The 57671-nt window shown below is 41.4% G+C and carries 60 protein-coding genes (2 of these 60 only partly in view); 17 read left to right on the forward strand and 43 right to left on the reverse strand.

Translation table 11 applies throughout. The features are described 5' to 3' along the window. Positions 1-578, reverse strand: the beginning of a protein-coding gene (locus QZ995_RS05180; RefSeq protein ID WP_301804110.1) for a malate:quinone oxidoreductase. 946 nt of this gene lie to the left of the window's left edge; 578 of the gene's 1524 nt are visible here — the first part of the coding sequence; it begins with the start codon at positions 576-578; its stop codon lies off the left edge, out of view. A gap of 773 nt (positions 579-1351) precedes the next feature. Further along, on the reverse strand, positions 1352-2236 hold the full coding sequence (locus QZ995_RS05185; RefSeq protein ID WP_301803941.1) for a YwqG family protein: 885 nt from the start codon (positions 2234-2236) through the stop codon (positions 1352-1354). Positions 2237-2621: 385 nt separating this feature from the next. Here QZ995_RS05185 and QZ995_RS05190 point away from each other — a divergent pair, with 385 nt between their 5' ends. Next, a complete protein-coding gene (locus QZ995_RS05190) occupies positions 2622-3083 on the forward strand; it encodes a hypothetical protein (RefSeq protein WP_301803944.1) in 462 nt (153 codons plus the stop codon). A gap of 66 nt (positions 3084-3149) precedes the next feature. Further along, complete coding sequence (locus QZ995_RS05195) at positions 3150-3665, forward strand: hypothetical protein (protein WP_301803946.1); 516 nt, start codon at positions 3150-3152, stop codon at positions 3663-3665. Positions 3666-4147: 482 nt separating this feature from the next. Here the strand turns inward: QZ995_RS05195 and QZ995_RS05200 are convergent, their stop codons facing one another. The 7 genes from QZ995_RS05200 to QZ995_RS05230 all read right to left on the reverse strand — a co-directional run bounded on the left by QZ995_RS05200 (position 4148) and on the right by QZ995_RS05230 (position 8895). Further along, positions 4148-4486 carry a cupin domain-containing protein gene (locus tag QZ995_RS05200; RefSeq protein WP_003333727.1) on the reverse strand — a complete coding sequence of 113 codons (339 nt, stop codon included), beginning with the start codon at positions 4484-4486 and terminating at the stop codon, positions 4148-4150. 31 nt (positions 4487-4517) lie between these two features. Continuing rightward, the gene (locus QZ995_RS05205; protein WP_003333728.1) at positions 4518-5501 is read right to left on the reverse strand and encodes an ABC transporter substrate-binding protein; all 984 of its coding nucleotides are present in this window, start codon (positions 5499-5501) and stop codon (positions 4518-4520) included. 87 nt (positions 5502-5588) lie between these two features. After that, positions 5589-6416, reverse strand: a complete 828-nt coding sequence (locus QZ995_RS05210; RefSeq protein ID WP_301803964.1) for a helix-turn-helix transcriptional regulator — start codon at positions 6414-6416, stop codon at positions 5589-5591. A 263-nt stretch (positions 6417-6679) separates the two neighbouring features. Further along, positions 6680-7189 (reverse strand): SRPBCC family protein, encoded by a 510-nt coding sequence (locus QZ995_RS05215; RefSeq protein WP_301803966.1) that lies wholly within the window; start codon positions 7187-7189, stop codon positions 6680-6682. Positions 7190-7398: 209 nt separating this feature from the next. Then, positions 7399-7878, reverse strand: coding sequence for a 23S rRNA (pseudouridine(1915)-N(3))-methyltransferase RlmH (gene rlmH, locus QZ995_RS05220; protein WP_301803967.1), 480 nt, complete (start codon positions 7876-7878; stop codon positions 7399-7401). A gap of 5 nt (positions 7879-7883) precedes the next feature. Further along, positions 7884-8117, reverse strand: a complete 234-nt coding sequence (locus QZ995_RS05225) for a CxxH/CxxC protein (RefSeq protein WP_003334028.1) — start codon at positions 8115-8117, stop codon at positions 7884-7886. 493 nt (positions 8118-8610) lie between these two features. Next, complete coding sequence (locus QZ995_RS05230) at positions 8611-8895, reverse strand: DUF4288 domain-containing protein (RefSeq protein WP_301803971.1); 285 nt, start codon at positions 8893-8895, stop codon at positions 8611-8613. Between the two features lie 394 nt (positions 8896-9289). Here QZ995_RS05230 and QZ995_RS05235 point away from each other — a divergent pair, with 394 nt between their 5' ends. Next, positions 9290-9685, forward strand: coding sequence for a RidA family protein (locus QZ995_RS05235; protein ID WP_301803973.1), 396 nt, complete (start codon positions 9290-9292; stop codon positions 9683-9685). 421 nt (positions 9686-10106) lie between these two features. Here the strand turns inward: QZ995_RS05235 and QZ995_RS05240 are convergent, their stop codons facing one another. Beyond that, complete coding sequence (locus QZ995_RS05240) at positions 10107-11381, reverse strand: S1C family serine protease (protein ID WP_301803975.1); 1275 nt, start codon at positions 11379-11381, stop codon at positions 10107-10109. A gap of 248 nt (positions 11382-11629) precedes the next feature. Here QZ995_RS05240 and QZ995_RS05245 point away from each other — a divergent pair, with 248 nt between their 5' ends. Then, positions 11630-11944 (forward strand): hypothetical protein, encoded by a 315-nt coding sequence (locus QZ995_RS05245; RefSeq protein WP_301803976.1) that lies wholly within the window; start codon positions 11630-11632, stop codon positions 11942-11944. A 22-nt stretch (positions 11945-11966) separates the two neighbouring features. Here the strand turns inward: QZ995_RS05245 and QZ995_RS05250 are convergent, their stop codons facing one another. From QZ995_RS05250 to QZ995_RS05275, 6 genes are all read right to left on the reverse strand, one after another. Then, positions 11967-12755 (reverse strand): MBL fold metallo-hydrolase, encoded by a 789-nt coding sequence (locus tag QZ995_RS05250; protein ID WP_031412643.1) that lies wholly within the window; start codon positions 12753-12755, stop codon positions 11967-11969. A gap of 18 nt (positions 12756-12773) precedes the next feature. Further along, on the reverse strand, positions 12774-13556 hold the full coding sequence (locus QZ995_RS05255; protein WP_301803978.1) for a two-component system regulatory protein YycI: 783 nt from the start codon (positions 13554-13556) through the stop codon (positions 12774-12776). Further along, positions 13543-14928 (reverse strand): YycH family regulatory protein, encoded by a 1386-nt coding sequence (locus QZ995_RS05260; RefSeq protein ID WP_301803979.1) that lies wholly within the window; start codon positions 14926-14928, stop codon positions 13543-13545. The genes QZ995_RS05255 and QZ995_RS05260 overlap by 14 nt, the downstream gene beginning before the upstream one ends. Beyond that, positions 14925-16757 carry a cell wall metabolism sensor histidine kinase WalK gene (gene walK / locus QZ995_RS05265; protein WP_301803981.1) on the reverse strand — a complete coding sequence of 611 codons (1833 nt, stop codon included), beginning with the start codon at positions 16755-16757 and terminating at the stop codon, positions 14925-14927. Before walK ends, QZ995_RS05260 begins: the two co-directional genes overlap by 4 nt. Continuing rightward, positions 16750-17460 (reverse strand): response regulator YycF, encoded by a 711-nt coding sequence (gene yycF / locus QZ995_RS05270; RefSeq protein WP_301803982.1) that lies wholly within the window; start codon positions 17458-17460, stop codon positions 16750-16752. Before yycF ends, walK begins: the two co-directional genes overlap by 8 nt. Positions 17461-17627: 167 nt before the next feature. Next, a complete protein-coding gene (locus QZ995_RS05275) occupies positions 17628-19121 on the reverse strand; it encodes a peptidoglycan DD-metalloendopeptidase family protein (RefSeq protein WP_301803984.1) in 1494 nt (497 codons plus the stop codon). A 368-nt stretch (positions 19122-19489) separates the two neighbouring features. Between QZ995_RS05275 and QZ995_RS05280 the strand changes: the two genes are divergently transcribed. Continuing rightward, a complete protein-coding gene (locus QZ995_RS05280) occupies positions 19490-19861 on the forward strand; it encodes a hypothetical protein (RefSeq protein WP_301803986.1) in 372 nt (123 codons plus the stop codon). Positions 19862-20061: 200 nt separating this feature from the next. Here the strand turns inward: QZ995_RS05280 and QZ995_RS23790 are convergent, their stop codons facing one another. From QZ995_RS23790 to QZ995_RS05350, 14 genes are all read right to left on the reverse strand, one after another. After that, the gene (locus tag QZ995_RS23790) at positions 20062-20388 is read right to left on the reverse strand and encodes a hypothetical protein (protein ID WP_366919678.1); all 327 of its coding nucleotides are present in this window, start codon (positions 20386-20388) and stop codon (positions 20062-20064) included. Positions 20389-20450: 62 nt separating this feature from the next. Further along, positions 20451-21737 (reverse strand): adenylosuccinate synthase, encoded by a 1287-nt coding sequence (locus QZ995_RS05290; RefSeq protein WP_301803988.1) that lies wholly within the window; start codon positions 21735-21737, stop codon positions 20451-20453. 308 nt (positions 21738-22045) lie between these two features. After that, positions 22046-23392 (reverse strand): replicative DNA helicase, encoded by a 1347-nt coding sequence (gene dnaB, locus QZ995_RS05295; RefSeq protein ID WP_003334014.1) that lies wholly within the window; start codon positions 23390-23392, stop codon positions 22046-22048. A gap of 28 nt (positions 23393-23420) precedes the next feature. Beyond that, the gene (gene rplI / locus QZ995_RS05300) at positions 23421-23864 is read right to left on the reverse strand and encodes a 50S ribosomal protein L9 (protein ID WP_003334013.1); all 444 of its coding nucleotides are present in this window, start codon (positions 23862-23864) and stop codon (positions 23421-23423) included. A gap of 15 nt (positions 23865-23879) precedes the next feature. Then, complete coding sequence (locus QZ995_RS05305) at positions 23880-25817, reverse strand: DHH family phosphoesterase (RefSeq protein ID WP_301803992.1); 1938 nt, start codon at positions 25815-25817, stop codon at positions 23880-23882. A gap of 15 nt (positions 25818-25832) precedes the next feature. Beyond that, positions 25833-26813: a DUF2232 domain-containing protein gene (locus QZ995_RS05310; RefSeq protein ID WP_301803994.1), complete on the reverse strand. Its 981-nt coding sequence runs from the start codon at positions 26811-26813 to the stop codon at positions 25833-25835. 75 nt (positions 26814-26888) lie between these two features. Further along, positions 26889-27119, reverse strand: a complete 231-nt coding sequence (gene rpsR / locus QZ995_RS05315; RefSeq protein WP_018671213.1) for a 30S ribosomal protein S18 — start codon at positions 27117-27119, stop codon at positions 26889-26891. 52 nt (positions 27120-27171) lie between these two features. Next, on the reverse strand, positions 27172-27639 hold the full coding sequence (gene ssb, locus QZ995_RS05320) for a single-stranded DNA-binding protein (RefSeq protein WP_301803998.1): 468 nt from the start codon (positions 27637-27639) through the stop codon (positions 27172-27174). Between the two features lie 24 nt (positions 27640-27663). Then, complete coding sequence (gene rpsF, locus QZ995_RS05325) at positions 27664-27951, reverse strand: 30S ribosomal protein S6 (protein WP_064017474.1); 288 nt, start codon at positions 27949-27951, stop codon at positions 27664-27666. Positions 27952-28089: 138 nt separating this feature from the next. Next, positions 28090-29190 carry a redox-regulated ATPase YchF gene (gene ychF / locus QZ995_RS05330; RefSeq protein ID WP_301804000.1) on the reverse strand — a complete coding sequence of 367 codons (1101 nt, stop codon included), beginning with the start codon at positions 29188-29190 and terminating at the stop codon, positions 28090-28092. Between the two features lie 717 nt (positions 29191-29907). Then, the gene (gene pepF / locus QZ995_RS05335) at positions 29908-31839 is read right to left on the reverse strand and encodes an oligoendopeptidase F (protein ID WP_301804002.1); all 1932 of its coding nucleotides are present in this window, start codon (positions 31837-31839) and stop codon (positions 29908-29910) included. A gap of 343 nt (positions 31840-32182) precedes the next feature. Then, a complete protein-coding gene (locus QZ995_RS05340) occupies positions 32183-32398 on the reverse strand; it encodes a DUF951 domain-containing protein (protein ID WP_003334001.1) in 216 nt (71 codons plus the stop codon). 4 nt (positions 32399-32402) lie between these two features. Then, positions 32403-33317 carry a mechanosensitive ion channel family protein gene (locus tag QZ995_RS05345; RefSeq protein ID WP_301804003.1) on the reverse strand — a complete coding sequence of 305 codons (915 nt, stop codon included), beginning with the start codon at positions 33315-33317 and terminating at the stop codon, positions 32403-32405. 22 nt (positions 33318-33339) lie between these two features. Beyond that, positions 33340-33591 (reverse strand): DUF3343 domain-containing protein, encoded by a 252-nt coding sequence (locus QZ995_RS05350; RefSeq protein WP_301804004.1) that lies wholly within the window; start codon positions 33589-33591, stop codon positions 33340-33342. A 206-nt stretch (positions 33592-33797) separates the two neighbouring features. Between QZ995_RS05350 and yyaC the strand changes: the two genes are divergently transcribed. Beyond that, a complete protein-coding gene (gene yyaC / locus QZ995_RS05355; RefSeq protein ID WP_301804005.1) occupies positions 33798-34421 on the forward strand; it encodes a spore protease YyaC in 624 nt (207 codons plus the stop codon). Positions 34422-34479: 58 nt separating this feature from the next. Here the strand turns inward: yyaC and QZ995_RS05360 are convergent, their stop codons facing one another. The 12 genes from QZ995_RS05360 to rpmH all read right to left on the reverse strand — a co-directional run bounded on the left by QZ995_RS05360 (position 34480) and on the right by rpmH (position 45419). Next, positions 34480-35640, reverse strand: coding sequence for an aminotransferase class V-fold PLP-dependent enzyme (locus QZ995_RS05360; protein ID WP_301804007.1), 1161 nt, complete (start codon positions 35638-35640; stop codon positions 34480-34482). A 13-nt stretch (positions 35641-35653) separates the two neighbouring features. Continuing rightward, positions 35654-36499, reverse strand: a complete 846-nt coding sequence (locus QZ995_RS05365) for a ParB/RepB/Spo0J family partition protein (protein ID WP_301804008.1) — start codon at positions 36497-36499, stop codon at positions 35654-35656. Further along, positions 36496-37254, reverse strand: a complete 759-nt coding sequence (locus tag QZ995_RS05370; RefSeq protein WP_003344627.1) for a ParA family protein — start codon at positions 37252-37254, stop codon at positions 36496-36498. The genes QZ995_RS05365 and QZ995_RS05370 overlap by 4 nt, the downstream gene beginning before the upstream one ends. A 178-nt stretch (positions 37255-37432) precedes the next feature. After that, the gene (gene noc, locus QZ995_RS05375; RefSeq protein ID WP_301804009.1) at positions 37433-38287 is read right to left on the reverse strand and encodes a nucleoid occlusion protein; all 855 of its coding nucleotides are present in this window, start codon (positions 38285-38287) and stop codon (positions 37433-37435) included. A gap of 606 nt (positions 38288-38893) precedes the next feature. Further along, entirely contained in the window at positions 38894-39610 is a 717-nt protein-coding gene (rsmG, locus tag QZ995_RS05380) for a 16S rRNA (guanine(527)-N(7))-methyltransferase RsmG (RefSeq protein WP_301804011.1), read from the reverse strand. 12 nt (positions 39611-39622) lie between these two features. Then, positions 39623-41524, reverse strand: coding sequence for a tRNA uridine-5-carboxymethylaminomethyl(34) synthesis enzyme MnmG (gene mnmG, locus QZ995_RS05385; protein ID WP_301804013.1), 1902 nt, complete (start codon positions 41522-41524; stop codon positions 39623-39625). A gap of 11 nt (positions 41525-41535) precedes the next feature. After that, the gene (gene mnmE, locus QZ995_RS05390; RefSeq protein WP_301804014.1) at positions 41536-42912 is read right to left on the reverse strand and encodes a tRNA uridine-5-carboxymethylaminomethyl(34) synthesis GTPase MnmE; all 1377 of its coding nucleotides are present in this window, start codon (positions 42910-42912) and stop codon (positions 41536-41538) included. 151 nt (positions 42913-43063) lie between these two features. After that, positions 43064-43705, reverse strand: coding sequence for an RNA-binding cell elongation regulator Jag/EloR (gene jag, locus QZ995_RS05395; RefSeq protein ID WP_301804016.1), 642 nt, complete (start codon positions 43703-43705; stop codon positions 43064-43066). Then, the gene (yidC, locus tag QZ995_RS05400; RefSeq protein WP_081873098.1) at positions 43702-44469 is read right to left on the reverse strand and encodes a membrane protein insertase YidC; all 768 of its coding nucleotides are present in this window, start codon (positions 44467-44469) and stop codon (positions 43702-43704) included. Before yidC ends, jag begins: the two co-directional genes overlap by 4 nt. A 34-nt stretch (positions 44470-44503) precedes the next feature. Further along, on the reverse strand, positions 44504-44725 hold the full coding sequence (gene yidD / locus QZ995_RS05405; RefSeq protein WP_004432969.1) for a membrane protein insertion efficiency factor YidD: 222 nt from the start codon (positions 44723-44725) through the stop codon (positions 44504-44506). A 6-nt stretch (positions 44726-44731) separates the two neighbouring features. After that, on the reverse strand, positions 44732-45100 hold the full coding sequence (gene rnpA / locus QZ995_RS05410; RefSeq protein ID WP_301804020.1) for a ribonuclease P protein component: 369 nt from the start codon (positions 45098-45100) through the stop codon (positions 44732-44734). Between the two features lie 184 nt (positions 45101-45284). Next, positions 45285-45419, reverse strand: coding sequence for a 50S ribosomal protein L34 (rpmH, locus tag QZ995_RS05415; protein WP_003333985.1), 135 nt, complete (start codon positions 45417-45419; stop codon positions 45285-45287). 587 nt (positions 45420-46006) lie between these two features. Between rpmH and dnaA the strand changes: the two genes are divergently transcribed. The 6 genes from dnaA to gyrB all read left to right on the forward strand — a co-directional run bounded on the left by dnaA (position 46007) and on the right by gyrB (position 52350). After that, positions 46007-47368 (forward strand): chromosomal replication initiator protein DnaA, encoded by a 1362-nt coding sequence (gene dnaA / locus QZ995_RS05420; protein WP_301804025.1) that lies wholly within the window; start codon positions 46007-46009, stop codon positions 47366-47368. A 234-nt stretch (positions 47369-47602) separates the two neighbouring features. After that, on the forward strand, positions 47603-48742 hold the full coding sequence (gene dnaN, locus QZ995_RS05425) for a DNA polymerase III subunit beta (protein WP_301804027.1): 1140 nt from the start codon (positions 47603-47605) through the stop codon (positions 48740-48742). 30 nt (positions 48743-48772) lie between these two features. Beyond that, positions 48773-48991, forward strand: coding sequence for a S4 domain-containing protein YaaA (gene yaaA / locus QZ995_RS05430; RefSeq protein ID WP_003333982.1), 219 nt, complete (start codon positions 48773-48775; stop codon positions 48989-48991). Positions 48992-49005: 14 nt separating this feature from the next. Further along, positions 49006-50124 carry a DNA replication/repair protein RecF gene (gene recF, locus QZ995_RS05435; RefSeq protein WP_301804030.1) on the forward strand — a complete coding sequence of 373 codons (1119 nt, stop codon included), beginning with the start codon at positions 49006-49008 and terminating at the stop codon, positions 50122-50124. 10 nt (positions 50125-50134) lie between these two features. Then, positions 50135-50428 carry an extracellular matrix regulator RemB gene (gene remB, locus QZ995_RS05440; protein WP_301804032.1) on the forward strand — a complete coding sequence of 98 codons (294 nt, stop codon included), beginning with the start codon at positions 50135-50137 and terminating at the stop codon, positions 50426-50428. After that, positions 50428-52350 carry a DNA topoisomerase (ATP-hydrolyzing) subunit B gene (gene gyrB / locus QZ995_RS05445; RefSeq protein ID WP_301804033.1) on the forward strand — a complete coding sequence of 641 codons (1923 nt, stop codon included), beginning with the start codon at positions 50428-50430 and terminating at the stop codon, positions 52348-52350. The genes remB and gyrB overlap by 1 nt, the downstream gene beginning before the upstream one ends. A 209-nt stretch (positions 52351-52559) precedes the next feature. On the opposite strand, the gene QZ995_RS05450 is transcribed toward gyrB, so the two are convergent. Beyond that, complete coding sequence (locus QZ995_RS05450; RefSeq protein ID WP_301804034.1) at positions 52560-53402, reverse strand: helix-turn-helix transcriptional regulator; 843 nt, start codon at positions 53400-53402, stop codon at positions 52560-52562. A gap of 141 nt (positions 53403-53543) precedes the next feature. Between QZ995_RS05450 and fabF the strand changes: the two genes are divergently transcribed. The 5 genes from fabF to QZ995_RS05475 all read left to right on the forward strand — a co-directional run. Further along, a complete protein-coding gene (gene fabF, locus QZ995_RS05455; RefSeq protein WP_301804036.1) occupies positions 53544-54791 on the forward strand; it encodes a beta-ketoacyl-ACP synthase II in 1248 nt (415 codons plus the stop codon). 177 nt (positions 54792-54968) lie between these two features. Then, complete coding sequence (gene trpS, locus QZ995_RS05460) at positions 54969-55958, forward strand: tryptophan--tRNA ligase (RefSeq protein ID WP_301804039.1); 990 nt, start codon at positions 54969-54971, stop codon at positions 55956-55958. 343 nt (positions 55959-56301) lie between these two features. After that, on the forward strand, positions 56302-56829 hold the full coding sequence (locus QZ995_RS05465; protein ID WP_301804041.1) for a transglycosylase SLT domain-containing protein: 528 nt from the start codon (positions 56302-56304) through the stop codon (positions 56827-56829). Between the two features lie 24 nt (positions 56830-56853). Beyond that, a complete protein-coding gene (locus QZ995_RS05470; protein WP_301804042.1) occupies positions 56854-57621 on the forward strand; it encodes an ABC transporter ATP-binding protein in 768 nt (255 codons plus the stop codon). After that, on the forward strand, positions 57608-57671 hold the start of the coding sequence (locus tag QZ995_RS05475) for an FtsX-like permease family protein (protein ID WP_301804045.1). 1853 nt of this gene lie beyond the right edge of the window; 64 of the gene's 1917 nt are visible here — the first part of the coding sequence; its start codon is at positions 57608-57610; the stop codon falls past the right edge of the window. Before QZ995_RS05470 ends, QZ995_RS05475 begins: the two co-directional genes overlap by 14 nt.

A 57671-nucleotide genomic window follows, 5' to 3' on the forward strand; every position in this document is an offset into this window, starting at 1 on the left:
GCACCAAAATTGACATCTGTTCCAGAGTCGATTTTGGTTGCCGCTATCGGTTCATCTGATGTACGGCCTTCCATGATAAGCGGAATCCATTCCTTCAGTTTTTCAGGATCATCGGAAAATTCCATCCCTTGGAACAGCGGATTGTTTGAAAGCGCTTCAAAACGTTTTTTCAAAAATGTTACATTTGTTTCCCCTTGAACCAAGCTCATATGAGGAATAGGCATGATAAAGTCCTGTGGATTACGAATCAGATTGCTTTCTACAAGGTAGGACCAAAACTGTCTGGAAAGCTGAAACTGTTCATTAATTTTTATCGCTTTTTTAATATCTATAGATCCGTCAGATTTTTCGGATGTATAGTTAAGCTCGCACAGTGCGGAATGGCCTGTACCTGCATTATTCCATTCGTTAGAGCTTTCTTCCCCTGCGTTTGCGAGTTTTTCAAACACTTTGATTTCCCATTCGGGTGCTAACTCCTTGAGCAATGATCCCAAAGTCGCGCTCATGATTCCCGCACCAATTAAAATAACGTCTGTTTTTTGCTGCATGTTGCTCATTGTTATCTCTCCATCCCCTATATTGGCAAAAAAGAGTAGGCGCTTCAGCTTAGTTGTCACAAAGCAAGGCGCCGCCTAGGAATACACCTTTTCTGTCTCAATTATAACCATACCATAGTCTATTATAATTATTTATAGCCCAAAATATCTACTATTATGATAATTATAAACCATTTAAGGCTGGTAAAAAAGTGAGAAGTCCGTCACAAAACTCAGGGAACGCATAAAAACCAAGGCCGCACCTCAGCTTTTGCAAGGGTTAAGGCTTTGGTTTGCTGTTATTAGTGATCAGACATTCTTTCATTTTTGTTATGATTTTGTAGTACGGTTCTTCGCTTGTTTTTTACTGGTAAACAATTATTTTCATCGGTTTAAAAGGATACTTGTTCCAGCTTCTTTCTGTATTTCGACATCTGTATTACTTTAATTGCAGGCCGGATCAGTATCTTTTTTTCTAATTGTCCGACCATATTTTAACAGCCTCAGCTTCTGACCCGTTTGCAAGGAATCTGCACGGTTTCTTTAAAGTTCAGTCCGCATTTCGAAAACCATTCGATTTGTTTCATGCGATTTAAGGTCTGTTCGTCGAGCTGCATGGTGTCAATCCTCCCTATATGCTTCTTGGTTCTTTATAGGCGAAGTTGTTTAGTGAAGATCTGACGCTGTTACTAAAAAAGTTCTTGTATCAGCTCTGGATAAGAACTTTTTGATGACGGTTTGATGATGGGTTTTCAAGCTATGTGCGATACTGATTATTGCGATATTCTTTGGGTGTATGAAAGTCCTTTTGGCGTCTAACTAGAATACAGAGAACAATAGGTATGTGCAAAGTTCCCCGCCAGCAGATCTTCCTTCCGAATATAAAATTGCAGTTCTCCGGCATCCCACCAGCAAAAACCGACCTCCTGATCCGAATCTAGCGCCAGCAGCAAAAGCGTATCGCGGACTTCCTGCTCTGCCTTGTCAGAATCGCCGTTCAAATGTACCGTTATCCGTTCCATGGCCGCCTTTACGGAATAGTTATATTCCTTACCGGTCAACAGCCGAAGTGCCGCTTCGTATTCGCAATCTCCATGCTGGGTTGCCGGATAACCGAACAAGACTCCAAGGTCGCTTGAGTTCCCTCCGGTCAACTCATAGCATAACTCTTCGTATTGCTCGTAATCATGCTCATCATCCTCCACCTGCTCGTACTCGACATAGCCGTAATTGGGCGGCTCAATCGTGGCTCTGGGAGTCACCCGGTAACCGACGAATTCCTCCTCGAGCGCCGTCACTTCGGGCGAAGATTGACGCTGGGCTTCCTGCAGCTCCTCCTCTTGTAGATACAGCACCTTGTGTTCAATATGATAAGAAGGTTCATCCACCCCAACGAAAAAATAAAGCATGCCTGCCTCTGGAAGCAGGGAAGACTCATCATGAGACGCCAATTCACGCAGACGTAGCTGGGCTAAGAACGTCATGGGCGTCCCGTTAGAATCAAGCGGCCATTCCGCGTTAGGCGGCAGATCCGGATCGCCCCCAATGCGGGATGAGCATATATCCTTGTAATTCTCCAGCTCTTTCTTGGACAAGCGAATGCCTTGGCGCACAGACTTTTCCAAATAATCCATCGCATGCTCGAAATGATTTTCCTGAACAATTCGCTCAAGCTTTTTCTTATTGTTCTCTCTTAACATTGCCTTCACCATCCTTGTTATTTAAGTTGTACTATTTGAAAGAATATTCTGAATTAATGTATGCATAGGCAATTAAATTGTAACATAAGGAAAGGAAAAGTAACTCTCCTCGTTGTTAGTTTATAGAAATAAGTGAGTTGAGAAAAAGATTTTCAGTATGCTTCCAGTATGATTCATTTCCCCGAGATTGTTCTTTTATTCATGTGCACAGCCATTATTGACGTTACTATTTATAATAGGGGGAAGATACCAAGCGCTATACAAACTGCGGCTTTTGGGTCGAAGCCTGCTCGAATTTGCTAGCGATTTCACCAATTTAGTTATCCGCAGAGAGCTCTAATAGAGAGATATTGAAATCCTATTATTCAAACTACTGGAGGAACGTATGATATTTATGCTTTTGATGGCTGGAGCCGCCGTGAATGTCGCCTTATGTGTCATCGCGGGGGGCGTGGTTTTTGTAGGTGGTGTGTTCTTCCTGATTGGGTTACCTGCATCCAAGTCCTCGAAAAAATGGTTATCGCCCGACCTGATAAAATTTGCACTCACGGTCTTTTTGACTTTGCTAACTTTGATTATATATATGGTGATTACTTTCTGGAGCGCGCGAACTGGGGGAACATTGGCGTTCTCTCGTTCTGTTCCAACCAACGCCTATATGGATCAGGCCAAGAATCTGATACTTTTGGGAGGAGTACAAGGTGCCTTCTCACTCCTTGCTTTTAAATGGCTGCTGCCGGGTTTAATTGGGGAACTTGGATTAAGTAAAAAGCATATATGGGGAATTTCAGCCGGAGGAATAGTAACGATCGCGGGCGGCAGTGTCGCGTGGCTGGCGTCGATGTAACCCTTAGTTATTCCCCTCACTCTCGATATTTTAATAGTCCCAACTTAAAAAGAAAGGTGGATATGTATGATATACCTCTGCGCTTGTCCAGAACCAGGGATGGGGAACTGGTATTTTGAAACCGATCAAAAAGGTATCGCCTACAGGCAAATCATTATTCAAGAAGACGGAAGTTGGATTACTTCTCATCGGAAGCATGAGCAATTTCATTACATGTTGGCCGAACATCCCCTTGATCTCGATGATACTTACTATGAGAAAATTCCTAAAGCAAAATTCGAGGAACTATGGTCTCGCTTCCTACAATCCACAATGGATGATTGGAATCAAATAAAGCGAAGTCTTCCCATCGGAACCAAGGTAGAGGGTGAAATTGAGGCTTTTTTTCCACAAGGGACGTTGGTTAACTTGGTAGAAGAACAGGCGACAGGATTGGCTGATACCGAATCTTTAAGAAAAGGAACCCCTCCGGAATGGATGTATCCCGGACATAGGATGATTGCCATTGTAAATGGTTACGATGAAATGAATCAATGGGTGGTACTGGATCAGGCACGAATTTTTGAGGACAAAAGCCGCTAAGTTTTTATGAAAAATAATAGTTGTGGAGGCTGAAGGGGAGAAAACGCTTAGAGTCGGTTCCTACCCATATCTCTCCTTCAGTCCTGCGGCAAGTTTTTTCCAGCGTATCCCCTCTGCGGTTTTCTGGAGCTTCGGATCGTTTTGCTCCAGCCAGTAATCGCCATCCAGCAGCTCGTACATATCCAGGTGTTCTGAAATATTAATTTAGAGTTTGTTATATTAAAGTGTGTGTTTGATCCCTAAATAGTTCAAACTACAATTCCATTTGAATAAGAACTTTTCAAAATTTCATAATAAAAGACTATCCATCAGTAGATAACTACCTTAGGATAGCCTTCAAATCCGTTGCCTTTACTTGTGGTAAGGTTCACCTTAACGGATCTATCGGCGAAAAGTAAGAAGGAGCTGCCACAGAACATCTCATTCCAGCAAAAGTAGTTTTACTGTGTGTCTATGAATAGCGTTTTCGCATTGGCTGCTGTTCATTCGGACTCAGTACCGCCAGTGTTTATTACGCCTCTAGGCTCCACCAACATGATATGGCATTCCTTTTCGGCGAAAGGCTTATGATCGGCTCCCCCCGGGACAATAAACATCTCACCCTTGGAAATTTTCACTTGGCCATCACGAAAAGCAATGAACATCTCTCCTTCGAGCACAATAAATACCTTATCCGTCCCTTGATGCTCGTGCCACATAAAATCCCCAGCAATCTTAATGAGCTTAAATTGATAGTCATTTATTTCAGCAATGACTTTCGGAGACCAGAGATCGTTGAATGTAGATAGCTTCTCATTCAGATTAATAGCTTGGTAATGCATATATGAATCCCTCCTCATTTTTCTCGCTTTTTTAGAGCTTACGCAAGGCACTTGTTATATTTTGTAAAGCGTATTCGATAGCTAATGGGCCACCAGTAATAGCGGACACATCCATTAAATGAACATTTCTTTTCTTAACGGCATTGAGATTATTCCATACATTGCTTTGTTTTAAGTCATTCATTAATTTTTCCTTTTTGGTAATGTCACCGATAAGGAAAATATGGTCTGCTTCAACAGTTGATATTCCTTCAAACGTAGTAAATTTATTAGTCGTACCTTTAAATATATGGTCTGGTGTAAGTCCCAGTCCCTTCTCTTTATCAAACGCAAGTATATAGACCGGATTTCCTTCACCTAGGACATTAAACGTTTTTCCATCCCACGACAATATAAGGGCTACTGACTCTCCTTCAATCGATTTTAATGCTTCGCGCCCAGTTGTGATTTCTTTCATCATTTTATCAATGACTTTTTCCGCTTCATCTTCTTTTCCAATAATCTCGGCTACTGTACGGAGTCCATATTGCCAATCGTCATAGATGTCCTTGGATTTTAACGTAATGACTGGCGCAATCTTTCCTAGTGAATCATACATTTTTTCATGATTCTCAGTTGCTAAAATAATGTCAGGCTCTATCGATAGGATTTTTTCAATATTAGGTGATAATTTTTCTCCTAATTCATCAGCAGAATCCAGCTTTCCTTTTAAATAGGTTAAAGAAGATAGATACTCTTTTTCAGTAGAAGCAGCAGGCGGCTCACCTAATGCAATTAGTATTTCAGGATAAAAATACCATAATGAAGCAATATTCTCTGGTTGTTTCTCAATAACAATTTCTTTACCTAAGGCATCCTTAAATGTTCTTGGCCATTCAGTTGTATCTACCTTACCTGCTGTTGTAGATGCGCCTTCTGTCGTTGATCCTTTATTTTCAGCAGGTGTTTCATTACAACCTCCCAGTATGCCTGCTACTAATAACATGGAGATTAGCAGGCCTTTCATCTTTTGCATACGAAAATTCCTCCAACATCATGTTATCTTTCGTTTGCCATTAGTATAGAAAAAGAATTTTTAGATGAGAATGGATGCTTGTTGAAATTAGCATGGATTATTGATGAACTTCTCTCGATATTCAGTAGGAGAGATACCAAGTTGTTTCTTGAACACTCTACTAAAATAAAACGGGTCAGCAATTCCAACCGTTTGCGCAATTTGTTGTACAGACGCTCCACTTGTAAATAGCATTTCTTGCGCCATGTTTATACGATGTTTTAATATGTATTCCGCTGGTCCCATACCTGCATGTCTTTTAAATACATAAGACAGTCGATTTCGATTCACGTTATGTTGTTCTGCAAGCGATGCTATTGTAAGGCTTTGATCATAGTATTCATGAATATAATGAGATACCCGTTCGAACAAAGTTTGTGATTCACAGCTATTCTGCCTATTCACAACACATAATAAGGTTTCATTCAGTACATCACGAAACAGCATTTCGGTCTGAAACATCGAAATGCCACCAGGCTGATTATACACATGCCAAAGGCGCATAATTAATTCAATCAGACGAGGAGATTGACCCGTTGATAATTCAAAATGCTGATGGGAAAAGCTTGTCTCTTCTAGTTCTGAGTTATATATCCGGTATAAAACAAGGATATATTCCCAGTTTGTGTTACCGAACATTTTTTGAGCTAGTTTCATTCTTGCACCGCCATGCACAACTTTTCCTGGTGAGAAGATATAAGGCGTTCCATTAAATTGAAATTGTACCTTCCCTGTAAGTGGAAACACAAACCCAGGAAAAGAATCTGTATGTTCAGCGTAAGGTACACCTTGATTTTTCGCATATCGATATACTCCTTCTACTTGAAAAGGAATGTGTGCCAAATGCTCCGCTAACTGATTAACATCGATTTTCAAGTTGCATACCTCATTTCAATAGTCGTTTGCCGGTAATACGTAAGATCGATCGTTGTACATCCTGTGCAGCTTCTTGATCAGAAGCAGATGAGGACTCTTGTTTATTTTACCATTATTGATAACGATTATCATTGTTAAGCTGTGCGGACAATAAAAATGCCGCACCCGCTAATGTTCAAGCAGCGGGTAACGGCAAGTGTAAAGATAACTTTTCTGCTCACGGAACTTTGGACCAAAAAAAGACATCCTATTGGACGCTTTGGCTAGTTTTTTTCCTCCGACAAATATTGTTCAAGCTGATCAAAGGTCCCCCCGAAGCCCTGCTTCATGGAATCGAACATCCCCTCAAAGAAGTTGCGCTCTTCTTCAGTAGCATTGATCGGTCGGCTGCAAAGGGTTATTTGGGTTGTACCATTATTATCGCTCATCGTTACCTTATTTCGGATTTCGAGCGGGATCAAATCACTGAATGGAGACCTGACAATGTTTCCTGCCTCATCCGAAAAGCAGTTGATCCAGACAATCTTCTCGGGAGCCTTGATCTCCTGGTACACAAATTTACCCCACATTCGATTGCCACCAGGAGCTTGCATACTGTAGTGGAAAAATCCGCCCTCACGAAAATCGAGATGCTTTACACTTATTTCAAACCCTTTCGGCCCCCACCAGTGCTTCAGGTGCTCTGCTTCAGTCCATACTTGGAATACAAGTTCGCGTGGCGCATGAATCTCACGCGTTATTACTAACTCTTTGCTTTCCGAGTTGGGCGTCATATCGATTCCTCCATCAATCAGTATTCACTTTTAATTTATTATAAGTGCTTGGACGAGATGCCGTGCCCAACCGCGATTACTGACACCGCCAATATTATTAAACAAAGTTAATGCCTTTAAACATACCCACCCAGTTAAATATATAAATCTAATCATTACGAACTTTATTTCAAGGCAACTACTTTGTTAATGCTTGTAAATACTTGCCGTTACTTATGATAAGGCTCCCCCCGACTAATCCGAAACGCCCGATAAATCTGCTCCACCAGCACCAACCGCATCAATTGATGGGGAAATGTCATCTTAGAAAACGACAGCTTCGCATCCGCTCGCTTCAACACCTCATCTGCCAGCCCCAGCGATCCGCCAATCACAAACGCCACCTGACTTCGTCCGTGCAGCGCTAGCTTGTCCATTTCGCTAGATAGCTTCTCAGACGACCACATCTGCCCCTCGATAGCCAGCGCGATCACGTAATGGTCCTGCTTGATATGCGCTAATATCCGCTCGCCTTCCTTGCGCTTGACCTGCTCCATTTCCGTAGCACTTAACTCTTCCGGGGCTTTCTCATCGTTTACCTCGATGACATTTAGCTTGCAATAGGCCGACAGGCGCTTGACATACTCGGCAATGCCTTCCTTTAGATACTTCTCTTTTAGCTTCCCGACCGTAATAATCGTAATCTGCACTTCTCCTACATTCCCTTCACATGCAATAGCACGATTTTGCCTGGTTGTTTACATTCCATGCAGGTGGCTGGGATTTCTCCTAATTCTACTTCATCTATGGAAAACGTATCTGGTGCCACATCGTGATAATTCACATAATCGTCCAGCTCCGTTTCAATATGCTCCATACAGCTCACACGGATTGGATGCTCCTCATGAAGTGGTGTTTCTTTTCCTTGAATCACGATTGTTTTAGCCATGATGTGATATACCCCCGCTTTATAGTAAGTCGTCTCTCATAATCAGCTATGAGATCGGTTTTAGATTCATGCTCAGATTGCTTGATTTTCTCACTCTCCTAGTCTACCCCAGATAAGCAATGAATCAAAGGTGGATGAGCATAAAAAGACAGCTCTTTCATAAGCCGTCCCAAAAGCAAGATAAAATTGAGTCTTTTTTAATCGATTATTTTCAATTTAAACAACTGCTAGCCAAACACAAATTTACTGCCTTACTGACAGCCAGACACAAAAAGAGCCGGTTTTCACCATGTAAGGATGCAACCAGCTTTCTGTCTAGCTCAAAATCTCCATCGTCTTTCATATCTATGATCATTCTAATTATTGTTCTTCCTCTTCATCTAAAGCCTCAGGGTAGTATCTTTTAATAATGTCATTGGTAGTTTCTTTACTAGTTGCGTGTATAAATCTTGAGTAAACCTCTACCCCGGTTGTTAACTCTGAATCGTTAAGCTCAAATGCGCGGAGTGTTTACAAATTGATCCTTAACTTGTTCACCGTAGTAATTTAGATATTCATGTTCAGCCTTTTTTGCATATTCTTCTGCCAATTTGCAAGCCTGTTCAGTATCTGTAGCTTTCACTATTATGATGCTTTCCTCCAAAAGTTTATTATCCTTGCTTACGTAATAATCGGCATTTATTTTATCGGGAAGTGGAGAGCCTGAATGGATAGATTCAAATAGAACCTTTACTGAATACCATTTCATTCTGCATTCATTCGATATAGCATTTTCCATACAAATCTCTCCTTTCATCAATTACGACTTTTAGGTATGTTAACGAAAAGCTACCCCTGAAGTGGGTTCAAGTAAGCCCATTATTACTTATCGAATTGATCACCTGATGTAACCGTTTTTTGAGTTTGGAATAGATCATCATTTCATTTGTCTTGCGTTAATGTTAGAATATTGATGTAATTATCTCACTTTTATAGGTAAGGAGGAAATACCCGATGAAAAAGAGATCGATTAAATATTTATCTTTTGGTATTGGGTATTCTACCGCTGTTTTTTTCTAGAATTGATTATTGACGGGATAAGTCTGTCTAAAATCAAGAAAGACTAAAAAACAGTGAAAATATATGACATATCCATAAGTTATATTTTTTCTATTTAAAAGGAGACTTTTACAATGAATAATCAAGTAATTAAAAGATATAACCCAGAAAATATAGCGAAACCTGTCGGGAACTATAGTCATGTAACAAAGATAAGCAGAAATGCTGAAATGTATGTATTTTCTGGTCAAATTGGTATAGATCAAAACAATACTATACCCACAGATTTTAATCAACAAGTAACAAATACAATGAATAATATCGTTAAAATCCTTTCTTCTCAAAATTTGACTCCTGATCATGTCATTAAGGTTAATATTTGGGCCACGGAAGAAATTGATTGGGAGCATTTCGATGAGGTTTGGAATAAAGTATTCGGTGCCACGCCTCCTTCAATGACGATTGCTTACGTTAAAGGATTAGGTTTACCTGAATTAAAAATTGAACTAGATGTTTGGGCAGCAGGTTGATTTTAGTAACTCTAAAAAAGGCTGTCTTCATAGCCATCAAGTTAAGACCTTAATATAAAAAGATAAAAAATGACCATCCTTATTCAGTGTAAATCTGAAAATGAAGGATGGTCTTTGCTTTGTTGTCCTAATTCTCTCCTCAAAAAATCGATTGGAGAAAAAGCATAGTATCTTTCTCGTATAAAATTTAATACGCCCGTGTATTAAATGCCAAGCCCGAGTAATTATCCATCATCGATGCTTGTATTGGAATGAGCGAGAAATTACCTGATGGGGCTTTTTTGTACATGCTAAAATTTATGCTGGCAAGTAAAAATGCACTGGTTTTCTCATTCCCAGCTTTTCCTTTTCACCAGCTTGATGACGAGGGAGACCGCCAGCAAACATGACTTGCTGACGGTCTCCCTTGTTACCCTATTATTTACGGAAATATCGGTTGCAGCTGTTCCTGACCCTGCTGCGGTTTTTCCCCGAGTGTTACTTTAACCACTTTTTTAAATCCATCCCGATACAGAGTGATCGATACGGTTTCACCTGCTTTTTTGTTCAGGGTGAAGTATTTCAATAGCTGTGCACTGCTATTAATCGGAGTATCGTCTAATTGGGTGATGACATCGTATTGTTTCAAGCCGCCCTTAGATGCTGGAGAGAAGCTTCCTACGTCCATAGCAACTACACCTGTTTTCACTTCGTTTGGTAAATTTAATACTTCCTTCCACGCATATTTTGGTACGTCTGTTAGGTCGCGCGGTGTTACGCCAAGGTAGGCACGTTTCAGATAGCCGTCCTGCATTAAGCGTGGAATGATGTTTTTCACATCGTTAATAGGGATCGCAAATCCAAGACCTTCTACGCCTTCACGAGAGATTTTCAAGGTATTAATCCCGATTACTTGGCCATAGATGTTGACCAGAGCCCCGCCGCTGTTTCCTGGGTTAATGGCTGCGTCTGTTTGGATAACGTCCAGCTCCCAATCTACAACGCCGTCATCATTTACGTCTGTCGGCATGGAGCGGCTTTTCGAACTGATAATTCCTTGTGTAACAGTACGAGAGAAGTCTAGACCTAACGGGTTACCGATCGCAATGGTTGGTTCCCCTACTTTTAACGTGCTGGAATCACCTAGCTCGGCAACCTTCGTTACCTTTGATCCATCTATTTCTAACACGGCCAAATCGTTGTATGCGTCAGCTCCAAGGACTTTAGCGGTCACTTTGTCTCCGCTTGCCAGACTGACTTCAATGCTTTGCGCGCCTTGTACAACGTGATTGTTCGTGATGATATGCGCTTTTCCATCTTTCTTTTCGAAAATAACACCAGAGCCTACACCGGCTGCGACGTTACCTGTTTGTCTGGTCCAGAGGTTAGCTACACGTTTGATATTGGTGATTCCGACCACAGCATCCTCTGTTTTTTCCACTGCGCTTGTGATCGCTGTTTCCACGTTCACACTTACAGGCTGGTTGGTTTTCGCAGAGATCGTCGATGCTGTCACGGCTGCTTGATTAGCATCTGCTCCATTTTTCAAAGGCAGATTCAGATAACCTGTCTTGGAAATGGCTGGCGTAAGCATAAGTACGACCAAACCTCCAATGACGGCTGATGCGACAGAGGTCACGATATATTTGCCCATGCCGGAACGGCTGGCTTTTTTCTTTGGCTCCATTTCAAAAAAATCATTATCGTAATAACCCATAACAATTACTCCTTTCGTTCTAGCAGGAATAAAAGATATTTTTGTAATAAAGAGCTCACATATTCTTGCTGTAGTAACAGTATACGCAGGCATTGAGGCAAATTAACGTTAGAAATATGGAAAGGTTGTGGAATGAAACTCGTCCATTCGCATAAGATGAACAGGAAGCGTCAAGAATGGTGTTATGAATTCATATACAAGGCTTCCCTACCGGCACTAAACTGATAAAAAGAAAGGACGTGCTTCACATGAAACAGCCCTTTTCTCCCTTAAACCAGCTAGACATTTTGGCCAAGCTTAGCGATCTGCGAAACGTCGATTACCATAATACGTTGGTGCTTCATGCCATTATTGAGTTATTGACCGAAAAAGGACTTCTTAATCATGAAGAGGTAACTGCTAAAGTCCAGCAATTAGACAGTCACATGAATACACAGATCATGGAAAAAACCTGTCCAAAAGGATTGGAAACCATGCAAAAAAGTCATGTCCATGCAGCCGTTAATTTTCAAGCTGCCCCAAAAGCTCCTAACGGAAGCTATGTGCCGACCAAACCACAATAAATCCAGGAGACTAACGATATTTCTACAGCACTTCCATCCTCGTCGGACGATGCGGATAGGTTTCCCGCAAGTGCACATCATTTCCTACATGCAGGCCTTTTTCTTCCAAAATATTTTTTACCGTAAGCTTTGCCAGGTCCATCATATTGTTTTCTTTGCTTAAATGCGCCAGGAATACACGCTCTGCCCGCCCGCCAAGAATATCTGTCAAAGCTTCGCCTGCCATTTCATTGGAAAGATGACCAACATCGCTTAAAATTCTGCGCTTAATGCTCCAAGGATATTGCGACATGCGTAGCATATCCACATCGTGATTTGCTTCAAAAATGTAGGCATCTGCTCCGCGAATAACTTCCTTGATTCGGTCACTTACATAGCCTAGGTCGGTAGCGATACTCAGCTTTTTATTATCTGCATGCATACAAAAGCCCATTGGCTCGACAGCATCGTGGGAGATTCCAAATGATTCAACCGTGATATCACCGAATTCCATCGTTTGGCCCACCTCAAAGAGTTGCTTCTGTCCCTCAGGGATCGTTCCTATAAGCTTGTCCAGCTCACCCCAGGTTTTTTGTGTAGTATAAATCGGGATGCCATAGCGCCTCGCCATGACACCCACACCTTTGATATGGTCGGAATGCTCGTGTGTTACTAGAATTGCCTGTAAATCACTTGGCTTTACGCCAACCTCCTCTAAACACGCCTCCGCTTGTTTCCCCGTAAGACCGACGTCGATCAATAAAGAAGTACGCTCTGTTCCTACATAAATCGAATTCCCTGTACTTCCACTGGCTAAAACACTAAATTGCAACAGATATCCCTCTTTCCTCTATTCGGCCATTCCCTTTTTATCTAGTGGCCGCTCCATCGTCCCAGTAAATCCATTCATATATTCAACCTTATTGCCATGCTGAAAACGCCACACAGGCGCTAATACCTGTATCTCAGCGTCATATTTAAACCCATAATAGCCGAGCGAGATGCTATCAATGCTTTCTCCGCTCTTAATCACTTCCTTTTCGATCAGAGAGCGCAGAGCTGTGTAAGCCGTAATGATTTTCCGACCTGAGCCTTGATTTTTCACCAGTAAGTAAGTCTGCTTATACCCTCTGATAAATCCATCAGCAATGTGCAGCTCTAGCGGTGCGACGAACATCGGCAGCCCATCATGCATCTGCCAATAAATTGGTGCAGATAAAGTCCAGTTGACATCCTCTTTATACTGATCTGCGAATTTAATCGTGTTGTACAGTTGATGCAAGACATCCTTTGGGCTTTTAAAATCTCGCAGGGGGATTGGCTTTTCAAGGCGTGATTCTAGCACAGTATTGTCTACCGCTACCTGCTGGTCTGCCATCTCCTCCTGTTCAAAGGTAGCAGAGGTCACATACTCCACATACAGATAGTTTAATAGAGGTGTTTCCTGTGGAATATCCATCTTAATCGCGATATTTTGCTCTGATAAATAGTTTTCAATCTCCCATTGCGTGCTTTGGGCAGATTCTGACTCTACGCCATGCTGCAATTTTGATAGGTACACTTGATAGCCAAGAAACAAATTAAGCGTCAGGAAGGCAAGAATCAGAATGGTTTTCGTCCTACTCCAGTCCACTCACTTTCCCTCCTTTTGGCACGGCACTGCGAACATCAATGATTTTATTATACACGCCCTCCAACTGCACCACCCAAGCTGGGGTTAATTGCATGTAGCCCTTTTGTTCTATCAATTGATAGGCCAAATATATGTTACTGATTTTTTCCGTATCGATTTTATTCTCTTGTAAATAGGTAATCAGATCAGCACCAGAAGCAACATTCACTTCCTTATAGCCAAAGAACGTATCTAAATCGATCAACGATCTTCTCATGGATTGAACCTGTCCTTTGTCCATATTAAGTTGGATATTATCAATTAATTTAGAGTCCTGGCTGATGATCGGGAAAGCGCCCAGATATTGACGGAAAACGATTTGAGCGCTGCCCTCTGTGCGTTGCTCCATTGACCGCAAGCGAAATTCATCAATCCATCCCATGTGCTGATTTATAAAAGAAACGCTCTCCTGAAGCTGTTCATAGGCAGTCATTTGCGTATCGCCAGCTTGCCAAACAGGTGTGGTGAGTGTCATTAAATGTTGCCCATTACGCACCTGAACAGATCGAGTACCATCCGTATAAATATTCGTACCATCTCTCTCTACAATTTGTCTGACCAAGCCCGGATCCAGAAAATAGCTCTCCAGCAGTTGCTTGCGTGAAATTGGCAGGTAGTTGTAATTATACATGCTCATAACACTCGGCTTTTTTGGTAAATAATAAACGCTCCAGAAGGATTGCTTATTTTGAACAATATACGGCGATCTTTGCGGGTCCTTATATGTTTTTAGAATCTGCTCCGGTAAATTTTTACCAAACAACAGATAAGAATTGCGTAAGTCTTTCGGGCTTACGGCTGTTTTAGCACGAAAGCTCTGGTGATCCTTCGTTGACAAAAATAGAGCATACACCGTATCATCCGCTTCCTCATAATACAGCCAGACTCTGTCTATTTCTGTTAAACGCTGATCAACGTCACGCAATGTCAGCACCTGCTCCATAACGGAAATGGGGATGAGCGAGTTATATTGCAGCTCTAATCCCAGCTTTTTGCGAGTCAAGCTATCCCACTTTTCTTCCGTCATAGGGTAATAGCTAAATTCATTAAAGTACCAATTCTGCACCTGTCCCATCAGGATTCGATACACATCATCACTGGAGTTTGCTTTGGTATGACGATCTTCGCCATAATGAAAAAGAATAGCATCGGGGACCACAAAATCCTTAGCCTGCTTAGATGCCCCCTGTTTGTCGGCAGGGACGAATGTGGCAGGTGATATAAATTCTAGCTGAGGCTGATTGTTGAGAAGAAGAGAAGTCAAAATCAGACTGAGCAGTACCAATACCACAAGCACGACAGACTTTATATTCTCCATCCGCTCTCTGCTCAAGCTTCCTCTCCTCCTTTTGCTAACGGAATCCAGAATGTAACGATGGTCCCTTCATTCCACTCACTCGAAATTTGTATCTCTCCACCATGCGCTTCTACCAAGTCCTTCGCGATGGCTAGTCCTAAGCCTGTGCCTCCCTGACTGCGGGACCTTGCTTTATCTACGCGATAAAAGCGTTCAAAAATAAACCGTAAATCCCGCTTGGGAATCCCGATTCCTGTATCCTTTACAGAAATATATGCACGTTGTTGTTCGTTATCGACACGTGCCTCTACCGTTACTTCCCCGCCCTCTGGTGTATATTTGATCGCGTTAGACAACAGATTATCCAGAACCTGAGTAATTGCATCATCGTCCATATAGACATCATCCAGACCTTCTGTATGGGATAGCGTAAGCTGGATCCCATTTTGTTCACACTGCATCGCAAAACGCTGGGTTGCGTATTGTAAAAGCTCCGTCATGCTTATTTGCTTTCGATTTAATTGAACGCCCTGCGCATCAAATCTGGTAAGCTGCAATAAATCATTGACCAGCCGAATCATCCGATCCGTCTCATTCATCGTGACACGTAAGAATTGGTTTGATAGCTCTGGCACTTCTACTGCTCCATCCATGAGTGCTTCCGTGTAGCTTTTAATGGTAGTCAGCGGAGTACGTAGTTCATGTGATACGTTAGCCACAAAATTACGGCGCTGTTGCTCTGTTCGTTCCTGCTCTGTAACATCCTGCAACACGGCAATAATTCCACCCTTTTTGCCGCTATCCTGTTGGAGCGGGGTAATTAAGACTCGCAGCATGATCACTTCACGATTGGATACCATCATCTCTAGAAGCAGAGGCTCCACCTCCTGAAACAAAGGCATTTCTTCCTCAGGCGGCAAGCGCAGCACATCATAGATGCTGCGTTTTTGCTCTAAAACATCTGCTTCCTTGACCTCAAGCATTTCTTCTGCTGATCGATTCATTAAAATGATCGTGCCATCCCGGTCAGTCGCAATAACACCGTCACTCATGTTTGCTAAGATTTGCGATAGTTTTTCCCGCTCTTCCTCCTCTAGTAAAACCGCTTCTTTTAAGCGGGCTGTCATATAATTAAAGGTACTGCCAAGCTGACCAATCTCATCATCGCTGTAAATGTGCACCGATCGGTTAAAATCCCCGTTAGCTACCGCCTTGGCCTGACGAGTCATTTCCTTGACTGGCTTGGTGATGGTTTGCGCTAATAAATATCCCAACACTGCCGTTACTACTAAAGCGATAAAGGTTCCTGTAGCAAAAATATTAGTGGTTTGACGAATGGTCGTATACAGGCTCTCAATCGAGGCAACCATGTAAACAGCTCCGTAAACCACATTCCCCTTTTTGATAGGGACGGCCAGCACTTTTACTCTACCTTCCGTAACAGGATCAATACGCATTGATTCATTGCGCGTCCCAAGAAGCGCGATCGTAATTTCTTTCTGGGCAGTACGTTGCCCGATGATCGCCGGATTATCCTCAGAGGTGCTAATCACCGTTCCGTTCGCATCGACTACCTGTACATGCGCCTCCTTAAAGGACATATTACGAATCAGATTATCTATATCGGTTTTGACATCCTGTCCGTTATGGTCATCAGGACTGCGCGGCTGGCTAAAATATTTCTCTAATAGAGTAGACAATAGGGTAGCCTGGCCGTTTAAGCCTTCTGAAAAGTTGTTGGTATAGTACTTTTCTACTTCACGGGTAAAATAGGCCCCAATGACCTGCATAGCCATTAATAGCAACAGCATATAGATGACGACTACCTTCCACTGAACTGTTTTGAACAGCTTCAGCTTACCCATGAAGTGATCCTCCCGAGGAAGTCTGTTTCATGATGTAGCCTAGTCCACGTCTCGTAATGATATAAGTGGGTTGACTCGGATCATCCTCAATCTTTTCTCTAAGGCGTCTAATGGTGACATCGACTGTTCGCACATCACCGAAATAATCATAGCCCCATACCGCCTGTAGCAAATGCTCTCGTACCATAACCTGCCCTTGATGCTTTGCCAAATAGACAAGCAATTCAAACTCCCGATGGGTTAATTCGAGAGCTTCGCCTTGTTTCTTTACGGTATAAGAATGCAAGTCTATCTCTAAATCTCCAATACGGAAAAAATGCTTGTTCTGCTCCCCATGCTTTGGTTTTTGCCTGCGTAAATGGGCTTTGACACGGGCTAATAGCTCACGTGTACCAAATGGTTTCGTTACATAATCATCGGCTCCTAATTCTAAGCCTAATACCTTATCCAATTCCGAATCCTTAGCCGTCAGCATGATGATCGGCATTTCGTATTCCTGACGAACAATCCGACACACATCCATACCATCTCGGCCAGGCAACATAATATCTAATAAAATCAAATCAGGCTTTTCTTGATGTACCAACCGAAGAGCTTCTTCACCATCGTATGCGCACACCACTTGATAGCCCTCTTTTTCTAAAGCAAATTTTAGTATATCAGCGATTGGTTTTTCATCATCCACTACGAGGAGTTTCGCCAATGGATTCACTCCTTTCGACCACTCGATCTATTCGTGTACTCTATCCATTCCACTTTAACGAATAATTCGCTTTCAAGCAATCTACAGAGCCTCACATAACTGGCAGAAAAAAGAAAACAGACCACCCTGACATCTCTGTCAGAATTGGTCTGTTGAATTGTCTATAGTTAGCGTAACACAGAAAGCGGGTTTACCAAACGCCCGTTTTTGTGCACTTCAAAATGAAGATGGACGCCTGTAGAGTCACCTGTAGATCCCATAATACCAATGGCTCCACCCTTGCTGACAACTTGTCCAACTTTTACCTTTGCACTGCGCAAATGTCCATAAAGGGTTTGCGTGCCATTTCCATGATTAATCGTTACGGAAATACCATAGTCTCCATTCCAGCCAGCTTGGACAACGCGACCGTTATCTGCTGCTTTCACTGTACCTGATCCCGCAATATCAATTCCTTTATGCATGCGTCCCCAGCGAGTTCCAAACCCGCTGCTAATATAGCCCCTAGCTGGCCATGCAATACGGCCGGTACCACGGTCTGCTATAACCTTCGTACCTTTTTCAATAATTTTTGAAACGGGTTGTTGAATCATATCTTCATTGATCATCTTTGTTGCTACAAGCTGACCATTTTCTTTTACATATTCGTACTGAACACGTTTTAAACCATTCTTACCTTCGCGAACTACTTTCGTTTCACCTTTAGGCATTTTGGCATTCGATTTTGTTTCAATTTGATAAAAAATATTTTCGTCCTTAGTCGCGTTTTCCACCACTTTAACCGTCACATAAGGGCGAATCTCTGTAACATTTAATTTTTGATCCAATTGAAGCAACGTATTCTCAGTAACACCAGGATTGTTTTTAAATATCTCTTTTTGGGTAATTCCATATTGTTTAGCAATTCCGCTAACTGTATCACCAGGCTTAACAGAATGTATTGCTTCTTGTGCCGTACCTTTAACTAATACTTCTTCTAGCTTGTTAGCCGGCATAATCTTATCGGCCGGTACAGTTTCTGTATCCAGAGAGACCTTTTCCTTGAATGAAACTGACTTAATCTGTTTGTCAGTTGATAGGGAAGCCGCCATAACTTCTGGTTTCTTCGTTTTATTCGTCGGAACGCCACTGAATCGTTCCTTGATATCAGCTAAAACTTTATCTGCTTGTTCTTGATTAGCCGCATACCCCACAAGCTTGCCGTCAACCATTACCTTGATGGCTTCAACCTGAAGATTTGCCTCTTTTTCAAGTGTTTGAAGTGTTTCTTGATTGTTTACCCGCCCTTTAAACACCTTTTCTTCTGTAAAGGTGATATTATCACTTAGCGTAAGCGGGGCATGATGTTTCTGTTCCTGTTCCTTTAAGCGTTCTTCCGTCCATTGCCTCACTATCTCAGGGTTGTCCACCACACCCATCTCTTTACCATTCAGCATGACATGATAAAGGGGAGTCATATTAGAAGTGTAGTAATAATTCGCATAGGTTACGCTGGTAGCACCCATTACAAGTGTCACAGCTACAGTAACAGATTGTTTCTTATGGCTAAGGATATATGCCCAAGCACGGTCTGCAATTCGTCTGGAACTTTGATTACATGTATCAAGCAATGGCTTGACACGCTGAACCAACCAGTCTTTCCATTCGGCCGGTCGCATCATTAATACCTCCTATAAGCCTTTCCAACATCAACATTACTCGCGCAAAAGTTGAAAAAACAAAATGTTCCAGCACATTGTGTCTGGAGTTAAATTATACCTGTCAAATTTCCTAATTAAGCCAACTTATTAAACTGTATCACATCACAGCAATCGACATCAAGTGTAAAATCCGGTCGAATAAATAGTTATGTGTCGAGTAATAATAAAGTCACAAGATTGTAAAAGAATAACAAGGTACTATTTACCTGTATATGAGCGATGATTTTCATAGGAAATAATACCCACCGATGTAAAAGAAAGAACAGTCGTCACGGATCAAAAAATAAGTCAGCTCGTTACATACTTCTCAACGACTGGAGGCAATTTCTATGAAAGAAATTAGTATTTTAGCAGGATTTTCATCCCTTCAGAGCGCTCAACAGGCGGCAAATGAATTACGGCAGCTAGGGTGCTCTACAGTTCAGATTGATGAGGTAAGCAGCTATCCGGGAAAAGGTGTAGACCGGATAATGAATCCCATTACTGGGAAAATACCCAATTTAGGAAGTATGACGTTAAGCGGAGATTTCCCTTCTGGCCGTGATGCTAGTGTGCTGGCAGCTTCTGACCCTTCTGCTAGCGGCATGGCTGATCGAGGTGCTGAGGCTAATATGCCAAACCTGCTGCTAACCTGCCTAGTTGATGATGCCATCAGTAGTAAAGCCAATCAAATTATTCAATCCAATGGCGGGCTGATTTAACCTATCTGGACCTCTTAGGAAAAGGAAAAGAGACTGTTTTGAAACGTCTACATGTAGTCATATAGACGTAGAAAACAGTCCTTTTCCTGTCACCCCTGTTTTTTTTTATGGTGCAGTTGAATCAAACGTATTCATGACTCCTAGCGCTTTTTTTAATCCATAGCCCCTGCTATTCAAAATGTACATGAATTCTGCATAACCTAGTTAATAGCTACCATTGAGGTAATGTCACGTATGGATAATCTGCGAATTTCTTTCTTTTTGTTTGTATCATTCTCTCTTTTGCCAAGTACGAAGCAAACATATCCCTTGCTTACATGAGTCATAGTCCCGCTGATGATTACACCATTGAACATTTTAACTTCCACATCTTTGCCAACCAATGTCATTGCTTTTTGATCGAATCCCATTATCAAGCACCCCGTTTTCATTTGGTATACGATACGATATGCCCAGATGGTGGGTACTGGTGACTGTCCCAAAACAACTTTTTTACGAAGAGGTAGAAAATCATTATTTCCGTTCATAAAAAAGCGGCTCCTATGCTAGTTATAAGCATAAGAACCGCTTTTGTTCATTTGGTAAAAGCCTATACGTAAATGCCTCTTACTACGTTTGTTTGTTCACGGTCAGGCCCAACGGAGAAGATAGACATAGGTACTCCTGTTAGCTGTGTGATACGCTCGATATAGTGACGAGCAGTAGCAGGAAGATCATTTAAATCACGCACGCCCGTAATATCTTCACTCCAACCCTCAAGCTCTTCATATACTGGCTCACATTCAGCCAATACCTTTAAGCTTGCCGGGAATTCGTTTAGAATTTCACCTTTGTACTTATAAGCCGTGCAAATTCGAAGTTTGTCGATGCCAGATAGTGTATCTAGCTTCGTAATTGCTAAACCAGTGATACCACTCACGCGACGGGCATGACGAACCACCACAGTATCAAACCAGCCGATACGGCGAGGTCTGCCTGTTGTAGTACCAAATTCAAAGCCCACCTCACGGATGTGATCTCCTGTTGCATCGTGTAATTCTGTAGGGAATGGACCGTCTCCTACACGTGTTGTGTATGCTTTCGCCACACCAATTACTTGATGAATTTTGGATGGTCCCACACCAGAACCGATGGTTACCCCACCAGCGATCGGGTTAGACGATGTTACATATGGATAAGTACCTTGGTCAATATCTAATAGTACCCCTTGAGCACCTTCAAATAGCACACGGTTTCCATTATCAATAACGTCATTTAACACAACGGATGTATCAGCTACGTATGGACGAATGATTTCAGCATACTTTAGATACTCTTCATAGATATCTTCCAGTTTAAAGCCTTCTTCGTTATAAAGCTTCTCAAGAACGCGGTTTTTCTCAACCAGGTTACGAGCTAATTTTTCTTTAAACTCTTCTTTGTCCATCAAATCAGCGATACGAATACCAATACGCGCTGCTTTATCCATGTAAGCAGGACCGATACCTTTACGAGTAGTACCGATTTTGTTTTGGCCTCTGCTCTCTTCTTCTACTCCATCCAGCTTAATATGGTATGGCAGAATAACATGAGCACGATCGCTAATTTTTAAATTATTCGTAGTGAATCCATGACCATGCAGATATTCTAGCTCTGCTACCAACGCCTTAGGATCAATAACCATTCCGTTTCCAATTACGCAGATTTTATCCTTATAAAAGATCCCGGATGGAATCAAATGGAGCTTATATTTATTCCCATCAAAAATAATTGTATGACCAGCATTGTTACCACCTTGGTAACGTGCTACTACCTCTGCTGTTTCTGCTAAGTAATCTGTAATTTTTCCTTTTCCTTCATCGCCCCATTGGGTTCCTACAACCACGACTGTTGACAATGAACACACCTCCTGATTAATAATCAGAAAAACAAACTCATTTTACTAAAGCAACGGCCAGATGTCAACCAAATCACGAACATTTTATAACCCTTATTACTATATGTTCGTAAATACATATTCATTCTATGCCAATAAGATGCAGGATTCCCTGTCCTTTTACCTATTTTTCTTAGTATATGTCAAAAAAAGAAAAACAGGCGAAAATAAGCTCTTGTTGCACCTAGTAAAAATAAGAAAATACATATTTTCTGCTTCTCATAACATAAAAAAGCCATCTTCTTGAAGTGGAAGATGGCTCGCGTCCGTTAGCCTACGTCCCGATAACGATGATCTAAGCTGACGAATTTATTAAATTCCTTTAAGAAAACAAGCTCAACGGTTCCCGTAGGACCATTACGTTGTTTGGCAATGATAATCTCAATAATATTTTTGGCCTCAGTTTCCTTATCGTAGTAGTCATCACGATACAGGAAGGCAACAATATCAGCATCCTGCTCAATGGAACCTGACTCACGGATATCTGACATCATTGGACGTTTATCTTGCCGCTGCTCAACTGAACGGCTTAACTGTGACAAAGCAATAATAGGTACATTTAACTCACGGGCAATCCCTTTTAGTGTACGTGAGATCTCAGATACTTCCTGCTGTCGGTTGTCACCTTTTCCTCGTCCCTGAATTAACTGTAAGTAGTCAATCAGAATGAGACCTAATCCTTTTTCCGTTTGAAGACGTCGGCATTTTGCACGAATATCCTGTACGGTTATACCTGGTGTATCATCAATATAAACGGGGGCCTTCGCTAAAGTGCCAATGGCCATCGTTAGCTTTTGCCAATCGTCTTCTTCCAATCCACCAGAACGCATACGGGAAGCATCCAAGTTCCCTTCCGCACAAATCATACGTTGTACGAGCTGAGACGCTGACATCTCAAGAGAAAAGATAGCTACTGTTTCATTCGCCCTCGCGGCAACGTTCTGCGCTACGTTCAAAGCAAACGCTGTTTTACCTACGGAAGGACGGGCCGCTAAAATAATCAGGTCAGATCGCTGAAAGCCTGCCGTCATTTTATCTAAATCAGGATAACCAGACGGAATACCTGTTATATCGCCTTTTCTTTGGCTTAAAAACTCAATACGCTCATAGGTTTCCATCAAAGCATCACGAATAGGAATAAATCCTCCGCTATTGCGGTTTTGTGCGATTTCTAGGATATATTTTTCCGCATCCGCAATGATTTCGCCTACTTCATCCTCACGTGAGTAGCCATCATTAGCAATTTTAGTTGCTGTACGAATTAATCGACGAAGTAATGATTTCTCTTCTACGATCTTGGCATAATACTCAATATTAGCCGCTGTAGGAACAGAGCTGGCGAGGGATGTTAAATAGACAACACCACCCGTTTCTTCCAAGACCTTTTGATCCTGTAAATCTGCTGTAACGGTTACAAGGTCAACCGGCTCTCCTCTTTCATACAGAGCAAGCATGGTATTGAAGATACGCTGGTGAGAAGTTTTATAGAAGTCTTCTGGGCGAAGGAGTTCCATCGCAGTAATAAGCGCTTCTTTGGATAAGAAAATCGCACCCAACACCGATTCTTCCGCCTCTATATTTTGCGGCGGCACCCGGTCCAAATATAAATCGCTCACTTCACACCCCTCAACTTCTGTTCAAATTTTACTCTTCTACTACATGTACTTTTAAAATCGCTACAACATCATGATGGAGCTTTGTTTTTACTTGTGTAACACCTAAAGAACGAATAGGCTCCATATCTAATTTGCGTTTATCCACTTTTACGTTAAATTGCTCTTCCAACGCTTCTACTACCTGCTTGCTGGAAATCGCACCAAAAAGACGTCCGCCCTCACCGGCTTTCCCTTTTATTTTAACGGTCATTTCATTCATTTTCTCAGCCAATTGTTGGGCTTCTAATTTTTCTTGCTCTTTTCTTTTATCTTCACTCTTTTTTTGTGCCTCTAAATTCTTAACATTTCCCTCTGTTGCTTCTTTTACTAAGCCTCTAGGAAGTAAGAAATTGCGTACGTAGCCCTCAGACAATTCCTTGATTTCACCTTTTTTTCCTTGTCCTTTAACATCCTTCAAAAAGATTACTTTCATTTGAAACGTCCTCCTTTACAATTCTGTGTCTATAACATCTTTTAACAATCGTACAGCGTCAGGAATGGCAATATCTTTCATCTGAGTAGCGGCTCCATTTAAATGACCGCCTCCACCCATTTTTTCCATGATGGACTGTACATTTATATCGCCTAAGGAACGGGCACTAATTAAAACTACTTCATCGGCTCGCATAGCAATGACAAACGAAGCCTGGACTCCTTCAAGTGTTAATAGAGCCTCTGCCGCTTGTGCTACCTGCACCTGAGTATAGGTTTCCTTAGGATCACCCACAGCGATTGCCATCTTGTCACGATACACCTCTGTATTCATAACTACGCGTGCCCGTTTGACAAACTGTTGGATATCCTCTTTTAAGAAACGCTGCACCATTGCAGTATCGGCGCCGTTCCTCCGCAAGAAGGAGGCTGCCTCAAAGGTACGTGAACCTGTACGGAATGCAAAGCTTTTGGTATCTACTACAATCCCTGCTAATAGCCCCGTAGCAGTCACGCTATCTAGGCTAACACGATCAGTTTGGTACTGCAGAAGCTCCGTAACTAGCTCTGCTGTAGAGGAAGCGTATGGCTCCAAATACAACAGAACTGGATCATTAATAAATTCCTCTGAACGGCGATGGTGATCAATAACCACAATGCGGCTGGTTTCTTGCAACAGACGGGATTCAACCACAAGTGACGGACGATGTGTATCTACAATTACTAATAAAGTTCTTGAAGATACAATCTGTAGGGCTTGATCTGGTGAAATGAATGCTTCCGCTAGCGGGGATTGATTCACTTCCTTCATAAGTCGTTCAATCGCTGGATTAACCTCGTCCAACACAATAAAGCCTGGTTTGTTGTGTATTTGTACGGTTTTTATCACACCAAGACAAGCACCGATAGAATCCATATCGGCATTTTTATGTCCCATGACAATAACTTGCTCAGCTTCGTGGATTAAATCACGTAGCGCATGAGCAATAACCCGCGCACGAACCCGCGTCCGTTTTTCAACGGCATTCGACTTGCCACCATAGAAGGTTAATTTATTTCCAACCTTCACTGCTGCTTGGTCACCGCCGCGTCCAAGAGCAATATCCAGACTGGACTGAGCATTTTTGCCCACTTCCACTAGGCTTGGCATTGCTGCACCTACCCCAATGGATAACGTAATAGGAATCTTGTTGTCAGCCGTCATTTCGCGCACGACATCCAAGATATCAAAACGTGTTTCCTCTAACCGATCCAAGGTAGCGCGATCCATAACCGCTAAAAACTTATCAGAACTCATGCGGCGAAGTAAAATCCCATGCTTCTGTGCCCATTCGAGTATCACACCAGATACACTGGTTGTAAGCAATGTCCGGCTTTGGTCATCCATTACCTGACTCAGTTCATCAAGGTTATCGAGGTGAATGATACCCACAATGGTTTTTTCTTGCTGATACCGAATAGCTAGCTCTTTATATTCGGTTACATCGGTAAAATACAACAAACGTTCCTCGGGGCGAATTAAAACCTCATAAATCCGCTCGCCAAAGGTGAAATCAAGCTTTGTCTGTTCTGGTTTCCATTCAAGCGAAGGAAATACTTCAGCTAGTTCTTTTCCGATCAAATTCTCCATATTGGTCATTTGTTGCATATAAGGATTCGTCCACTCAACTTCTCGATCCTCATTAAACAGCAGTATCCCAATCGGCATTTCCTGCAATACGCCTTCACTTGCCTTCTTAACTCGATGATTAATAGTGGCAATATACATTTTTAAGTCTTGCTGAAATCTCTTTTCGATTTGAAGCGTGGCTAATATGAGACCGATAATGCACACTATCCCTATCGCGCCATATATCCAGTGATATAACGTTAAGATGGCGACAAGCACTAAGCTAAAACTTAAAGCTAAAACCATATGTAAGCCATACCAACGTTTAAACAGGAACTTGGGCATTTACTCAGCTCCTCTTCACTTTCTACTCTCAAGTCTAGTACGTAATCGTATGCCCAAATCAAGCAATCCCACGAATCCTAATACGGTAGCCAACAATAATACTACCCCGCCTATATTCAGTATAGTAGCTAGGATGAGAAAAATAAATACTCCAGCAAAGACATATGGAAAACGCCATTTGCTCTTATATTTATCAACAACGAATGCGACAAACCCTAATCCCTGAATAAAAAACAGGAATTGCAGTGCATAAAACAAGTTAAATAACAAAGAACCACTCGTTGTTTGACCCATTGTATTCCTATTGAAGAGCATGAACAGCAACGTTACCACATAAAAAAACAGAAGTGACCTCGGTAATTGCCATTGTCGTATAGGTGGCAAAGCTGGAATTTGAATGGACAGTCTTTTACTGATCAGTCGTGCCATCCAATGAATGAACGTGGTAGATACAAAGCTACCAAACATAATGATAAACGGCATCAAAATGGTCAACATCTCAAATACGTCAATTAATAATTTTTTCCACGCCTCTACGGTGAACTCTGGAGGTCTTAACTCCAAAAGCTGCGGATTATTTAAAGCTAATTCTTTTCCTTGATGGAATTGCTGAACAATATCAATGCCCATCAGCTTCGATGATACATACACTAAAAATACATAAGACAGCGCTTTAACAATAGAACCTGCAAAAATACTTGGAAAAGCTCGACTGGTATTCTTATACGTAAAGCCCATCACCCAGCCCAGCAATACGGCAGATAGTCCAAAAATAACGCCTGCAATCGAGCTAATGACCAGCCCAAGTACAGCATATGCTATTGCTATGATAATCATTTGCTTGCCTGTACGTCTCATTGCTAAAATGATGAACGGAATAGGCAACAAGAAAGAGAATACGCCAGATAGAGGAGTTGCAAGGCTTACAAAGAGAAACACGCCTGCAATTCCCAGTAACAAAGCACTTTCTGCTAGTTGTTTTGTTCGATTAGGCAAACAGGAGCGACTCCCCTCTTATAAATATGGAAAAAGAGGGGCCACGCTCTGTGCCCCCCTTTGACTTTATTGATTCTATTCAGCCGTATATGGCAGCAACGCTACTTGACGAGCGCGTTTAATAGCGATTGTCAATCTACGTTGATATTTAGCAGAAGTACCAGTTACACGACGAGGTAAGATTTTACCACGTTCACTGATGAACTTCTTAAGAAGATCAGTATCTTTATAATCGATCTTTTTAATCTTATTAACAGTAAAGTAGCAAACTTTACGGCGTTTGTTAGGACGTCCTTTACGTGCCATGAGAGTCCCTCCTTTTCAAGTTATGATAGTTTACATACGATCTAGAACTTAACTAGAAAGGCAGATCATCATCTGAGATGTTAATCGGCTTTCCAGAATCGGCGAAGGGGTCATTAAATGAATCGTTATTACCTTTGGAAGCCGGACGTGTGCCACCATAGCTTGGACCAGGGTCATAGCCGGTGTTTCCTTCACTCGCTTCGCGTGAGCTTAGGAATTGCACGTTATCTGCGACAACTTCTGTTACGTATACTCTTTTACCTTCTTTATTATCATAGCTTCTGGTTTGTAAACGGCCTTCTACAGCAGCTTTTCTACCTTTACGAAGATAGTTTGCACATAGATCAGCCAATTGACGCCATGCTACAATATTGATAAAGTCCGTTTCTCTTTCGCCACCGGCTCCAGAATAAGGACGATTTATCGCTAAGGTAAAGGTCGTTACCGCAACACCATTGGGCGTATAACGCAACTCAGGGTCCTTTGTTAAGTTTCCAATTAGAATAACACGATTTAGCATAAGACTCCCTCCCCGCGACAACGATTACTGATCTTCTCTTACGAAAAGGAAACGAATAACGTCGTCGTTAATTTTCATCAAACGCTCAGTTTCAGAAACAACCTCAGCGTTAGCTTTAAAGTTCATCAAAACGTAGAAACCATCCTTGAACTTTTGGATTTCATAAGCAAGACGACGCTTACCCATTTCTTGAAGCTTGGTGATTTCTCCACCATTGTTAGTAACGACTTCGCTATAACGAGCTACATTCGCTTTCACTTTCTCTTCTTCAAGGTCTGGACGCAATACGTACATTACTTCATATTGACGCATACCTTCTTCACCTCCTTTTGGACTAGCGGCCCTTTAAAAAAAGGGCAAGGAGCGAGTGCTAATGAAACCTACTAGAGGCACCCATTTCCATACTCGCATTTAAGCATTATAACAAACCATTAGGGACAAATCAAGAGATTACACGTTGAAACGGAAATGAATAACGTCGCCATCTTTTACCACGTATTCTTTGCCTTCCAAACGGTATTTCCCTTTTTCACGAGCAGCATTCACATTGCCCGCTTCTACCAAATCATCATAGGCTACCACTTCGGCACGAATAAATCCACGCTCAAAGTCTGTATGAATAACACCAGCAGCCTGAGGAGCCTTGGTTTCTCGACGAATCGTCCATGCACGCACCTCTTGAACTCCAGCCGTGAAGTACGTAATCAAACCAAGCAAGGAATAAGCAGCGCGGATCAGGCGGTCAAGACCTGATTCTTGCAGTCCTAGCTCTTCTAGGAACATTGCCTTGTCTTCGCCTTCTAATTCAGCAATTTCAGATTCTACTTTTGCACTGATAATAACTACTTCTGCGCCTTCAGCTTCAGCATGCTTGCGAACTGCTTGTACATGCGGATTCTCATCAGCAGTGTGAATGCCGTCTTCCGCTACATTGCAAACATACAGCATTGGTTTAATGGTTAACAGGTGAAGGTCACGAATGATTTTAAGCTCATCTTCTGTTAGCTCGACACCGCGTGCTGCTTGCCCTTCTTCAAAAGCGGCCTTTAATTTTTCTAATACCTCAAGCTCTACCTTTGCCTCTTTATCACCAGATTTCGCTTTACGCCCCATACGATCAATACGGCGAGTAACGGAATCTAAATCAGCAAATACCAATTCCAGGTTAATGGTTTCAATATCGCTTAGAGGGTCAACTTTACCTGCAACGTGTACAATGTTCTGATCTTCAAAGCAACGTACCACCTGTGCAATCGCATCTACTTCACGAATATGGGCCAAAAATTGGTTCCCCAATCCTTCCCCTTTGCTCGCTCCTTTAACCAAACCAGCAATATCCACGAATTCAAAAGCGGTAGGTACAACTTTGTTTGGAACAACGATCTCTGTTAATTTGTTTAGACGCGGATCAGGTACTTCAACGATACCCACGTTAGGATCAATGGTACAGAAAGGATAGTTTGCGGATTCTGCTCCCGCTTGCGTAATTGCATTAAATAAAGTGGATTTTCCGACATTCGGAAGACCTACAATCCCACAAGACATTCCCATTTATATATACACTCCTTATTTTCCGAAATAGAACATGCTCTTTAGTATAAAGACTTACTGGTTATAATACAATCACACAGTTCCCAATCTTTATATAGAAATGGTTCCCACAGCTTGACCTAAAATTGTTTTTTCATATTTGTTTCATAACCTATAAAAAGTCGTCGTTTTTAAATTAAGTTCAGCCTTACTTTTACAGTCAGTTATAATACCTCTATTCCTTTGGGGATATAGAGTTTCAAATCTCATTCAAAATATAGCGCCTATCTTGTTAATAAACTCATTGTTGCATTTCTTAATGCCTATTGCAATTTTATATCTCTTCCCTGACTGTAAAGTTTTATTGTGTGCAGTACATTTTGTTGCATAACAATTATATTTATATCCTACAAGGTTTAAGCATTGAGTAAAGAAAAAGTTTCGTGAGTGATTACCATATTGTAGTTTTATAAAAAAGCGATGGGGGGTAATTGTAATTAATAAATATTTTGAAGAATGGCATACATAGACCGTCTTTTTATTTTTATCCCAAAATTGGATTATATCTATATTCTGTAAGTTATTGTTAGAAAAAAACCTTTATTATTAAGGATTTGCTTCGTTTTCTTTACGAGATGTTCCCTTTACAAGACATTTGTCAGTCCTACAATTCCAATGCTCGAATCTATGTATATATCTACTCCTTATCAAAGCAATAAAAAAGAAAACCCAGCTTATCTAGGTTTTTTTCTCAGCTTCCTTCAGCAATCCTTCCAATTGATCTAGTCTTTCTTTAAATACCTTCATCGCATCCTCTATTGGTGCAGCTGTGGTCATATCTACCCCTGCCTCCTTCAAAACAGTAAGCGGCGGCTTAGAGTTGCCCAACGAAAGTAACGTCTTGATAAAACGTTCAGCTTCCGGTTTCCCGCCCTCTTCCACTTGTTTAGCAAGAGCTGCGGATGCTGCAAAGCTTGTAGCATATTGGTAGACATAAAAGTTATAAAAAAAATGAGGGACGCGGGCCCATTCCATGGCGATCTCCTGATCCATAACTACCTGCTTGCCATAATATTTTTTATTGATATCCAGATACATTTTCTTAAGGGAGTCGGCTTGTATCGCTTCACCCCGTTGATCGGCTTCATACATGGCTTTCTCAAATTCGGCAAATTGAGTTTGACGAAATAAGGTCGTACGGAAATTCTCTAAGTTTTGTACGAGTAACGCTATTTTCTCTTTATTTGTCTTTGCCTTTTTATATTGGCTCGTAAATAGCAGATTTTCATTCATAGTGGAAGCAACCTCGGCCGTGAAAATCGGGTAACCCGAGGTTATATAAGGTTGTGCCTTGTTTGTGTAATACGATTGCATAGCATGTCCCAATTCATGGGCAATAGTTGAGACATCTCCCTTTAAGCCTTGATAATTTAACAAAACATAAGGGTGAGTATCGTAAGCCCCCCATTGGTAAGCCCCAGTTCTTTTATCAGGTGTAGAATATACATCTATCCAACGATTATCAAATGCCTTTTTAATGACAGATACATACTCCTCACCAAGCGGTGCAAGCCCGTTTATAACCAAGTTCTTTGCTTGTTCATAGGGGATATGATCATTTTTTTGATCCACAAGAGGTACATATAGGTCATACATGTGAAGCTCTGGTAATGAAAGCATCTCTTTACGTAGCTTAAGATAACGCTCCAAGAGCGGTATGTTCCTATTCACAGTGGAAATGAGTTGATCGTATACCTCTACAGGCACCTGATTTGGTGTAAGACTAGCTTCCAAAGCATTCTTATACTTTCTACTTGATGCATAAAGGTTATTTGCTTTAATTTGTCCTGCCATCGTCTGAGCCAAGGTATCCTGATATTTCTCTAGTGTCCGATACATGGCTTGATAGGCCGCTTTTCTTACTTGCCGATCCTTGCTTTCCAAATAAGTGGCATAGTTTGTTCTGGTCAACGGCACCCTCTTACCTGCTTCATCTTTTATCAGAGGCAGTGGGATGTCTTTGGAAATCATCTTATAAATATTTTCTGGCGTTTCCCCCAACGAAGAAAAGGAAGCCAACAATTGCTCCTGTTCTCTTGGGAGCATGTGCTGTTTTATACGTATTGTTTCTTGAATAAATGGTTTATAAGGAGCTAATTCTGGTGCCTGTAAAAACTGTTTCATCTTTAGATCGGGAATAGAAACAAGCTCTGGACCTACCCAAGAGGTTCGTTCCTTAACATATACTCGGATTTTTTCGGCTTGGTTGACAATTGCCTGAGCTCTTGGGTTTGCCGTTTGTGTATCAAAATTCAATGTGGCATACACATTCACCTTATCGAGTAAACGCATCAATTGACTATACGCTTCCATCCCTTGAGCAAGCGCCTTTGCTGATTTCCTCCATTTGCCCTGTTGAGTTGTAAAATCATCGGCTAATCGCTTTGTTTTCAGCCTATCTTTTTCCCATGCTGATACATTTGGATAAATATCTGATAAATTCCATGTAAAAATGGTTGGAATTTCTTTGCGATTTTGATATGATGTTCGTTGTGTCTCTTTGTTACCCACTTGTGGATAGGCAAAAGAAATAGACACAAAGCTGCTGTGGATAAAAAATGTGCATGCAACAACTGCACATACCAGATTTTTTCCTTTAAGAGAAATCATAGCAACTTGCTCCTTTCTAATAACGTAACACTTCCATCATCATTTCTAAACATGCTAGATTCGTTATTTTTTATGTAAGAAAATTAGATGGGATCGTATTCATCTCTTTTATTGTGATAAATTGCCACAAAATTATTCAATTCTATCCTGGATAAGCCTGTGGATATCTTTGTGGATAGTTTTTTCGAAAAAAGTCATACACAAGTGAAAGCCTTGCTATATATGGGTTTTCACTTTTTGGGTTATCCACATTTTTTTATTTATTTTTGTGGACAGTTTTCTCTATACAAAAAAAGATGCCCCTATAACCGAGGCATCTTTTTTGCATCCAGCATATCTACAGCTATTCTTCTGCGGACTCTTTTGGCGCTGCTGGCACCAATACTTTTTTCATCTTCTTTTCAAATTCCAATCTCGGAATCATCACACTGTGATCGCATCCGGTACATTTAATCCGAATATCCATCCCCATACGAATAATCTTCCATGCATTTGTGCCGCATGGATGCTGTTTTTTCATCTGGACAATATCCCCCAGATCAAATTGCTTTCTTTCCATGAATTCACCCACCTGGATTTATCACTTTATTATCTTTCCCCATCATAACAGTTTTAGGGTATGGGATTTCAATACCTCTACGAACAAATTCCTGTTTAATTCGTGCTCTCATCTTGCGCATAATGCCAAAATGCGTATTAGGCTTACACTCTGCTGTCACACGAATAATGACCTCTGACGGTCCCAACGCTTGAACACCTAATACCTGTGGTTGATTGACAATATCCTCTTCTTCTTTCCCCATTTTCTCTACGATTTCCTTTAAAACCTCTTCTACATGTGTCAAATCTTCCTCATAAGCGACAGACACATCAACAAAAGCCACTGAATTCTGAACCGAGAAATTAGTTACTTGATTAATTGTACCATTCGGAAAGATATGCACTTCTCCCGTCCAGCTTTTAATTTTGGTGATACGCAAACCAATAACCATGACGGTCCCTGTCACTCCATTGACCGTTACCATATCTCCTACAGCAAATTGATCTTCAAAAATAATGAAAAATCCTGTAATGACATCTTTTACTAAGCTCTGCGCTCCAAAACCTACAGCAAGACTCAATACACCCGCACTAACTAATACCGGCTGCAAATCTAGTCCTACCTGTCTTAGTACCACTAATAGAGTAATGAAATAGATTGTGTATCTAGCCACATTTTTAACCAGTATACGCATCGTATCTACTCGACGTCTGTCAAATTGAATCATACTTTTTTCTCGATTAATAAAAATGCGATCAACTGACTTTCCAATAATGGTTACTAATACCCGGGCTAACACAATAATAAGAATAATCCCAAGCAAAGCAAACCCTTTATCCACCCAAAAATCTGGATTTGATAGTACTCCGTATACCTGATTCCACATCTTTTGAAATGCAGTTAAATTAGCATTCAAGTCCTGTTGTATTTCCTCCAATTCTCTTTAACCCCTTTCTTTTTTACAAACCTATCTCTACGTAAGTTCCATTTTCATAATGAAAAAATCCGCGTATGACTACGTTCTGTGAAGTGATGATAGCCAGTGCGCGTTCAAATGACTCGCGGGGAAATTCAATAGATAGTGCACATCCAGCCGTAATTTCCTTAGGCGTCGGTCGGGTATCGATTTCGATATCCTCATATTCTAATAACATCTCTGCCCGCAGTGCTTGCTGTGTTGAATCAAAAGCAATCAAGACGGTATTTTCCATCTTTGTGCCCTCTCCTTTTCCTCCAGCCTCTATCACATTTTACTCACCAGCTTATTCGTAAAGCATTATCTATTTTACCCGGAGACGACTCTCTCTTCTACTTTCTCTTGCAGTTTTTAATCAATTTCTAATCTCAATCCCCCCTCAGGTATAAAACATCCTAAATCTCCATATACTAGGAATACTTTTATTTCGTGGAGGTATCTATGAAACGATTTGAAGAGAATCGGGATGTTTCTTATCCTCCCTTTAGGGTTGACCACACGCATGAGTCAGCTGCGAGAAAATTATCTGAGCATCTTTATGAACGTTTCCTTCAAAAGTCAGCAGATCAGGATCTAGTAGTCCTGTGCATCGGAACAGATCGCTCTACAGGTGATGCCTTAGGTCCCTTGGTTGGCTCTCGTCTGCACACATATTTTCTTGACGATATTTTTGTATATGGGACACTTGAATCACCTGTGCATGCTGTTAATCTTGCCGATCAGATCGCGCTGATAACAGAAAAGCATCCTAACGCTCTCATCGTAGCCATTGATGCTTGTTTAGGGCAATACCAGCATGTAGGATGTATTAACGTCGCTGATGGTCCAGTGAAACCAGGAGCGGGGGTAAAAAAAGAGTTACCGGCTGTCGGACACTTCCATATCACCGGAATTGTCAATGTAGGTGGCTTTATGGAGTATTTCGTCCTACAAAACACTCGGCTACATGTTGTAGTCAGTATGGCTGATATTATTGCCTCAGCTATTCACAAAGCAACAGCTCAATTGTATTCCCAGATTGATTACACATATCAGGATATACCGTATATACGAGACGGTAGTTGATTGTAAAAAAGGCGACCTCACACACTAGTAAGGTTGCCTTTTTCATCTTCATCCTCTTTTATCCGACATAAAATGCCTCGGAAATTTCCCTTATTGCCGAAATCAGTCGTCTCACGTCATTTTCGTCGTTAAATACCCCAAAGCTTGCTCTCACAGCGCCTCTTTTTTCAGTACCAACTGTCTCATGGCCAAGCGGAGTACAATGATAACCAGCCCTCACAGCGATTTGGTATTGTTGGTCTAAAATAAAGGCAATCTCAGAAGCATCTGCTCCTTTTATATTAAACGCAACCAGACCAACCCGTTCGATTGACAGATCAGGTCCATATACCTCCACCCCGTCTATCTTCATTAATTCCTCGAGGGTCATTTTTGCTAACGACCATTCTTGTTGATGAATTTTCTCAATCCCAGTTTCCAGGACGAACGATACACCAGCACCTAGACCCGCAATACCAACCGTATTAGCTGTTCCACTTTCATAGCGGTCCGGTCTGGTCGTTGGCTGCTCAATAGCCTCGGATTGGCTTCCTGTACCACCATGTAGTAATGGCTCCAGATTAATCTCATCTCTGACAAATAAGCATCCTGTTCCTTGTGGTCCGTATAACCCCTTGTGCCCAGGAAAAGCTAACATATCAATCTTCATATCGGCAACATCTATAGGAAAAACACCTGCTGTCTGAGAAGCATCCACCAAGAAAGTAAGCCGATGATGCTCACACAGTTGACCAAGCTCCTTAATGGGTAAGATAACACCTGTTAGATTAGAAGCGTGGCTAACCACAAGCAATTTGGTCTCTTTCCGAAATGCTTGAGCAAAATCCTCAGCATAAAATAACTGATCTTCACGCGGCCTGACATAGGTAATTTCAATACCAAGCTTCGCGCGCAAATATTCAAGTGGCCTGCGTACAGAATTGTGTTCAATCGATGACGTTACTACATGATCCCCCGGCTGTAGAAAGCCTTTTATCGCCTGATTGAGGGCTTGAGTTGCATTTTGGTAAAAAAAGAGGTTATTCGGGTTCTCAATCCCGAACAACCTAGCAAGCTGTATACGCGTCCGAAACAACGCCTTACTGGCCTTCATCGCCAGTGCATGTCCTCCACGGCCAGGATTGGCTGCGAAATCGTCTAATACTTCTATCATTGCTTCTTTTACCTGGGATGGCTTTGGCCAAGAAGATGCGGCATTATCCAAATAAGTCACTGACATAGGAAAATCCCCTTTACTCTTCTATTTGCAAAATATCAAGAATGCGTTGCAGATCGTCATCGGAGTAAAATTCTATTTCTATCTTTCCCTTTTTATTCGTTTTATTGATTTGAACACCCGTTCCAAAACGATTCTGTAGACGTTGCTCCCATTGAACGTATACCTTTTCCTTTGTAGCAAGCTTTTTCTTCTTGGTTTCACGTGAAACATGCAGTTGTTTCACCGTTTCCTCCAATTGGCGTACTGTCCACTCGTACTTAATCACTTCGCGAGCCAGTTTCCATTGTAAATCTGCATCTTCTACAGGAATCAACGCTCTCGCATGTCCCATGGATAAGGAAGACGTAGCGACTAGCTCTTTTATTTTATCGGGCAACTGCAACAATCGCATGATATTGGTTACGTGGGGACGACTTTTCCCTACTTTTTGCGCTAATTCCTCTTGGGTATAGGAACAATGCTCCATTAATTTAAAATATGCTTCGGCTTCTTCCATCGGATTTAAGTTTTCCCGCTGCAGATTTTCAATGAGAGCAAGCTCCATAATCTGTTGGTCTGTATAGCTTTTGATAACAACAGGGACTTTCTTTAAGCCTGCCAACTTAGCAGCACGCAGACGCCGTTCTCCCGCCACTAACTCATATCCTTTAATACTTTTTCGGACGATTAAAGGCTGAATGATGCCATGAATCTTGATAGATTCCCCTAGTTCTTGCAGAGCTTTTGGTTCAAATTCTTTACGAGGCTGGTATGGATTGGGACGGATCTCACTGATTTCGACGTCTGTAACTTGCTCACTCTCTTCAATCAAATTAGAGGTTATTAAGGCGCCTAACCCTTTTCCCAAGCGTTTACTCATATACCGACCACTTCCTTAGCCAATTCAGTATAAACTTCGGCTCCTCTCGAACGTGGATCATAGCTGATGATTGCTTGTCCATGCGATGGTGCTTCACTTAATCGCACATTGCGTGGAATAATTGTTTGATACACTTTATCTTGGAAATATTTCTTTACCTCATCAATTACTTGAATGCCTAAATTCGTACGCGCATCTAGCATCGTTAACAATACTCCTTCAATAGCTAGATTAGCATTTAAATGCTTTTGAACTAATCGAACTGTATTTAAAAGCTGACTAAGCCCCTCAAGCGCATAATATTCACATTGAATGGGAATGATGACCGAGTCGGAGGCTGTCAACGAATTGACTGTAAGAATCCCCAAAGACGGAGGGCAATCTATAATAACAAAATCATAGTTGTCTTTCACGACCTCCAGTGCTTTTTTTAAGCGAATTTCTCGTGAAATGGTAGGTACTAGCTCTATTTCTGCACCTGCTAATTGTATCGTAGCAGGGATAATAGATAATCCCTCAATCTCAGTAGGAAGAGTTGTCTCGATTGGACTGATATCATTAATTAATACATCGTATACGCAATAACGTACATCGGCTTTATTAATACCAACACCACTTGTAGCATTCCCTTGCGGATCGATATCCACTAATAAAACCTTTTTGCCTATACTAGCCAAGCAAGCGCTTAGATTCACAGCAGTGGTTGTTTTACCAACGCCGCCTTTCTGATTGGCTACTGCAATTACTTTCCCCAAAATCTCCACCTCATTTGTACATGTTACTTGTGAGAGCAGCTTGTCGTATTCCTGACGCTGTTCGCGCAAAATTAGCTGTTTGTAAGAACGATTTTGTTGATAAAGTACACATTTTACATAATATCCGTATTCCATATATACATAATCATACAGAAAAAGAAAGGCGGCTCATGCCGCTTTATGTCTGAGGTTTTTGATTTTTAGGGATACGAATCGTAAATTGATAATATTCATCGTAATCCTCTTCATCGGTTTCCACAGGCAACCCTGTTTGAATAACCATATCAATTGATTGACGCACAGTATTGATAGCAATGCGTGAATCACGTGAAAAAGCCTTAAATCTTCCCCGCTTTTCCTTCTCAGGCTTAGGATTCTCCATTATTTCCAATAATTGCTTCACTCTGGTTTCTGTTTGCTTCACATTAAGCTCCCGCAGAGAAATCTCTTCTAGCAGCTTAATTTGCAGCTCTGCATCCTTTAACGGTATCAAAGCACGTGCATGTCGCTCTGTAATTCGTCTTGCCATGAGTGCTTCCTGAATCTGTTGAGGCAAGTGTAAAAGCCTTAATTTATTAGCGATGGTCGATTGCCCTTTACCCAATCGTTGCGCTAAGCTCTCCTGCGTTAAATTATGAAGGTCAATAAGTTTTTGATAAGCATAGGCCTCTTCAATAGCAGTTAATCCTTCACGTTGTAAATTCTCGATTAAAGCAATAGAAGCTGTCTGTGTATCATTAAAATCTTTTACAATAGCGGGTATCCGTTCCATACCGATTTTCTTTGATGCACGCCATCTGCGCTCTCCCGCAATGATCTCAAACTGGTTATTACGAACACGAACTACAATCGGTTGAATAATACCATGTGTCTTAATGGTTTGGCACAATTCTTCAATTTTTTCATCGTCAAAAACAGTTCTAGGCTGATAAGGATTGGGGACAATCTCATCAACTGGGATTTGCTTAATCTCCTCGTTTTCCGCTTTATCCGAGAGACCAAACAAACGTGAAAATTGATTTTTTACTGTCATTCTGAAATCCCCCACTTCTTTACACACTGTTAGAAAAACTCTTGGTGGCCAATTCTTTATTGATGGCCAAAATTCAGCGATGATAGAGCCTTAGGTTTATCATTTTCCCCAACATTTATCGCTTTACAAGCAAAGAGAGAAGAATATGAACATCTCTTCTCTGGCTTAAGGCTTTTGTTACTATACATTTCGCACAGGACGATGTCGGATAGAACCGGCACCTCTATGCTTCAAAGTATTCTTCATCATAAGCTTAAATCCTGCCAACGAAACAGATAATCTTTGTGTTTCACGTGAAACATGGCGAGGTCTTATTTCTCTTCCTGCGCTTTACCTTTAATACAAATATTGTCCCTTCTTTTTCCACTTCATCTTCTTCCGTTCGATCTCTCCGCCCTCTCCTACAGATACAGGAATTTGGTTTGCATCAGAGAGTAACAAAATCTGGATGAAATATCTCTCTTTGTATAACGGCTAATTGGGCAGAAACTTTTCCTGTTTTCTTTTATTTTTATGTGGAAAATGGATTCCTATGGCTCAAATATAAAAAGAAGTTAGCCCCATTTGGGACCAACTTCTCCGTGATACACATGCTTTAACTAGCTACTATAGCAATGGTTTTTTAGCCGGAATGCCTGGACGACGCGGATATGTTTTGGGAGTTGTCTCTATTTTGTTGATAAGGATGATATTTCTCTCCCCCGCTTCGTCAGGCAGCTCAAAACTCTCTACCTTACGGGTTTTACCTCCAAGTAGCTTTATAGCCCGCTTCGCCTCATTTAGTTCAAGCGTAACATCCGGGCCCTTCATGGAAGCGAACAAGCCGTTTTGCTTAACCAAAGGTAGACAAAACTCTGCTAATAAATTCAATCGCGCCACTGCTCTGGCTGATACGATATCGAACTGTTCACGGTACTTTTTATCCTGTCCAATCTCTTCTGCTCTTCCATGCACAGGGTACAAATCCGTCAGACCTAGTTCTGTACCCACATGACTTAGGAAATTCATACGTTTTTGCAAGGAATCAATGATGGTCATCTGTAAATGAGGGAAGCAAATTTTCAGCGGAATGCTTGGAAAACCAGCACCCCCTCCTACATCCGCCATTTTTTTCATATCCTGCAACGGAACATAAAACGCTAAAGAAATGGAGTCGTAAAAGTGCTTATTATATACCTCATCCTCTTCGGTAATGCCCGTTAAATTCATTTTTTCGTTCCATTCGACCAACAATCGATAATATTGATCAAACTGGTCCAATTGTTCGGAAGTAAGCACAATCCCTTTTTCTTGTAGGCGTGCAGAAAAATTCTGTTTGCTCATTCCAGTCTCCCTCTATTCAGCGGCTTGGTTTAGCATGCGATGAAATTGCTCCATATAAATCATCAATACAGAGATATCAGCTGGCGTTACACCGGAAATACGTGATGCTTGACCAATGTTTAGTGGACGAATTTTTTGTAGCTTTTCACGCGCTTCCTTCGACATACCGGAAATAACTGTATAGTCGATACTTTTCGGAATGAGCTTTTCCTCCACTTTTTTCATTTTTTCTACTTGAGCTAATGATTTACGAATATATCCGTCGTATTTGACTTGAATTTCTACTTGCTCACGAACATCTATATTTAACTCTTCTGGAGCAGGAGAAATGCGGTGGATATGCTCATACGTTACCTCTGGACGACGTAATAATTGAGCTAGATCAATCACCTCTGTCAGTTCAGGAGTACCTGCTTCTCGAAGTACCTCCTGAGCCAATTTGTTTTCTGGACGAATTCGAGTTGAATGCAAACGTTCCTTTTCCTTTGCTACTAGCTCGCGTTTTTGTTGAAATTTTTTGTAGCGATCTTCACTGATTAAACCAATTTCGTAACCAATGTCAGTTAAACGCATATCTGCATTATCATGACGAAGCAAGAGACGGTATTCTGCGCGAGAGGTTAACAGACGATAAGGTTCATTCGTCCCCTTGGTAACTAGATCATCAATAAGAACACCCATATATGCTTCCTCGCGGCCTAAGATCACTGGAGGTTTTCCCTGTACCTTGCGGGCTGCATTTATCCCTGCCATTAGACCTTGTCCCGCTGCCTCTTCATAGCCTGATGTACCATTAATCTGTCCTGCTGTAAACAGACCTTCTATCAATTTTGTTTCCAATGAAGGCCACAATTGTGTAGGCACAATGGAATCATACTCAATGGCATAACCAGGACGCATCATTTTAGCATTTTCCATACCATCCATAGAACGAAGCATGCTTAATTGAACATCCTCAGGCAGACTGGTTGACAAACCTTGTACGTACATCTCCTCTGTATGACGCCCCTCTGGTTCTAGGAAGATTTGATGACGCGGTTTGTCATTGAAACGTACTACTTTATCTTCTATAGAAGGGCAATAACGTGGCCCGGTTCCTTCAATTGCACCAGAATACATCGGAGCACGATGCAGATTATCCTGGATCACTTCATGAGTTTCCAAATTCGTATATGTTAACCAGCATGGTAATTGATCAGGAATCGAAGCTGTTGTTTCATATGAAAATGCACGTGGCTCCTCATCACCCGGCTGAATTTCCATCTTGGAGAAATCAACGCTGCTTTTATGCACACGAGGAGGTGTCCCAGTTTTAAAACGAACAAGCTCAAAGCCCAATTCTTTTAAATGCTCAGCCAAACGCACGGAAGGACGCATGTTATTTGGTCCACTTTCATACTGAAGATCACCAATAATAATCTTTCCACGTAAGTATGTTCCTGTGGTAACAACGACTGCCTTCGCTTTATACTGTGCTCCAGTGTTCGTAATAACCCCTTCACACACGCCGTTATTGACAATTAGCTCCTCAACCATCGCTTGACGCAAAATGAGATTTGGCGTATTTTCAATCGTTTTCTTCATTTCATGCTGGTATGCAAACTTATCCGCTTGCGCACGCAACGCATGAACAGCCGGGCCTTTTCCTGTATTGAGCATCCGCATTTGAATATAGGTTTTATCTGTATTTTTACCCATCTCGCCGCCTAAAGCATCAATTTCACGAACTACGTGTCCTTTTGCAGGACCACCTACTGATGGGTTACAAGGCATATAGGCTACAGCATCTAGATTGATCGTGATAAGCAGGGTTTGACATCCCATGCGAGCAGCTGCCAACGCAGATTCACACCCTGCATGACCTGCTCCGATAACAATTACGTCAAACTCCCCGCCGTTGTATGTTGTGCTCATGTTTCTACCTCCTATTTACCGAGACAGAATTGGGAGAAAATCTGATCAATTAAGTCCTCGCCAACACTCTCTCCGATTACTTCTCCTAATAACTCCCACGCCTTTTTAATATCTATCTGCACCATATCTACCGGCATTTGTTGATGGACGCCGTCAATAGCGTCCGCCATTGCCTGTTCGGCCTGACGCAGCAAATTAATATGGCGGGCGTTACTGACATATGTCATATCTTCCTGTTGGACACGGCCTGTAAAGAATAGATGGGCGATAGCTTGCTCTAACTGATCAATTCCCTTCTCTTCCTTGATGGACGTTAAAATCAAAGGTGCATGAGGAAAAGCCTCTTTTACCTTATCTATATCCAGCTTTTGCGGTAAATCAGTTTTATTGACGATAATGATTACCTGCAAGCCTTTAGCAGCCTCAAAAATAGCTAGATCATCATCGTTTAAAAACTCATTATAGTTTACCATAAGCAACACTAAATCGACTTGTTGAAGAATTTGGCGAGACTTTTCTACACCGATTTTTTCAACAATGTCATCTGTCTCCCGAATTCCAGCTGTATCAATTAGACGAAGAGGAACCCCTCTTACATTTACATATTCCTCGATAACGTCGCGAGTCGTCCCAGCAATCTCTGTTACAATCGCTTTATCTTCCTGTACGAAGCTATTTAATAATGACGATTTTCCAACGTTCGGTCTTCCGATAATCGCAGTAGATAATCCCTCGCGCAGGATTTTACCTTGTTTAGCCGTTTGTAGTAAACGAGCCACTTGTTGTTTTACATCCTCACACTTACCTAAGAGGAAATTCTGGGTAAACTCTTCCACATCATGCTCAGGATAATCAAGCGTTACCTCAATATGAGCCATTGCTTCTATTAACTCCTGACGCAAGCCCTTAATAAGCTTGGACAGCTTTCCCTCTACTTGTGATAAGGCTACCTTTAAAGCTTTATCCGTTTTAGCCCGAATCAGGTCAATAACAGCTTCAGCTTGTGATAAATCAATACGGCCGTTTAAGAAGGCCCTTTTCGTAAATTCCCCCGGTTCTGCCAATCTTGCTCCATGCTCCAACACGAGATCGAGGACCTTCTCTACAGAAATCAAACCTCCATGGCAATTGATTTCCACTACATCCTCCCGTGTAAAAGTGCGTGGTGCCTTCATCACAGAAACCAGTACTTCCTCTACTTGCTCATTAGCAACTGGATCTACCAGCGCACCGTAATTTATCGTATGACTATCCACAGTGGATAACTTATTTTTGCCGCGATAGATTTTATCCACAATTGAAATTGCATCATCGCCACTCACGCGAATGACTGCAATCCCACCTTCCCCCATGGGCGTGGCCACACCTGCAATCGTATCCATATTCACTATATTTCACCTCAAAACTATGAAGTAGGCATTCTTTTCCTAACGCCTTAGCATATCACATTTTTTCCACAATGAATAGAGCGCCTGCCATTGCGACTTATCCACAGTATTGGCAAAATCAAATCAGGTAAAACGCACAAAAAAAAGAAGCCTAGCGCGAGGCTTCTTTTTCCTTTGTTTTTGGTGCAACCACAATATAACGATGCGGTTCTTCACCTTCACTGAAGGTAATGACATCAGTACGTGTTTGCAAAAAGGCGTGAATCACTTTACGTTCTGCCGCTGTCATTGGTTCCAAACGTACGTTTCGTTTGGTATGAATCGCTTTTTGAGCAAGACGATAAGCTAATTTCTCCAGTGCTTCTCTGCGCTTTGCTCGATAATTTTCTGCATCTAAAATAATGCGAACGTGCTTTTCTGCATGTTTATTGGCTACAACGTTAACCAAATATTGCAAGGAATCCAATGTCTGGCCACGTCGACCAATCACCATGCCCAGATCTTCACCAATCATGTGGAAAACGGTACCTTCTGATTGTTTTTGGGAATCGATTTTCACATTGAGGTTCATTTGCTTTAATACATCAGCTAAAAATGCGCGTCCCTCTTCAATCGGATCATACTGCACTTCCACTTCTACCTTTGCATCTCTCGTACCTATCAAACCAAGAAATCCTTTACTTGGCTCTTCTAGTACGCGAACATTTACTCTGTCTCTTGATACTCCAAGTTCTCGCAGTGCCTTTTCAACAGCTTCATCAATCGTTTTGGCTGAAGCTAGCGCTTTTTTCACTTGGAAGCTCCCCCCTTGGGACTTTTCTGAGTAGTACGGTTATCTTTGTATAAGAAATACGTTTGGATAATCATATAGATGTTACCGTATACCCAATACAAAGCAAGGGCAGAAGGTAACGTCATAGAAATTACCAAAATCATGATAGGCATCATGTACAACATCATTTGCATTTGAGGGTTGTTTTGCATCGCGGAACCCATCATTTTTTGTTGCAGGAATGTTGTCAGAGCAGCTAAAACAGGCAAGATAAAGAACGGGTCCTTTTCACCTAGCTGCATCCATAAAAACGACTGCTCTCTAATTTCGCTCGTGCGAATAATCGCATTATAAAAAGCAATAAGAATAGGCATTTGAACCAATAATGGTAAGCATCCTGCCAGTGGGTTAATGTTATTTTTTTGGAATAATAACATGGTCTCTTGCTGTACTCTTTGTGGATCATTCTTGTACTTATCTCGGATTTTCTGAAGTTCAGGTTGAATGACCTGCATTGCCTTGGAAGATTTAATTTGCTTCACGTTAAGTGGCAATGTCAACGTACGAATTAAAATCGTCGCAACCAAAATTCCAAGCCCGAAGCTACCGCCAAGTAAAAGTGCGGATTCCTTGATCAGCCAAGATAGCGGATAAACGAAGAATTTATCCCAGATTCCAGTTGATTCAGGACCAATTGGCGGAGGATGTGCAATATCAGTCCCACATCCTGCCAGAATTACCATAAGCAATCCAAGCAGAAGGACATAGCGAATACGACTACTCAAAGACATGTTCCTCCTTTAGTTAAGGAAAGTTATATTATTTATGTTTCTCTGGTACTGGATCAATTCCTCCTGGATGAAAGGGATGGCATTTGGCAATTCGCACAATAGCTAACCACCCACCCTTCCATACACCAAAACGGCGTATGGCTTCAATCGCATAAAAGGAACACGTAGGCGCAAATCGACAGGTTGGAGGCTTTAATGGTGAAATAAATTTCTGATAAAAGCGGATAAACCCAATCAAAAATTTCTTCATTAACATCTAACCTCTTTTTTCGTTATGTATGTCAACCGCCTTTATTGCTTTTGCTCTTTTTAAAGCATGCATTAAAGAGCCTTGTATGGAAGCAAGCGGCATCTCTTCTACCCCTGGTCTCACAATTACAATGATATCCAAATGAGGCTTGATTCGATCTTCAATCGCAGCAATCGCTTCTTTTAAGAGTCTCTTAACTTTATTGCGTGTGACAGCGTTGCCAATTTTTTTACTAGCAGAGATCCCGATTCGAAAAGTGGCTTGTCCCTGATTTTCTAATGTATAAATAACAAATTGTTTGTTAGCAGCCGATTTTCCCTTTTGAAAAACCTTCTGAAACTCTTCATTTTTTCGCAATCGATGCGAGCGATGCATTGGTGGACACCCCTACCATCAACATTATAGTGGAAAAAAAGGGCGCATTCCACTGCTTCTAGTATTACCAAGAAACAAAGGAAGAAGCCAGACAGGGCTGGCTCCTCACATATATTCTCTCACCTTTTTCTATAGAGGTACTCTTTAGTAGCATCTATAGAAAAAGGCCACTTTAAAATGTGGCCTAAGCGGAAAGCACCTTTCTACCTTTACGACGACGGGCAGCTAAAACCTTACGGCCATTTTTTGTGCTCATACGTTTGCGGAACCCGTGATCTTTCTTACGTTTACGGTTGTTAGGATTAAATGTAGGTCTCATATTGAAGTTACACCTCCGTCCTCCAAGCATTCTTTGGAATTATATAAAGAAATAATCAAAAAGTCAAGTTACTCGACTTCTAATCCCTTTTTCCAAATTAATCCCTCTACTTTTGCATTCTCTTCTTCCTACATCTGTCCTTTTTCTTTTCATCGTCTATTTTCTACTATAAATAACTATCCACAAAAGATTATTTCCCGCGCCTGTGTATATCTTTTTTATCCACAGAAAAGTTTTCTACAAATTTATCTACAGGTTGCACACAAAATATAGGGGTGTTGATAGAATAAGGCTACTATTTGTTGTGTTTGTGGATAACTATTAAAAAACCATTGATATCATGGCTTTTATTTGATATCATGTTTTTGTTTTGATCCGTTGATAAGTGAAATCAGATTTTTACTTTTCCACAGCATGTGGATAAGGTTGTGGACAGATATTCTGCATTGTGAATAAGATACTCACAGCTATGCGGATAATTGTCTTATTTTTTTCTCGAGAAGGTACGGGATTCCGTGATGACATATGATTTAGCATTTTTAATTATCCACAATGCCTGTGTAGTGCTGAAAGGAGGGATTTACTAGGTGGACGCAACGATTATTGAATTATGGCGGAAAGTTTTAGCTAAAATCGAGAAAACATTAAGCAAGCCTAGCTTCGACACCTGGTTGAAGGCGACAAAGGCAACTGCATTAGAGGAAGACTCTTTGATTGTAGTCGCTCCAAATGAATTTGCTCGTGATTGGCTCGAATCTCGCTATTCACCACTTATCATAGAAACGCTTTATGAAACGACAGGCATCCATATGAAGGTGAAGTTTGTCGTTCCCCAAAATCCCGACTTCGGTGTTACTGATGAGTTACCTATGGCGAAAGCAAAATTAGTATCTCAACCTCTAGCTGGCGATGATCAACCGCCTAGTATCTTAAATCCGAAGTATACATTCGACACATTTGTAATTGGTTCGGGGAACCGTTTTGCCCATGCAGCTTCACTAGCCGTAGCTGAAGCACCTGCGAAAGCTTACAATCCACTTTTTATTTATGGTGGTGTAGGACTTGGTAAAACGCACTTAATGCATGCGATTGGCCATTATGTCGTTCAGCATAATCCATCTGCGAAAGTGGTCTATTTATCATCTGAAAAATTTACGAATGAGTTTATTAACTCGATTCGCGATAATAAAGCGGTTGAATTCCGCAACAAATATCGTAGTGTAGATGTTTTGCTTATAGATGATATTCAATTCTTGGCTGGAAAAGAATCAACGCAGGAAGAATTTTTCCATACTTTTAACGCCCTGCATGAAGAAAGCAAACAAATCATCATTTCATCCGATCGACCGCCAAAAGAAATTCCTACTTTGGAGGATCGATTGCGTTCCCGTTTTGAATGGGGCTTGATCACAGATATTTCACCACCTGATCTGGAAACTCGAATTGCCATTCTGCGCAAGAAGGCCAAAGCCGAGAATCTGGACATTCCGAATGAGGTTATGATTTATATTGCCAATCAGATCGATAGCAACATTCGTGAGTTAGAAGGTGCTTTGATTCGCGTTGTTGCTTATTCTTCTCTGATTAATCGCGACATTGATACGCAATTGGCAGCAGAGGCCCTCAAGGATATCATTCCTTCCTCTAAGCCAAAAATCATTACAATTATTGATATTCAACGTGCAGTTGGTGAAGCTTACACGTTAAAGTTAGAGGATTTTAAAGCAAAAAAACGCACAAAATCCGTTGCTTTTCCAAGACAAATAGCCATGTATCTATCTCGTGAGCTTACTGATGCCTCACTCCCTAAAATCGGGGACGAATTTGGCGGCCGAGATCATACAACGGTTATCCATGCCCATGAAAAAATCTCGAAATCATTAGCAGTTGATCCTCAATTGCAGGCCACCATCCAAAACCTTATTGAAAAATTGAAGGCTGGCCATTAAACTATTATTCCTGTGTACATTTGTGAATAACCTAAAAAGCCTATACACAACTTATCCACATGTGTATAGGCTTTACTTTTCAGCGGTTTTTGAGGATATCCACAAATCCACAGCTCCTATTACTACTATTATTTTTTTAATATAAAAGATTACTTATTATAATATGCATGCAGCATACGGAATTATGCATAATTCTTTTGCAGAACAAATCCTTGTATACGGGGGTAAGGTATAATGAAAATTACAGTCCAACGTGACAAACTATCAACTGCTGTTTCACATGTGGCCAAAGCTGTATCAACTAGAACAACGATTCCCATTTTGACAGGTATAAAGCTAACCGCAAATGAAGAAGGCTTAACATTAACTGGCAGTGATTCAGATATTTCTATTGAGGTGCATGTTCCATTAGAAGAGGGAGAAAATTGGGGGGTTACTGTACACGAACCGGGCAGCATCGTGCTACCATCACGTATTTTTAGTGAAATTGTACGTAAATTGCCAGCCAATGAAATTGATATTAGCGTAGATGAACGTTTACTTACGTTGATTCGTTCCGGTCAAGCCGAGTTTACGATCAATGGTCTAAATGCTAATGAATATCCTCAATTACCTCAACTAGAAGAGGATAAAGTTTTTAGCATTCCAAGCGATTTATTAAAAACAATGATTCGCCAAACCTCCTTTGCGGTTGCCACTTCTGAAATGCGCCCCATCTTAACAGGGATTATGTGGACATTAGAAGAGGGAATACTAAAATTTGTAGCGACAGATAGCCACCGTTTTGCTTCTCGCAATGCGAAAGTAGAGTGTTCTGAATCCCTACGGTTCTATAATATTGTTGTACCGGGTAAAAGTTGTAATGAATTGGTAAAGATTATAGATGATGATCAAAACTTGGTTGATATCGTTGTAGCTGACAATCAAATTTTAGTAAAATCAAACCATATTTTATTCTATTCCCGACTGTTAGAGGGAACTTATCCAGATACAAATCGTATTATTCCACAGGGCTGTAAAACTGAGATTGTTTTATCAACCAAAGAATTTTTACAATCCATTGAGCGTGCTTCCCTATTAAGCCGTGAAGGAAAAACCAATGTGGTAAAATTGGTAACATTGCCGGATGGAAATGTAGAAATTTCGTCGAATGCACCAGAGATCGGAAAAGTAACGGAAACCATTCAGCCAAAACAATGCACTGGGGAGGAATTAAAAATCTCCTTCAACGCAAAGTTTATGATTGATGCACTTCGTTCCATTGACAGCTCTGAGATTGTCACTAGCTTTACTGGGGCAATGAGCCCATTTATTATTCGACCTACTGATCATGATTGGAGTCTACATCTAATCTTGCCAGTTCGTACGTATTAAGAGGTAGCCACCTTAAAGGAGTTTTCCCACATGGCAGATAAAGTTTACATTTCTACAGAATATATTACGCTTGGACAGTTTTTAAAACTAAGTTCAGTAATTGATACGGGTGGAATGGCTAAGCCTTTTTTAGCTGAGGTTCCCATTATGGTAAATGGAGAAAAAGAAAACCGCCGTGGTCGTAAGCTATATCCAGATGATCTAGTGGTTATTGAAGGGTACGGCTCTTATCAAGTGGCTGTACGCTGAGAGGAGTAAGCCCTTTGTTCTTACGTAATCTGTTTTTGACTAACTATCGAAATTACAGAGAGCTTTCACTGGATTTTACCGGACCGATTAATTTATTCGTGGGGAATAATGCGCAGGGCAAGACTAATGCATTAGAATCTATCTATGTACTTGCTCTGGCCAAATCCCACCGAACCTCCAAGGATAAAGAACTGATTAAGTGGAATGCAGATTATGCGGCGATCCGTAGTGAAGTCAATCGACGCTACGGATCTGTTCGTTTAGAGATGCAGTTGACCAATAAAGGTAAAAAGGCTAAAATCAATAGTTTAGAGCAGAAAAAATTGAGTAACTATATCGGTTCTTTAAATGTTGTGTTATTTGCGCCAGAGGATTTAGCAATCGTAAAGGGCGCTCCAGCCCAACGCAGACGCTTTCTGGACATGGAAATCGGTCAGGTTTCTCCAACATATATCTACCACTTGAGCAATTACAATAAAGTGTTGGCACAGAGAAACCAGCTGTTGAAGGACCTTGCCATGAAAAAGAGCAGTCAGACCGACCTTATGGCAATTTGGAATACACAATTAGCTGATTTAACTGTAAAATTACTAAGGAAGCGTTTTGAGTTTATTAGTAAATTAGAGCAATGGGCTCAAGAAATCCACGCTGGAATTACAGATGGTAAAGAGAAGCTGAGTTTGCATTATGTGAATAGTTCTCCTGTTACCAAAGAGATGAAAGAGGAAGAAGCTCTTCAAGCGCTGCTGGCTGCTTATGAAGAGATATTTGAACGGGAAAAGATGAGAGGTAGTACACTAATCGGACCTCATCGTGATGATTTCTCTCTTTTGGTAAACGAAATGGATGTACAATCATTTGGCTCACAAGGTCAGCAGCGAACAACGGCTTTATCTTTAAAATTAGCCGAAATTGAGCTGATTAAGCAAGAAGTTGGGGAATATCCGATTCTTTTGCTTGATGACGTCTTGTCAGAACTGGATGAGCATAGACAAACATTATTACTTGAAACGATACAAGATAAAATTCAAACGTTTGTAACGACAACAGGTGTGGAAGGATTAAAGCATCAGGTCTTACAGCAAGCAACTCGCTTTAATGTGCAAGAGGGGGCCATTTCCAAAGAAGGGTAAGGTGAAGTGTATGTTTCTGCACGTGGGAGGAGATACGGTTGTTAGTATGAAGGAGGTTATCTCTATCATTGATCATCAAACGGTTAAGCACTCGAAGATATCCCTCACATTTATGGGAGATCAGAAGAAAGAAAAACGCCTGATTGATCAGCAGTCGGAAGAGATTAAATCCTACGTAATTACGGATCGTGCTATTTACTGTTCGCCCATTTCTTCGCTTACCTTGAAAAAACGTGCGCAGTTTATACAGCACAGTGAGCTGTTTCCCCCTGTACAAACTGATAGTAAGGAGTTGACTGAGTAGTGGATGTAACAACTAAAGATCAAAACTATGATGCCAGTCAGATACAGGTACTGGAAGGTTTAGAAGCGGTACGTAAACGCCCAGGTATGTACATTGGCTCTACTAGCAGTCGAGGTCTACATCACTTGGTGTGGGAGATCGTAGACAACTCTATCGACGAATCACTGGCAGGTTATTGTACGGAAATTAACGTATTGATTCATAAAGATAATACGATCACCGTGATTGATAATGGGCGTGGCATTCCTACAGGGATTCATGAAAAAACGGGGAAATCCACAGTAGAAACGGTTCTAACCGTTCTACACGCCGGGGGTAAATTCGGCGGTGGCGGATATAAGGTTTCTGGGGGATTACACGGGGTAGGTAGCTCTGTTGTTAATGCTCTTTCAGAATGGATGACTGTTACTGTTAAACAAAACGGAAACATTTATTCCATGCGTTTTAATGTTGGTGCGCCGGAGGAAGAACTGAAAATCGTTGGTGAAACAGATACAACTGGTACCACCATTACCTTTAAACCAGATCCAACTATTTTTACGGAAACAACCGTATACGACTATGAATTGCTGCAAAAGCGGATACGTGAATTAGCTTTCCTAAATAAAGGCTTGCGGATTACGTTAGAGGATCAACGCGAGGGTCAAGAACGCCGTGATGATTTTTATTATGAGGGCGGAATTAAATCCTACGTGGAGTTTCTGAATAAAAACCGTGAAAGCCTGCATGATGAAGTGATCTACTGTGAAGGCGAAAAAGACGGATTGCAGGTAGAGGTAGCCATTCAATACAATGATAGCTATGTAAGCAATATCTATTCTTTCGCCAATAATATTAATACGCATGAGGGTGGAACACACGAGGCTGGTTTTAAAGCAGGCTTAACTCGCGTAATTAATGATTACAGCCGTAAATTTAATTTCCTGAAAGAAAAAGATCAAAACTTGTCTGGCGATGATGTACGTGAGGGAATTACAGCGATTATTTCCGTTAAGATTCCTGAACCGCAGTTTGAAGGACAAACCAAAACCAAGCTAGGGAACTCTGAAGCCCGCAGCATCACAGAATCGGTCTTTGTTGAGCGATTCCAGGAATTTATGGAACAGAACCCTGCTGTAGCCAAAAAGGTTGTAGAGAAGTCCCTGATGGCTGCTAGAGCGCGTGAAGCGGCTCGTAAGGCACGTGAGCTGACTCGCCGTAAAAATGCCTTGGAAGTAAGTGCCCTGCCGGGTAAGCTAGCGGATTGTTCCTCCAAAGATGCATCCGAGAGCGAATTGTTTATTGTAGAGGGTGACTCTGCGGGTGGTTCTGCGAAAATGGGACGCGATCGTCATTTCCAGGCGATCTTACCGTTGCGTGGTAAAGTATTGAACGTAGAGAAATCCCGACTAGATAAAATTTTAGGCAACAACGAGATTCGGACGATCATCACTGCACTTGGAACCGGTATTGGTGAGGATTTTGATATCAGCAAAGCGCGTTATCATAAAATCGTCATCATGACAGATGCCGACGTCGATGGCGCTCACATCCGTACGCTATTGTTAACCTTCTTCTATCGCTATATGCGTCAACTAATTGAAGCCGGATTTGTGTATATTGCACAGCCGCCGCTCTTTAGTATTAAGCAAGGAAAAACAATTCAATATGCCTTTAATGATCGTCAACGCGACCAAATCTTAAGCCAGCTAAAAGAGACTCCTAAGCCTAACGTTCAGCGTTACAAAGGGCTAGGGGAAATGAATGCAGAGCAATTGTGGGAAACAACAATGGACCCTTCAGTTCGTACTTTGCTACAGGTAGACCTAGAAGATGCTATTGATGCAGATATGGTCTTCCAAACTCTAATGGGTGATGAAGTAGAGCCGCGTCGTGACTTTATTGAAAGCTACTCTCGCAACGTACGCAATTTGGATATTTAAGGTGGGTCCCGTCCATATCGGAGTGAAGCACCAGAATTCAAATTCATTCAATAAGAGATAAAAAGCTTGTCCTTTACGGGGCAAGCTTTTTGTTTTGCAGGAAAAAGGAATTTGGCCCATCTCTATGTGCTTTTGTACGTATTGGTTAAGCTTCCCCTTTTCCCGATTATTTACCCCTGAAGCTAGTGCCGTCATTATTTGATACGATTTTAGAGCACCTCCTCCATCAGCTTCCTTAGCTTAGCTTCCGTCGTGGACTGCGGCACAGGAGTGTAAATACTACAGCGTAAGTCCCCGCTTCCCTGAACCTGCAAGGAGGTGAGATGGAATAACATCTTTCCCGCTTTAGCATGTCTAAATTCAATGTAAACCTCCGGCGCAGAGCTGACCTCGCTCTGTTCCCACAACCGCTGAAAATCAGGATGGACGGTTTTCATTTTCTCTACGAATTGACTATACCATTCATCCTCTACGTATTGCCCATAAGAGGCCCGGAAAATGGATAAAAAGCCACTAGCGAAATGCTCCCAATTAACAGCTAAACGCTGCAATTCCTTTCTAGTAAATATCAGGCCTAGTAAGTTACGCTCCTCGTAGGGAATCTGGTTAAAATCCAAAAATACATGGGAAGCCGCTGCATTCCAGCCCAAAATATGACTTCTGCTGTTCGAGACGATCGTGGGGCAAAAACGCAGCTCTTGTAAAATTTTTTGCAAAGAAGGCGGAATTTCCGTTATTTCCCCCGTATTTTTTGAGATAACAGGCCCAGCTCCAAGTGCTAATGAATGTAGGTATTTCTGCTCATCCACCGTTAGCTGCAAGGCAGTAGCGATAGCATCGACTACTGATTTGGAAACGGTGATGTCGCGTCCTTGCTCCAGCCAGGTGTACCAGGTGGTGCTGACACCAGCTAGCTGGGCGACTTCTTCTCTGCGTAATCCTGGCGTTCTTCTGCGGACACCTGCTACGAGGCCAACCGACTCGGGCGTAATCTTTGCTCTTTGATTTTTTAAAAAGGTAGAAAGTGCCTGAAGTCGGGCATTTTTATTCATTCTATGATTCCTCCTTACTGCTTATACTGGTACTAATTATACTAGGATAAATAACAACTTGTAATAGGATATAGGCTTTGCCAAGATAGAGATAAGAAGAAATTAAAACATTTCCAAATATCTAAGTAAAGGAGAATGCCTATGGAAAGGGTAGTAATTACTGGTATGGGTGTTGTATCACCAATGGGAAATGATGTAGAGAGCTTTTGGAGTAATTTGGTACAAGGTACATCCGGAATTTCATATATAGATACATTTGATACTAGCAAGTATAAAACCAAGTTTGCTGGGGTAGTTAAGGACTTTGATGCAGATGCCATTTTTGGACATAAAGAGGCACGCCGCATGGATCGTTTCAGTCAGTTTGCTTTGGCAGCTGCTGAGCAGGCTCTAATAGATTCTGGTCTTGTACTTGATGAAATTGATTTAGAGCGTTTAGGCGTCTATGTTGGCTCTGGCATTGGCGGCATTCAAACCATGATGGGACAAGAGCAAGTACGAAAGGAGAGAGGTCCAGATCGTGTGAGTCCATTGTTAGTTCCCATGATGATTGCTAATATGGCGTCTTCTATGATTAGCATTAAATATGGAGCGATGGGGCCAAGTATGTCTCCAGTAACAGCTTGTTCAATCGGAAATACAGCTATTGGCGAAGCGATGCGCCTGATCAAATATGGCGGTGCTGATGTAGTTTTTGCGGGAGGTACAGAAGCGGCTATTACAGAATTGGCTGTCGCTAGTTTTGGAAATGCAACAGCACTATCTACCCGAAATGATCAGCCAGAATTGGCAAGCAGACCATTTGATGCTGATCGTGATGGCTTTGTTATGGCTGAAGGGGCAGGTATCCTGATTCTTGAATCCTTAACGCATGCACAAAAAAGAAATGCTCGTATTTATGCTGAGGTGCTGGGCTACGGTGCTAGTTCGGACGCGTATCATATTGTAGCTACTCATCCAGAAGGAAAAGGTGCCTATCAGGCTATGAACCTAGCTTTACAAGAGGCTGGAGTACAACCGGAGCAGGTCGATGTGATTAGTGCCCATGCTACCAGTACCGAGGTTGGGGATCGATCAGAAACAGCTGCAATCAAACGGCTTTTTGGAGAAAAAGCATACCAAATTCCTGTGACAGCAAATAAATCCATGACCGGACACATGTTAGGGGCAGCCAGTGCTGTTGAGGCTATCGCATTGGTAAAGACTCTGCAAGAAGGAATTATTCCGCCTACCATTAATCAGGATAACCAAGACCCGATTTGTGACTTGGACTATGTTCCTAATAAAGCTCGGAAGGCAGAAATGAGAATAGGAATGTCCAATTCCTTTGGATTTGGTGGACATAATGCAGTTATTGTCCTTCAAGCTTGGGATTCTAACCAGTCCTAGACGACTATCTTGCCTTAATGGATTATTAGTATCTTTTTTATTGAAATGAGGCTAATTCTGTTAATCCAAGACGCAACTATCGGAAGAAAACCCTCTCATGCTATAATTTATGTAAAGAAAAACGAAAATAAAATCAGGATAAGATTTATTTCTGTTAAAAGTAGAGAGGTGGATACATTGAAACGTTTTTTTTCAGGGGTGCAACCATCTGGTAACCTAACAATAGGTAACTATTTAGGTGCAATTAAGCAATTTGTAGAATTACAGCATGAGCCAGATGCGGAAGCCTTTTATTGCGTAGTAGATATGCATGCGATTACAGTTGCTCAGGATCCAGAAGAGCTGCGCAGACGTACGCGTGAAATTGCTCAAATCTATCTAGCATGCGGCGTTGATCCTAAGAAAGCTACTGTATTTATTCAGTCACATGTAAAGGAACACGCTGAGCTTGGCTGGTTATTGCAATGTGCCAGCTACATGGGCGAACTAAATCGCATGACACAATTTAAGGATAAAGCAGAAGGAAAAGCGAACGTCAATGTTGGTCTGTTTACGTATCCAGTCTTAATGGCTGCTGACATCTTATTGTATGATACGACCCACGTGCCTGTAGGGAACGACCAAAAGCAACATATTGAGTTAACTCGCGATATTGCAGAACGATTTAATAATAAATATGGTGAGACTTTTGTCATTCCAGAGCCAAAAATCCAGGAATTTGGGGCACGCATCATGGCTCTCGACGAACCGACGAAAAAAATGTCCAAATCAGCAGAGAGTGAAGCGAGTCGCATTGCGATTTTGGAAACCCCAGAGGTATTTAAGAAAAAGATTATGCGAGCAGTAACTGATACCGAGAATTCCATTGCTTTTGATGAAACAAACAAGCCTGGTATCTCTAATTTGCTAACAATCTATAGTATGTTCGCTGATGAATCTATTGAATCGCTAGTAGAACGTTATCAGGGGCAAGGATACGGTACTTTGAAAAAAGACCTAGTAGAAGTTGTAACCGAGCAGCTTAGTAAGATTCAGCAACGTTTTAATGAGTATAACGACGTAGCAGAGCTGGACAAAATTCTGCGAGCCGGTTCTGAAAAAGCAAGTGTGATTGCAGAACAGACGTGCAATCGTGTAAAGGATGCAATGGGATTATTGCGTATATAAGCTGAAAATACAGGAGAAGAGCCATTACTCTTAATTGGGAATGGCTCTTTTTCATGTTTGTCGAAGCATGATATTTCGTGAAAGCTTGGAGGAGGCAAAGTAAGTTTCACGTGAAACAATTTAATTAAAACTAAACAAAAGCAATAAAAAGCGCAATTTATCCGAGTCCTCGACGACATTCGATTTTCCCTGTGTGAATAGGATTGATCCCTTACAAAAATGTAAGATTGATGAAAGCTAAACCGATGGGAATAAAACCTGGTGTTTTATAAAATAAACCTATGATCACGAAGCAATAATTTGCATTCACCTATGAGCTTATGAAAGGAAGCGAGGGTGAGACATGATGGGACAAGAACACAGAAAGAGAAGAATGGGTCTTATATCCATTATTTTTTTAGTTGTACTTGCTACAATCATTGGTTCAGGGGCCAGCTTTTATAAGTATCAGACTTTGAAATACAACGTGCCTTACGAAAAAGAGATATTAGCCTATTCCAAACAATACGGGACTGATCCAGCATTGCTAGCTGCTTTAATCTCTTACGAAACAAATTTTAAAAATAAAGAATACCGGCCAAACCAGTTAAATGGATTGATTCTTTTGAAAGATACTACGGCTCAGGTATTCGCTGAGATTATGGATTGGAAAGGATTCACACCAGATATGCTGGCCAACCCTGATCATGCGATCCATATGGGGGCTTTTATGATAAGCCATTGGGAGAAGGCAGGTAAAACACAGAAAGAGATTATTCGTGCTTTTTTATTACGAAACAAAGATGGTCAGTTTAAACAGGATAGAACATTTCAAACAGCATATGAAGCGATTCAGAAAAAGTATGAGCAATACCAACGACTATTCACATAATCAATTGGAAAGGGACGATACGACATGCAAAAAGTGTTGCAAGTAAAGAATGCTTCCAAAATATACGGAGGAAAGACAAATAGCTATACAGCATTAGACCATGTTAGTTTCGACGTACAGCAGGGTGAATTTGTTGGAATCATGGGACCGTCAGGCGCAGGTAAAACTACGTTGCTTAATATTATTTCGACGATTGATTCACCTACATCTGGGGAGATCCTGATTGATGGAAGTGACGTTGTCAAAATGAAGGAAGACAAATTGGCAATGTTCCGTCGTACGAAGCTAGGCTTTATTTTTCAAGACTACAATCTGCTAGACTCGTTAACAGTACGTGAGAATATAGCACTGCCATTAGCCCTGACAAAGGTGAAGGCAAAGGAAATTGATAAACGCGTAGAGGATATTGCTAAAAGATTTGGTATTGAACACATTTTAGAGCAGTATCCCTACCAGATTTCCGGGGGACAAAAACAGCGTTGTGCAGCTTCTAGGGCGATTGTCACTAATCCAAGTCTGATTTTTGGAGACGAACCTACCGGTGCTCTTGATTCCAAATCCTCGGCTGACCTGTTGCAATGCTTACAGACATTAAATCAAGAGGAACAAGCGACGATTTTAATGGTTACTCATGATGCAAATGCTGGAAGCTACTGTGAACGTATTTTGTTTATTACAGACGGAAAAATTTCAATGGAATTAAAAAAAGGTTCACAAACTCGAAAAGAGTTCTTCCAACGCATTATGGATGTGCTGGCTGAGCTTGGGGGTGATATGAGTGACGCTATTTAATCTCGTTTTACGCAATATGAGACGAAACATGAAAAGCTATCTGATCTATT

The organism is Brevibacillus laterosporus (assembly GCF_030489605.1).
In the GTDB taxonomy this organism is placed as follows: Bacteria; Bacillota; Bacilli; order Brevibacillales; family Brevibacillaceae; genus Brevibacillus_B; species Brevibacillus_B laterosporus_E.

Excerpts from the sequence above, each read along its gene's own strand:
- QZ995_RS05185 (WP_301803941.1), bottom strand. The coding sequence starts at position 2,236 with ATGTTAAGAGAGAACAATAAGAAAAAGCTTGAGCGAATTGTTCAGGAA.
- QZ995_RS05190 (WP_301803944.1), top strand. The coding sequence starts at position 2,622 with ATGATATTTATGCTTTTGATGGCTGGAGCCGCCGTGAATGTCGCCTTA.
- QZ995_RS05195 (WP_301803946.1), top strand. The coding sequence starts at position 3,150 with ATGATATACCTCTGCGCTTGTCCAGAACCAGGGATGGGGAACTGGTAT.
- QZ995_RS05200 (WP_003333727.1), bottom strand. The coding sequence starts at position 4,486 with ATGCATTACCAAGCTATTAATCTGAATGAGAAGCTATCTACATTCAAC.
- QZ995_RS05205 (WP_003333728.1), bottom strand. The coding sequence starts at position 5,501 with ATGCAAAAGATGAAAGGCCTGCTAATCTCCATGTTATTAGTAGCAGGC.
- QZ995_RS05215 (WP_301803966.1), bottom strand. The coding sequence starts at position 7,189 with ATGACGCCCAACTCGGAAAGCAAAGAGTTAGTAATAACGCGTGAGATT.
- QZ995_RS05225 (WP_003334028.1), bottom strand. The coding sequence starts at position 8,117 with ATGGCTAAAACAATCGTGATTCAAGGAAAAGAAACACCACTTCATGAG.
- QZ995_RS05230 (WP_301803971.1), bottom strand. The coding sequence starts at position 8,895 with ATGGAAAATGCTATATCGAATGAATGCAGAATGAAATGGTATTCAGTA.
- QZ995_RS05235 (WP_301803973.1), top strand. The coding sequence starts at position 9,290 with ATGAATAATCAAGTAATTAAAAGATATAACCCAGAAAATATAGCGAAA.
- QZ995_RS05240 (WP_301803975.1), bottom strand. The coding sequence starts at position 11,381 with ATGGGTTATTACGATAATGATTTTTTTGAAATGGAGCCAAAGAAAAAA.
- QZ995_RS05245 (WP_301803976.1), top strand. The coding sequence starts at position 11,630 with ATGAAACAGCCCTTTTCTCCCTTAAACCAGCTAGACATTTTGGCCAAG.
- walK (WP_301803981.1), bottom strand. The coding sequence starts at position 16,757 with ATGGGTAAGCTGAAGCTGTTCAAAACAGTTCAGTGGAAGGTAGTCGTC.
- QZ995_RS05275 (WP_301803984.1), bottom strand. The coding sequence starts at position 19,121 with ATGATGCGACCGGCCGAATGGAAAGACTGGTTGGTTCAGCGTGTCAAG.
- QZ995_RS05280 (WP_301803986.1), top strand. The coding sequence starts at position 19,490 with ATGAAAGAAATTAGTATTTTAGCAGGATTTTCATCCCTTCAGAGCGCT.
- QZ995_RS23790 (WP_366919678.1), bottom strand. The coding sequence starts at position 20,388 with ATGAACGGAAATAATGATTTTCTACCTCTTCGTAAAAAAGTTGTTTTG.
- rplI (WP_003334013.1), bottom strand. The coding sequence starts at position 23,864 with ATGAAAGTAATCTTTTTGAAGGATGTTAAAGGACAAGGAAAAAAAGGT.
- QZ995_RS05305 (WP_301803992.1), bottom strand. The coding sequence starts at position 25,817 with ATGCCCAAGTTCCTGTTTAAACGTTGGTATGGCTTACATATGGTTTTA.
- rpsR (WP_018671213.1), bottom strand. The coding sequence starts at position 27,119 with ATGGCACGTAAAGGACGTCCTAACAAACGCCGTAAAGTTTGCTACTTT.
- ssb (WP_301803998.1), bottom strand. The coding sequence starts at position 27,639 with ATGCTAAATCGTGTTATTCTAATTGGAAACTTAACAAAGGACCCTGAG.
- rpsF (WP_064017474.1), bottom strand. The coding sequence starts at position 27,951 with ATGCGTCAATATGAAGTAATGTACGTATTGCGTCCAGACCTTGAAGAA.
- ychF (WP_301804000.1), bottom strand. The coding sequence starts at position 29,190 with ATGGGAATGTCTTGTGGGATTGTAGGTCTTCCGAATGTCGGAAAATCC.
- pepF (WP_301804002.1), bottom strand. The coding sequence starts at position 31,839 with ATGATTTCTCTTAAAGGAAAAAATCTGGTATGTGCAGTTGTTGCATGC.
- QZ995_RS05340 (WP_003334001.1), bottom strand. The coding sequence starts at position 32,398 with ATGGAAAGAAAGCAATTTGATCTGGGGGATATTGTCCAGATGAAAAAA.
- QZ995_RS05350 (WP_301804004.1), bottom strand. The coding sequence starts at position 33,591 with ATGGAAAATACCGTCTTGATTGCTTTTGATTCAACACAGCAAGCACTG.
- yyaC (WP_301804005.1), top strand. The coding sequence starts at position 33,798 with ATGAAACGATTTGAAGAGAATCGGGATGTTTCTTATCCTCCCTTTAGG.
- QZ995_RS05360 (WP_301804007.1), bottom strand. The coding sequence starts at position 35,640 with ATGTCAGTGACTTATTTGGATAATGCCGCATCTTCTTGGCCAAAGCCA.
- QZ995_RS05365 (WP_301804008.1), bottom strand. The coding sequence starts at position 36,499 with ATGAGTAAACGCTTGGGAAAAGGGTTAGGCGCCTTAATAACCTCTAAT.
- noc (WP_301804009.1), bottom strand. The coding sequence starts at position 38,287 with ATGACAGTAAAAAATCAATTTTCACGTTTGTTTGGTCTCTCGGATAAA.
- rsmG (WP_301804011.1), bottom strand. The coding sequence starts at position 39,610 with ATGAGCAAACAGAATTTTTCTGCACGCCTACAAGAAAAAGGGATTGTG.
- mnmG (WP_301804013.1), bottom strand. The coding sequence starts at position 41,524 with ATGAGCACAACATACAACGGCGGGGAGTTTGACGTAATTGTTATCGGA.
- yidD (WP_004432969.1), bottom strand. The coding sequence starts at position 44,725 with ATGAAGAAATTTTTGATTGGGTTTATCCGCTTTTATCAGAAATTTATT.
- rnpA (WP_301804020.1), bottom strand. The coding sequence starts at position 45,100 with ATGCATCGCTCGCATCGATTGCGAAAAAATGAAGAGTTTCAGAAGGTT.
- rpmH (WP_003333985.1), bottom strand. The coding sequence starts at position 45,419 with ATGAGACCTACATTTAATCCTAACAACCGTAAACGTAAGAAAGATCAC.
- dnaN (WP_301804027.1), top strand. The coding sequence starts at position 47,603 with ATGAAAATTACAGTCCAACGTGACAAACTATCAACTGCTGTTTCACAT.
- yaaA (WP_003333982.1), top strand. The coding sequence starts at position 48,773 with ATGGCAGATAAAGTTTACATTTCTACAGAATATATTACGCTTGGACAG.
- remB (WP_301804032.1), top strand. The coding sequence starts at position 50,135 with ATGTTTCTGCACGTGGGAGGAGATACGGTTGTTAGTATGAAGGAGGTT.
- QZ995_RS05450 (WP_301804034.1), bottom strand. The coding sequence starts at position 53,402 with ATGAATAAAAATGCCCGACTTCAGGCACTTTCTACCTTTTTAAAAAAT.
- fabF (WP_301804036.1), top strand. The coding sequence starts at position 53,544 with ATGGAAAGGGTAGTAATTACTGGTATGGGTGTTGTATCACCAATGGGA.
- QZ995_RS05465 (WP_301804041.1), top strand. The coding sequence starts at position 56,302 with ATGATGGGACAAGAACACAGAAAGAGAAGAATGGGTCTTATATCCATT.
- QZ995_RS05470 (WP_301804042.1), top strand. The coding sequence starts at position 56,854 with ATGCAAAAAGTGTTGCAAGTAAAGAATGCTTCCAAAATATACGGAGGA.